A 44,108-nucleotide genomic window follows, 5' to 3' on the forward strand; every position below is an offset into this window, starting at 1 on the left:
ACGAGTATATTTTTCAACATAAATTCGGCGGAAACCAATGAAGAAATTCAGAATATCGCCCAGGAGGTATCCCCTATTCTTTCTGAATTCAAAAATGACGTTATCCTGAATAAGGAACTATTCGAGAGGATTCAAACGGTTTTTGAAAAAAGAGATTCATTTAATTTAAACCAGGAACAAAATACCCTCCTCGAAAAAAAATATAAAGCCTTTACCCGCAATGGTGCAAACCTTGCAGAAGACAAGCAGGCAGAGCTTAGGGAAATCGATAAAAAATTATCCCGGCTGAAATTGAAATTCGGTGAAAATGTTCTTGCGGAAACCAATCGCTATGAATTACTGGTAACAGATGAAAGCAGACTGGAAGGCTTACCAGAATCTTTTAAAGATGAAGCAAAATCTATAGCCAGATCTAAGGAAAAAGAAGGCTGGATCTTCACCCTGGAATATCCCAGCTACATTCCTTTTATGAAATATGCCAGGGACAGAGAACTCAGGAAGGAAATTTCTCTTGCTTTTGGCTCAAGAGGTTTTAACGGTGACGAATTAGATAACCGGCAAAATGTTCTGGAGATAGCGAATCTGAGATACCAGAGAGCAAAATTACTTGGATTTGAGTCTCATGCCCATTTTGTCCTGGAAGAAAGAATGGCAGAAACTCCTGAAAAGGTAGATTCATTTTTAAATGAAATGCTTGAAAAGGCAAGGCCAGCGGCAGAAAAAGAATTTAAAGAACTGGAAATTTTTGCTAAGGAACTGGAAGGTATAGATCAACTTCAAAAATGGGATTCTGCATATTATGGCGAAAAATTAAAACAAAAGTTATTTAATCTCGACGACGAAAAATTAAAACCATACTTTAAACTGGAAAATGTGGTCGATGGTGTTTTTACCGTTGCCCGCAAGCTATATGGTTTAAACTTTAAAGAGGTAGATCATATAGATAAATATCATCCCGATGTGAAGACCTTTCAGGTTACCAGCGAGACGGGAGATAATGTGGCTTTATTTTATGCCGATTTCCATCCCCGCCCCGGTAAACGTGATGGAGCCTGGATGACAATTTATAAGCAACAATATAGACAGGATGGAATAAACGAACGTCCTCATATATCTATAGTTTGTAACTTCACCAAACCTACCGAAAAAGAACCCTCCTTATTAACTTTCAATGAAGTTACAACCCTGTTCCACGAATTTGGACATGCATTGCATGGTATGCTGGCGAACACAACTTATCCAAGTTTATCTGGTGCAAATGTGTACTGGGACTTTGTTGAATTACCAAGTCAGGTTTTAGAAAACTGGTGTTACGAAAAAGAATCGCTGCAATTATTTGCCAGACATTATAAAACCGGTGAGGCGATACCGCAGGAATATATAGACAAAATAAAGGAATCTGCCAATTTTCTTGAGGGAATGGCGACCTTAAGACAATTGAGTTTTGGGATGCTTGATCTTAGCTGGCATGCAGGTGACCCAACCAATATTACCGATGTAAAGACTCATGAGACAAAGGCTTTTGAACCAACAAAACTTTTTCCCGATGTTGAGTCCAACTGTATGAGCACTGCCTTCTCTCATATTTTCCAGGGAGGATATTCTGCAGGCTATTATTCTTATAAATGGGCTGAAGTTCTGGACGCAGATACTTTCGAGTATTTTACCGAGCATGGGATCTTTAGTAAAGACATTGCAGATAAATTCAGAGAAAATATATTGTCTAAAGGAGGCACAGAACATCCTATGGAGTTATACAAAAGATTTCGAGGCAAGGAACCTCAGCCGGAGGCATTGCTGAGAAGAGCCGGTTTGATCTCAAAATAGTTGATATACTTAGGCTTATAGGGAAATCTTATCTTTTCTATAACTTTTGCTATATATTCTTTTGCTATTTTTGAGTAGAATCGTTGATATCCAGACAATGCCAGCCAACAACCTCGATCCCAATAAATGGGTCGACAGATATTCAGACTACCTCTTTAACTATACGATCGTTCGTGTTAACAATCGTGAGGTTGCCAACGATCTGATTTCAGAAACTTTCCTGGCAGCCCTTAAATCGGCTAAATATTTTAAAGGAGAGGCTAGTGAAAGAACCTGGCTTATTTCGATATTAAAAAGAAAGATCATTGATTACTATCGCAAAATCAATAGCCGGAAAGGCAGAGCGGAAGTTAAGATCAATTACTCTGATGATTATAATGAAGGAGAATGGTTAGAAGAACAGGTGGCAGACCAGTTTGATAAGACGGCAGAAGATGAAATGGAGAACCGCGAACTGGGTCTGGCGATATTAGATTGCCTGGACAGCATTAACGAAAAGCATGCTCAAATTTTCAAAAGAAAAACAATTGACGGGGTGGATACAGAAGCTATCTGTAATGAATTCAATATCACGCCGTCTAACCTTTGGGTCATTATACACAGGGCCAGAACAGCTTTAGCCGCCTGTCTGGAAAAAAATTGGTTTTAATTATGAGTGGAAAAATTAAGTTTTTTTTTATTGACTGTTCCTATGCGGCAGAATGCTGCAACAAATCTCAATATGAAGAAGCGAGTTTACTGGAGAAAGCTAAGCTAATGATGCATCTGGCGATCTGTAAAACCTGTAGAAAAATATCAGCCAAAAATTCAAAACTTACTCACCTGGTTAAGCAATCCAAAATCGAAATCTGCCCCGAAGAAAATAAGCAACAGTGGCGTGAGGAAATCAAAAAAGAATTTGCTGAAGATAGATCTCAAACATAAGAAATATCCCCAGGTACAGTATAGGAAGAGCTTCAACCCAGAATGAGGCAAAATACTTCCCCTGGTCTCTATCTGAATTCCAAAGTAATAAACCAGATATAATCAGCACCACAAAGAGTGCTGAAAATTCTACAGAGCTAAAGTTTTTCTGAAATAATTCCGAAGAAAAAATTAATAGTAAAAGAATACTTCCAAAAACCTTGGTTTGGGATACTCCTATTCGTTGCGGAATGGTGCCCAGGCTCTCATCGTCATAATTAAGATCTCTTATTTCAAAAGGAAGCGTTAGTACAATGACCAGAATTAACCGCTGAATGAAATCCACGATCAGATCTATACCTAAGAATTTCTCAACATTGATTAAGGGCAAAAAAACCGTGCTCCCGGCCCACACCAGGGCTATGATAAAAATTTTAATTCCGGGAAGGCTTCTCAGGTTTTTTTCCTGACCAAATACCGGCAATGAATATAATAAGGTAAATAATCCCAGAATTCCCGTAGCAATAATAACTTCTATTTTAAGTTTAAAGCAGAAATAAAGCATAGCAAAAAAACACAACATAGAGAAAATCTGGATTAGTCTCAGATTTTTGGCCAGGCTTAGGTGATGAAGTTTTGCAATACCGGCATATTTTACAAAATTGTAACCGGTAATGGAGGCAAAAAAGATGAAAAATATAAGGTCCAGATCAAAACTTAAATCATGTTCCAGAAAGGTGATCAAAGTGAAGGCAACTACCGCGAGGGAAACGTGGAGGCTGCTGTTTATATATAAATCTAAAGCATTTCTGAAATACTTCATCCCACGAAATTACATATAAAAATACAGAGAGAATTCAGGCAGAAAAATCTTAACAACTGTAGAGTCCTAAACCCTAAAAAATTAGATTGAATTTATGTATTTTCGCAACACGAAAAACACAACTATCTATTTTAATGAGAACAGATTCTTTCGCATTACGTCACATAGGTCCTAAAGCAGAAAATCTACAGGAAATGCTTGATACTATCGGTGTTGAGTCTATAGAGCAATTAATTTACGAGACCCTTCCCGATGATATTCGCCTGCAAAATCCTTTGAACCTCCCGGGAGCTATGAGCGAAAATCAATATGCTGAGCATATCAAAAAGCTTTCTGAAAAGAATAAAGTATATAAAACCTATATAGGTTTAGGATATCACCAGGCAATATTACCTGCGGTTATCCAAAGAAATATCCTGGAAAACCCGGGGTGGTATACTGCTTATACTCCTTACCAGGCAGAAATTGCCCAGGGAAGGCTGGAGGCTTTACTAAATTTTCAAACCATGGTTAGCGACCTCACAGGAATGGAGATCGCCAATGCATCTCTTCTGGATGAATCCACTGCCGCTGCAGAAGCTATGGCTTTGCTACATGCGGTAAGAGACCGAAAGCAGAAGAAAGATGACGTAAATAAGTTTTTTGTTTCTCAACAGGTTCTTCCTCAAACTATTTCTTTGATGGAAACCAGGGCTAAATTCCTTGGTATAGACCTCGTAGTAGGTGATCACCAGGAATTTAATTTTTCTGAAGATTATTTTGGTGTATTAGTTCAATATCCAGGGAAATTCGGGCAGGTTTTTGACTATGCTCAATTCGTTGAAAACTGTAAAAATGCTAATATAAAAACTGCCGTTGCCGCAGATATCCTTAGCCTGGTAAAATTGCAGGCACCTGGAGAATTAGGTGTGGATGTCGTAGTAGGTACCACCCAGCGCTTTGGTATCCCTCTAGGTTACGGAGGTCCGCACGCAGCATTTTTTGCCACTAAAGAAGATTATAAGCGTACCCTTCCAGGCAGGATAATTGGCCTTACCAAAGATCTTGATGGTAACAACGCGCTAAGAATGGCTCTGCAAACAAGAGAGCAACATATAAAAAGAGACAAGGCCACATCAAATATATGTACCGCACAGGTACTGCTGGCAGTGATGGCTGGAATGTATGCCGTCTATCATGGTCCCAAAGGACTGGAATATATAGCCAATACTGTTCATGCATCTGCAGTTACCCTTGAGGAGCAATTAGAAGCTTTAGGTTTTAAACAGCTTAATTCAGCTTACTTTGACACTCTTCATATCCAGGCAGACGCTGCGAAATTGAAAGAGATCGCCGAAAGAAATGAGATTAATTTCTTTTACCCTGATACAGAAAGTGCCTGTATCTCTATAAATGAAACTACTACCATTGATGATTTAAATGCCATCGTGGCTGTTTTTACTGAACTTGCAGGTAAAAATCAATCTGAGATCAAAACTCTTTCAGAAAGATCTGCTATACCAGAAGCTATTCAGAGAAAAACAGATTTCCTGACTCATGAAGTTTTCAATTTGTATCATTCAGAAACTGAGTTGATGCGATATATTAAAAAACTAGAGCGGAAGGATCTTTCTTTGAATCACTCCATGATTTCTTTAGGTTCTTGTACAATGAAGCTGAACGCTGCATCAGAAATGCTTCCCTTGAGTAATCCACAATGGGGAAATCTGCATCCGTTCGTTCCTGTAGATCAGGCAGAAGGATATCAAACAGTATTAAAAGAATTAGAGCATCAGCTAACCGAGATTACCGGATTTTCAGGAACTTCATTACAACCAAATTCAGGAGCGCAGGGAGAATATGCCGGGTTAATGGTGATTAGAGCTTATCACGAGGCAAATGGTGAAGGCCATAGGAATGTATGTCTCATTCCTTCTTCTGCCCACGGTACCAACCCTGCATCTGCAGTTATGGCCGGTATGAAAGTAGTGGTTACCAAAGCTTCTGAAAATGGAAACATCGATGTTGACGATCTAAGGGAGAAAGCATTAAAACACAAGGATAATCTTGCTGCTCTGATGGTAACTTATCCTTCGACCCATGGAGTATTTGAATCTGCTATTCGTGAGATCACAGATCTTATCCACGAAAACGGAGGCCAGGTATATATGGATGGCGCCAATATGAACGCACAGGTTGGTTTGACCAATCCCGGAAGAATTGGAGCTGACGTTTGTCACCTGAATTTACATAAGACTTTTGCAATCCCACATGGTGGAGGTGGTCCCGGAGTAGGTCCTATTTGTGTAGCAGAACAGCTTAAACCATTTTTACCGGGTAACCCGGTCATACCTACCGGTGGGGAAAATGCAATTGGAGCTATTTCTTCTGCTCCCTGGGGGTCTGCCCTTGTCTGTCTAATTTCTTACGGATATATAAAAATGCTGGGGACGGGTGGACTTCAAAAGTCTACAGAATATGCTATTTTAAACGCCAATTATATCAAAGAAAGATTAAAAGGTCATTATAAAACTCTTTATTCAGGAGAAAGAGGTCGCGCAGCCCATGAAATGATCATAGACTGCAGGCCCTTTAAAGAACAGGGCATTGAAGTTACCGATATTGCAAAAAGATTGATAGATTATGGTTTCCATGCACCTACAGTTTCTTTCCCGGTAGCCGGAACGATGATGATCGAACCTACAGAAAGTGAAAGTAAACCTGAGCTTGATCGTTTTTGTGATGCTTTGATCTCCATACGAGAGGAAATAGACGAGTGTACTCCAGATGAGCCAAATAATGTTCTTAAGAACGCTCCGCATACTATACATATGCTTACATCAGACGAATGGAAACTTCCTTATTCACGTGAAAAGGCAGCTTACCCATTAAGCCACTTGCATGACAATAAATTCTGGCCAAGTGTACGTAGAGTAGACGAAGCATACGGTGACAGAAACCTTATGTGTACCTGCCCTCCTACTGAAGAATATGCTGAAGTCTAAACAAAATAAAGGTTTAAGAATTAAAACCTGTCAGTTGGCAGGTTTTTTTTCGACCAAAAATCTATGAATTTTTATAGGTCATTAATTGTATTTATTTAAATTGTAACCTTTATTAATAAAAGCGCCAAATGAATTGTAAAATCACGGGAACGGGCAGTTATATTCCAAATGTTATTACCAAGAATGCTGACTTTGACCAACATGAGTTTTTTAATCTCGACGGTTCCAATTTTCCACATGATAACGAAACTACAATTCGAAAATTCAAAGCTATTACCGGGATTGAGGAAAGGCGGTATTTAGATGAAAATCTAAACACTTCAGATATCGCTGTGATTGCGAGTCAAAAAGCGATCGAAAGTTCAGGAATAGACCCGGAAACTTTAGATTATATTATAGTAGCACATAATTATGGAGACGTGAAATCTAACTCTATCCAGAGTGATACCGTGCCAAGTCTTGCTACCAGGGTAAAATCACATCTAAGAATCAAAAATCCTAAATGTGTAGGATATGATCTTCTTTTTGGATGTCCCGGATGGATCGAAGGTATGATCCAGGCCCAGGCATTTATTAAAGCGGGAATGGCTAAAAAATGTCTTGTAATTGGTGCAGAAGCTTTATCGAGGGTTGTGGACAAACATGACCGGGATTCCATGATCTTTTCAGACGGAGCCGGTGCTATTATTCTGGAAGCAAATGATGAGGAAACTGGGATCTTATCTTTTGAATCTGCAACCTATTCTTTCCAGGAATCTGAATATATCTACTTCGGAAAATCTAATCATAACAATGCTCCGGAAGAGGTAAAATATATCAAAATGCACGGCAGAAAGATCTATGAATTCGCCTTGATCAATGTGCCCAAAGCAATGAAAGAATGTCTTGAAAATAGCGGCAAATCTATTAAGGATCTAAAAAAGGTATTTATCCACCAGGCAAATGAAAAAATGGATCATGCTATAATTCAGCGTTTTTACAAGTTACATGGAATGACCCCGCCAGAAGATGTTATGCCAATGACCATTCATGAATTGGGTAACAGCAGCGTTGCCACCGTTCCTACTTTGTTCGATCTCGTTACCAGGGGGAAAATAAAAGGACAGAAACTGGAAAAAGGAGATGTAGTTATGTTCGCCAGTGTTGGTGCAGGTATGAATATAAATGCGATCACTTACCAGATCTAAACATGTACGAAAACAGCTTTCCTGAAAAACGCTATCAGAAAACCTTAGAATTTTTAAAAGATGTTGCTCCTCCACCGGCCAGAATTTTGGACCTGGGTGTGGAAAATCCATTTTCCAGGATCATGAAAGAGCATGGATATGAGGTGACCAATACTTCAGGTGAAGATCTGGATGAAGATTTTTCAGCGGTTAGAAATAAGTCCTATGACCTGGTAACAGCATTCGAAATATTTGAACATCTTCTTGCTCCCTATAATATCTTAAAAGAAATACAGGCAGACAAAATAGTCGCCAGCGTACCTTTAAAATTATGGTTCGCATCTGCCTACCGAAGCAAAACCGATAAATGGGACCGGCATTACCATGAATTTGAAGACTGGCAATTTGATTGGCTCTTTGAAAAAACCGGATGGGAAATTAAAAAATCCCTTAAATGGACGAACCCGGTCAATAAAATCGGGATCAGGCCTATTTTAAGGAAATTCACTCCTCGCTATTACGCAGTTTACGCCGAAAGGAAGTAGCTCTTTTTCGTTAAAATTTTATCTTAGCCTTTCACTGTTAACCTAGCCTGCATTGAAAATAGATATCGTCATTCCCGCCCACAATGAAGCTAAATTTATAGGCAAGACGCTTAACTCTCTGGTTAAACAAACTTTTCTGCCTAACCAAATTGTAGTAGTAGATGACAGTTCTACAGATAATACTGCAGAGGTTGTGAAGGAATTCACCAGGCAATATCCCTTTATTTCTCTGGTACAAAATAACTCTTCAAATGAACATGCACCAGGCAGCAAGGTAATCAACGCCTTTTATAAGGGATATTATGAACTCGAGCATGATTACGATATCATTTGTAAGTTTGATGCAGATCTTATTTTTCCTGAAAATTATCTGGAAAGAATATCATCACATTTTAGAGAGGACCCCAAGGCAGGTATGGTTGGAGGTTTTTGCAGTATTAAGAAGAACGACAAATGGGCTCCCGAAAACCTTACGGGAAAGGACCATATTAGGGGTGCGCTAAAAGCATACCGGAAACATTGTTTCATACAGATTGGAGAATTAAAACCGGCAATGGGTTGGGATACTGCAGATGAACTTCTGGCAAGATATCATGGATGGAAAGTCATTACTGATGAATCATTGCTTGTAAAGCACCTCAGACCCACAGGTATCAGCTATTTCGAACATTCCGGATATAAACAGGGGGAAGCTTTTTACAGGTTGAGATACGGTACGACCTTGAGTCTTATCGCTTCGGCGAAGCTGGCTTTCATGAAAATGAATCCATTCGCTTTTTTACACTACGTTTCGGGTTATTTCAGGGCAAAAAAGAAAAAACGACCTTTTCTTGTTTCTGAAGAAGAAGGCCGTTTCATAAGAAAATTACGCTGGGCGAATATTCGGAAGAAATTCGTTTAACTTTATTTTTCCAGCACGCTTTTTAAAGGTTTCCCGGTGGCAGCATTAGGAAAAGAGATCCCCAGCATCGCAGAGATAGTGGGTGCGATATCGGGAATTGTACTGTATTCGTAAGTACTTCCTTTTTTTATTCCTTTACCAAAGAAAATAAGCGGAACATGAGTATCATAAGAAAAGCCGCTTCCATGAGTTGTTCCGGTTTCAGGATATACAATAAATCCAGGTTCTGTTACATAAACTACATCACCACTGCGTTTCTGATTAAATCCATTTTCAATCAGGCTGGCTATACCTTCATTATAAGATCCGGTTTGTAACTGGTCCCTGGTAAAAGTTCTGGAAACATGGTCTTGCTGCAATAAAAAATGCGCAACTTTTGTTTGTAACTCTGAAGCATTTATATTCCTTCTTAAAATCTCATCATAATTGAAAAACACCTGGCCATTAGAAACATTGGCGATAAGGTCCCCTGCTTTGAACTCCCGCACAACTTGCTGATTTAGCCTGGTAATTAAGTCTGAATCACTGAAATACCCCGCCGGAATTTTTTTTGATTTTAAATATGACGGCACCTCAACAGCTCCATGATCTGCAGTTAGAAAGACAAGGTACTCTCCCTCTCCCACAGTCTGATCCAAATAGGTAAGGAAATCACCTATTGCCAAATCCAGTCTTAGATAGGTATCCTGAGCTTCTTTAGAATTTACTCCAAAATTATGCCCTACATAATCTGTACTTGAAAAACTAAGGGTAAGCACATCGGTTATATCATCCTTTCCCAAAGATTCTCCTTTAATAGCAGCTTTGGCAAATTCTGCCGTAAGATCATTACCAAAAGGAGTTGCTTTTATGAGTTCATATTGGCCGTTCTGGGGAGCCAGTTTTTTAAGGTCGTAAGGAAAGGATGCTGTCTCCATACCATTAAAACCACCTTCAAATTCATTTATATCATTCCCACTTTCAATATAGCCGTCGATATTCTTTAAAGGCGCCCAGGTTTTGAGGTAAGATTCTGCCTTTTCTGAAGCATTGAAATCCTGCACCCATTTTGGTAGTTCGTCGATGTAATAAGTACTGCTTATCCAGTTGGCTTCAGACCCGCCAACGAACCAATAGGCTGCATTGGCCGAATGACCGGCAGGTAAAATTGCCCCGCGATCCTTGAGAGCTATACCTATGGTCTTGCCTTTCATTTGTGTATGGAGCCTGTTCTCATCACCAAAGGTAGTAGACAACATCCTATTAGGGGACATTTCCCCGGCCCTGGTGCTGGTTCCTACAGACTTGAATGACTCATCACCTGTACAATACACAAATTTATCTTCAAACTTATTATACCAGCTGTTGCTTATGATCCCGTGATTTTCTGGAGTAGCGCCGGTAAAAACAGACGCATGCCCGGGACCGGTATATGTGGGAACATAGTTAAAATGATTGTTCTTGAAAACAAATCCGTTATTGACAAGTCTTTTGAAACCATTTTGCCCGTACTGACCCCAGAAACGGGTCAAATAATCATATCTCATTTGATCTACTACAATACCAACCACCAGTTTCGGCTTCTCATCAACAAGTTGAGCGCTGGCAGGCGTGAGCGTTAAAAGCAAAAAGAAAGCTAATATCAACCTTTTCATTAAATTCTATTTTTATTTATCCTCAAAAATACTAAACTTCAAACGCTAAAGTTTAATTAAGCCTTAAATACTTTAGAGCATAATTTTAGTATTTTAGCTTTTCAAAATTCAATTGATGACCTACCTGCACTCCATTGGGGAATATTTTTTAATGCTTAAGGGAGTTTTTGGACGAATGACTAAAGGTTCAGTTCTAAGAAATCTCATTTTAAAGGAAATTAATGAATTGATCATGGGATCCATGGGGATCGTCGCTTTTCTATCCTTTTTTATTGGAGCGGTAGTAGCCATTCAAACGGCATTAAACCTCAACAACCCTCTTATTCCTAAATCCCTGGTAGCTTATGCCGCCAGACAATCTGTGATCCTGGAATTTGCTCCTACTTTTATTTCGATTATCATGGCTGGAAAGGTTGGATCTTTTATCACTTCCAGTATCGGGTCTATGAGAGTAACAGAGCAGATCGACGCTTTGGAAGTAATGGGTATTAATTCAAAGAACTACCTCATCTTTCCCAAGATTATCGCCATGCTTACCTATCCTTTTGTAATTGCCATATCCATGTTTCTGGGAATAACCGGAGCTTTTTGTGCTGCGGTACTGGGTGGATTTGTAACCACAGATCAATTTATTACCGGATTGCAGGATGATTTCAATGGTTTTCACCTTACCTATGCTTTTATAAAGACTTTCTTATTCGCCTTTATCCTGGCAACAGTGCCGGCTTATCACGGTTATTATATGAAAGGTGGAGCACTGGAAGTAGGTGAGGCTTCCACTACCTCTTTTGTATGGACAAGTGTGGTTCTAATCGTAACTAACTATATAGTTACCCAACTTTTATTAAGCTAAGGGATGATACAGGTAAATAATCTATATAAATCGTTTGATGATCAGGAAGTCCTGAAAGGTATTAATTATACCTTCGAGCGTGGCAAGACAAATCTGATCATCGGTCAGTCAGGATCAGGAAAAAGTGTTTTTCTGAAATGTATGCTCGGTCTTTTCAAAGCTGATAAAGGTACTATTGAATATGATGGAAAACCTTACTCCAATCTTTCCGACGAAGAACAAAGGGAACTAAGAACCGAAATGGGAATGCTTTTCCAGGGAGGAGCTCTTTTTGATTCCATGACAGTTGAAGAAAACGTCATGTTTCCCCTAACGATGTTCACTAAACAAAGAAGAAAGGAAATGCTAACCAGGGTTCATGAAGTTCTGGAAAGAGTAAACCTCGAAGGAACAGGAAATAAAATGCCTTCAGAAATAAGCGGGGGAATGCAGAAGAGGGTAGCTATTGCCAGGGCTATAGTTAATAAGCCTAAATATCTTTTTTGTGATGAACCTAACTCCGGCCTCGATCCTCAAACGGCTACCGTGATAGATAATCTTATCCAGGAACTTACCCACGAAAATGATATTACCACGGTATTAATTACCCATGATATGAATTCTGTACTGGAAATAGGTGAACGTATCGCCTTTTTAAAAGAAGGAGTTCTGGCCTGGAAAGGCACAAAAGATGAGATCTTCCAGACTGAAGATAAGACGGTAACAGATTTTGTGTATTCCTCTAATCTCTTCCAGAAAGTTCGTATCGCCCAGCAAAAAGGGATTTAACTAACGCACGTTCTTGATAGACAAAGTATCAAGATTCAACCTGAGCTTTATCCATTGTTCGAATTTCTGTTGTTGAGCAGCTAACTCTGCTTTTCTTAATTTGGAATCCCAGGTAATGGTAAATGTTGGAATGGTATCCTGCTTTTGAAAATTGGTCGTTATCAGATTGGAATAGCCTATCTCTTCAATGTTTTCATAATTAATTTTCGCTTCCTTGCTCAGGTTTGCAAAGGAAAAATCGTCTCCCCTGTATTTAGAAAGTTCAGACTCTAAAAGCTCAATACGCTTATCTTTATCCTGAAGCACCTCCTGGTTTTTCACATACAGGTCTTCCAGAATTCCGCTTCTCAGTTCACTTGAAATCCTGCTTATATCCTGAGTTTGATCATTACCCTGGTGGATAATAAGACTAGCCTCCTTCAAGGCCTCTATCTCACCCAGTCGTTCCTGCCAGGTAGTAATGGTAGCTGCAGGTATGGTATTCCCAATCATATAAACATCTATGGTTCGTGATTTAAAATCACTTGTAGTTTTAAGCGTTTCTGCACCGGAATACTGAACTATATTTTCAATAAATTCTGTCGCCTTGCTCTGAAAAACCTGCTCCCGTAATAACTTTACAAATAAGATAACACTAGGTATCATCACAATGATGGCAACGGTGGATGCTATCTGGGCAATTTTTCGTCTTCTTTTGCTATTTGCATATTTTACCAGCGGAAATCCTAATAGTTTACAAACCACGAAAGTGGACAAGGCAATAAAGACAGCATTGATAGAAAATAGATAAAGCGCTCCAAGAGAAAATTCCCATTTTGCATTTGCCAGCCCGTATCCAACGGTACAAAGTGGCGGCATAAGTGCAGTAGCAATCGCAACCCCCAGGATCACACTGGCTATTGTACCTTTTTTAGTTTTGGCAACAATCAACGCCAGGCCACCAAAAATAGCGACCAAAACATCAAGTATGGTAGGATAGGTTCTGGCAACCAGCTCTGGAGTTTCATTTTTAACCGGGGAAATAAAGAAGTATACCGTTGCGGTAAGCACACTTAGTACTACCATAATACCAAGATTCACGAACGATCGTCTCAAGGTATCTACATCGTTAATAGCAATGGCCATCCCAATACCCACAATAGGACCCATTAAAGGGGAAATAAGCATGGCACCTATTACTACTGCCGTACTGCTTACATTAAGACCTATAGAAGCAACAAAAATAGAAAAGATCAGGATCCAGGCATTGTGCCCCTTGAAAGAGATATCCTTCTGTACTGCCTCTACTGTAGATTCCCTGTCTGTATCCTCACGAATATCCAGTAACCTGCTTAGAAAAGTTCTTGCCTTTTCTTTAATCTCTTTAGCGTCCTCCCTTAGGTTTTCTCCGCCTTGATTAGTTGAAACTGAACCTGAAGTATTATTTTCTGCCATATAACTATCCTAAATCGTCCCCATAATCTTTCATCACCTGTTCGCGTATTCGCTTTATTTCCTGCTCCTCAGATTTAGGGACTATCATCAAAACATTTTCGTCCTCCACGATGATATAATCTGAAAGATCCTTCAAAACTACTATCTTTTTATTTGAGGTAGAAATAATATTATTTTCTGAGTTTTCTGCTATCAACCTACCATTTACCACCGTATTTCCAATCTCATCCTGTGGCAATTCACTTTGCACAGAAGACCAGGTACCAAGATCACTCCAGTGATATTTAACCGGAATCACAAATACCGAATCAGATTTTTCCATGATTCCATAATCTATAGAAATATTGGCTGCCCGTGGATAGTTTTTCGCAAGAAACTCTTTCTCTTCTTCTGTATTCCAGTAAGAATTCCCATGCTCGAATAATCTATACATCTCTGGCAGGTATTTTTCAAATAATCGAATAATAAATTCTGCCCGCCAGATAAAAATACCGGCATTCCACACATAATTACCTGCCTTTAAAAACTCTTCAGCCTTTTTTAAATTTGGCTTCTCGGTAAACCGCTGCACTTTTTTTACTTCAGCTTCATCGTTTTTATCATATTTTATATAACCATAACCGGTATTAGGGGTTGTAGGTTCGATCCCTAAGGTTAACAAACGATCATTTTTTTCAGCACTATCCAGAGCGGTTTGAACCGATGCTAAAAAAGCTTCTTCCTCCTTAATCCAGTGATCACTTGGAGCAATAACGGTCAAGGCATCGGGATTTTTTTTATGGATCTTTAGAGCTCCCAGAAGTATACTTGGGGCCGTATTACGCATTTCAGGCTCCGGAACTATTTGCTCATCCTGAATATTAGGAACCTGATCTTTGATCATGTCCACATATTTTTCATTGGTTAGAATATAAATATTCTCTGCAGGTATGAGCCTTGCCAGTCTGTTGAAAGTGGTCTGGAAGAGAGTCTCTCCAACCCCAAGTATATCCAAAAATTGCTTGGGACTGGAAGCTTTACTGGAAGGCCAGAACCTTGATCCTACCCCACCGGCCATTATTATACCATAATAATTATCTCTTTTTGTACCTGTCATATTTTAAACCTTGATTAAATGTACTTCTGCATTTGGCTGAAAAAGATAAATTCTACCGGTATCCAACTCCAGGCATTCATACCTCTTGATCTTCCTGGGGCCTTTTTTAAAAGTTTTACCATTATGGATCTTAAATAAACTGCCAGATGGGATCTCAAACACATAACTTTTATCATTCTCCTCATCGAAGCTTTTTAAAGCTACAGATAACTTAGCATCTGTATCGCTGCTTGCTTTAGGATTCCTAAAATGATTTGCGATTACCGGAAGTAAGGAATTCGGAAAAATTTCGGGCCTGATAAAAGGCAACATTAATTTCCTGAAACAATGCTTCCATTCTGCACCATGTGGTTTTATAGTTCGGCCATATTTTTCAAAAGCAATGAGATGAGCGATCTCATGAACAGTAGTGATCAAAAACCTGTATTTATTCAAATTCGCATTGATGGTAATCTGTTGTGAGCCATCGGGCATCCGCCGGTAATCTCCATGCCTGGTAACCCTTTCGTTTACTATCTTGAGGTGAACGTCCTTTAATTTTATTAGCTCAGAGACAGGCTCTACCGCATTAACGGGTAAATATTTTTTCAGGATCTCCTGCATCTTCTATGGTGTACTATTGGACACCTGTAGTATTTTACCATTGTACAGTTTATGTCCGTTTAAGCTGAATTCAGCAATATATCCGGCCATTTGCCCGGCCGTAACGGGAGCTTCATAACCCGGAAAAGCTTCTTCCAGCATTTCAGTTTGTACTGCTCCAAGAGCCAGCGCATTAAATGAAGGCCCATTTTCTTTATATTCTTCGGCGAGCATTTCCGTTAAAGTAAGCAAAGCACCTTTACTACTGCTATACGCCGCCAGCCCAGGAAATTTCATGCTTCCCTGGATCCCACCCATACTGCTTATATTAACCACATGGGAATCATTATTTAAAAATGGCAGCAACTTTCTAATGATTTCAGCCACACCGAAAACATTAACTTTGTAAACTTCATGAAAGTCTTCCCAGCCGGTTTCGCTAAAAGGCTTGCTTAATAAAGTACCGGCATTATTTATAAGTATGTCTACCCGGGATCCCCAGTCATGCTGAATAAAACTCTCCGCTTTAAGCATAGAGTCCTCACTGGTAATATCGAAAGAAAATGCCCGAACATTTTCAAGATTCAATTCATTTACCGGTCTGTCATTCCTGGATAGGGCCAGAATGTTGTGCCCCATCTTAGCCAGGATTGAAACTAACTCATATCCAATCCCTCTGCTGGTACCGGTAATAACTATGTTTTTCATTATTCTGTCATTTTAATTTCCCTGTCTGTAGTCGAAGCCATTTTCTCTATTCCGGGAATCAGATTTTCTAACAGATTGGCCATATGAGAAACATCCATAAATTCTGCTTCATCATCTACGTGGTGATAGTAGGGATAGTTTGAAAAATCGAAAGTACAAATGGTTTGGGCCGGCACACCAAACTCCTGGTAAAATGGATAATTATCACTTCGTTTAAAAAGATTCATTTGCCCTGCCTGCGGAAGGAAACCAAGAACTTTCTGCCCGTCTGAATAATCATTGAATTTTTCAGCAAGATTTGAGTTTTTAAAACCAGTGATATAGGCCATATAACTTTTCGCCTTCATAGGCACACCAATCATTTCCAGGTTGATCATTGCATACAGATCTATATTCTCTTTCTTTAGCTCTTCTGCCATATGCTTAGATCCTTTCAATCCTTTTTCCTCTCCACTGAACAAAGCAAAAATAATACTGCGTTTGTTGCTCCCGCTTTCGGCTAAATGCTTTGCCAATTGAACCACACCCGTGGTGCCGGCGGCGTTATCATTGGCGCCATTAGCAATATCATCTCCATTCACTTTTTTACCATGCCCAATATGATCATAATGGGCTCCTATAATGATATATTCTTTTTTCAGTCTCTCATCGTTACCCTCCAGGACACCTACAATATTATAGGCATGTTTTTTACCAACCATAAAACTATCTCTGTAAGTTTTATAATAGGGCTTCAATCCAATTTCAAAAAATCTTTTTTCCAGGTAAACAGCTGCTTTTTCAATACCATTGGAGCCAGTCTCTCTTCCGGCAAGCTCATCAGACGACAGGTAGAAAAGGTCTTTCGTTACCTCAGCTTCAGAAACATTAATGGTTTTACTGGCAGGAGCCTGAGCATTTCCTATTTGAAAAATAAAAAGCATCAGGAGGATAGTCATATAACAGACAGGATTCAATTGTTTTCTCATATTGCTAAAGATAAAAAAATCCCGCGATTAAGCGGGATTTGAATTTTATTAGAAGCTTGAATTAAGCCAGCATTGTTACTGGATTTTCAAGGTAGGTCTTTAATGTTTTTAGGAACGCTGCTCCCGTTGCACCATCAACTGTACGGTGATCACATGCCAGGGTTAATTTCATAGTGTTTCCAACTATAATCTGACCATTCTTAACCACCGGTTTTTCAACAATAGTTCCTACTGAAAGAATTGCCGAGTTTGGCTGATTTATGATACTGGTAAATTCAACGATACCGAACATTCCTAAATTAGAAACAGTAAATGTACTGCCTTCCATTTCTGATGGCTGAATCTTTTTATTTCTGGCTTTCCCGGCAAGATCTTTCACATTACCGCCAATCTGCGTAAGCGACATTTGATCTGCATATTTAAGCACAGGCACTACCAGTCCTTCTTCAACCGCAACTGCAACTCCCATATGAATATGCTTGGCGATCTTAGTTGTGTCTCCTGTCCACTGACTATTCACCTGCGGATGTTTTCTCAATGCCATCGCAGAAGCTTTTATAACCATATCGTTAAAAGATACCTTAACATCTGGCATTTCATTAATATGCTCTCTGGAAGTCATCGCATTCTCCATATCAACCTCTATAGTCAGGTAGTAATGCGGCGCCGTGAATTTAGATTCCCCAAGTCGCTTGGCGATCACCTTACGCATTTGAGAATTTTTACGCTCCTCAAAACTTTCTTCTCCGGCAGGAGTATAAGGTTGTACTTCAGCAGTAGTTTTTTCAGCTGAATCTGATTTTGCCTCAGGTGCGGCTTTCTTCTCCGCTCCTTTAAAGTTCTCGATATCTTTCTTAATGATCCGGCCATTTTCTCCGGAACCATTTACATCTGAAAGATCGATCCCTTTATCCTCAGCCATTTTTTTAGCAAGTGGAGAAGCAAAAATTCTTTTACCATCCTTTGCAGAGCTATCTGAAGATGATGATTTCTCCTGCTCCTTTTTATCTTCAGATTCCTTAGAATCATCTTTTTGATCTTCTGAAGATTCAGTTTTTTTCGATTTTTTACCACCCCCAGCAGTATCAATCTTCGAAATATCTGTTCCCTCCGGACCAATTATAGCTAAAAGGCTGTCTACTTTCGCAGATTCCCCTTCCTGAATTCCAATTTTTAAAAGTGTTCCTTCGTAGAAAGACTCAAACTCCATTGTAGCCTTATCGGTTTCGATCTCAGCAAGAATATCTCCCTCCTCTACTTTGTCACCTTCCTGCTTAAGCCATGCGGCCACGGTTCCTTCTTCCATGGTATCACTCAAACGCGGCATTTTGACGATTTCTACTCCTTCCGGAACTTCCCCTGCTTCAGCACTACCATTATCTTCTTCAGAATCATCTTCTTCCTTTTCTTCCTTTTCTTTCTTTTCTTCTTTATCCCCAGAAGAATCACCATCTCCACCGCCATTAATAAGGTCTGAAATATCTTCACCTTCCTCACCAATGATAGCCAACAGCTCATCTACCGGCGCTCCGTCACCTTCTTCCACACCAATATGAAGCAAAGTTCCTTCGTAGAATGATTCGAATTCCATGGTAGCCTTATCAGTCTCGATCTCGGCCAGAATATCTCCTTCTTCTACTTTGTCTCCTACTTGTTTCAGCCACTTTGCAACGGTACCTTCTTCCATGGTATCGCTCAAACGTGGCATTTTGATAACTTCTGCCATAGTCTAATCTAATTTATGTGCTAGAAACGGATAATTCTCCTGTTCGTAAACAACGTCGTACATTACATTCTTGTCTGGAAAATCAGATTCATCCGCAAATTTTTCACATTCAGAAACTTTGTCCTTCACTCGCTGGTCGATTTCTTTAATCTCTTTTTCTGAAGCGTATTTTTTCTCTTTGATTATATCGCGAACCTTGGTGATTGGATCCAGCTTTTGATATTCTGCAACCTCGTCCTTGGTACGGTACTTTTGAGCATCACTCATAGAGTGTCCTCTGTAACGGTAAGTTTTTAACTCCAGGAAGGTAGGACCATCTCCTTTTCTCGCACGGGTGATTGCCTCATCCAATGCTTCAGCTACTTTTACAGGATCCATGGCATCCACCGGGCCACATGGCATTTCATAACCATTACCCAGCTTCCAAATCTCTGTATCTTTAGAAGTACGTGCTACAGAAGTTCCCATAGCATATCCATTATTTTCTACACAAAAAACAACCGGAAGATTCCAGTTTACGGCCATATTCAGAGTTTCATGAAGCGAACCCTGTCTAACTGCACCATCGCCCATAAAGGTTAAGGTTACATTATCTCTTTTGTGGTATTTATCTGCGAAAGCCAGTCCTGCACCCAGCGGAATCTGCCCGCCTACGATACCATGACCTCCATAAAATCTTTGCTCTTTTGCAAAAATATGCATGGAACCACCAAGTCCCATAGAGGTACCGGTCTTTTTACCATAAAGCTCGGCCATTACCCGTTTAGGATCCACTCCCATCCCGATAGGCTGAACGTGGTTTCGGTAAGCAGTGATCATACGATCTTTTTCAAGATCCATTGCATGCAATGCTCCGGCTAAAATAGCTTCCTGCCCGTTATATAAATGTAAAAATCCTCTAACTTTCTGCTGAATATAAACCTGCGCAAGCTTATCCTCAAATTTGCGCCAGAACAACATATCCTCGTACCACTTTAAGTAGGTGGCTTTTGTAATTTTCTTCATCTAAAATTTATATTTAAAGGCCGGACAGATTGATTTTGCCAAGCGGATAACAAAAATACTATTTTCAGGAAGAATCGAAAACAGTTTTACCGCAAAAAATAACGAAAACCTTATAGGCAATTACTATCAAAAACCAAAGGCAACAGATCCCTGACAGATTCTGCTTTCATCACCTTCCCCGTTTCACCCATAAAATATAGCTCAATAGGCTCTTCCTGCTTAACTTCGTATTCTACCAGTGCCTGTCTGCACGCTCCGCAAGGAGGAACCGGGGAATCTACTTTTTGCCGCATAGATTTCGCTGAAATTGCTATTTTCAGGATTTTTGAATGGGGGAACTTAGCGCCGGCATAATAAACCGCCGTTCTTTCAGCACAAAGGCCCGAGGGGTAGGAGGCATTTTCCTGATTACTTCCAACAACAACCTTATCATTTTCCAGGTGTATGGCAGCTCCTACTTTAAAATTGGAGTAAGGGGCATAAGCTTCATCCCTTACTTCTATTGCCTTTTGCATCAAAACCTGAATCTCTTCAGGCATTTCGTCAAGAGATTCATAAACTTCCAGTGAGGAAGTAATTGTAAGTGATTTCATAAAAAATAATTGGGCAGACAAGTTAATGGAAACCGGTATGGTTTCCATTTAATATTTGAATGTTTTAAGATTTTGAATTTTAGTTGCTGAAGCTATCGCCAAAATTAAAGCTTAAACCAAATCTTAATGTGCCTTCTAATGGACTTGGAACAGATGAGGTAGAAAATAAATAGGAAGCATCTATAATTACAGATTCGTAAGCAAAACCAGCTCCTAAAGAGAAGAATCTACGAAATCCTTTTTCCTCACTTTCGTTGAAATAACCCGCCCTTAAAGCAAATTTTTCCTGGTACCAGTATTCAGCACCTATGGCAAGAGTAAGTTCCTTTAACTCTTCTGAAAAACCATCTGGAGCATCACCAAAAGACTTAAAGATTCCCTCTATAGATCCAATCTCGTTATATTCGTCATCGTCCTCACCATCAATATCACCGTCATCATCGAAATCCTGAGGAGTAGGAACCAGTAACTTATTAAATTCCACATAAGTTCCCAAACGGTTGTCTGCATCGAAAATAAAATCGAAACCTGCACCGAGTTTCAGGTTGGTAGGAATAAAATTTTCCTGTCCCGCATCATCATATTTCATTTTAGGACCAATATTGGCGATATTTGCACCTAACCTCCATCTGGCATCAAAATTACTAAAAGTCAATTGCTCTCCTTCGTAAAAAGCAGCTACATCCACACCAAAAGTAGAAGCAGCACCAAGATCTTCAGTATCCTGCAATCCAAGGTCAGATCTCAGGTACCTACCTGCAACAGCCATGGAAAAAGTTTCACTTAATTTAAGGGCATAGGAAATATCAAAAGTAAGTTCATTAGGATTCACTAAAAGTGGAATCTCCTCAAAACTACCCCTGGTCTCTATAGACCCCAGACTAAAATATCTCAAGCTGGCCGCTGCGGCACTACGATCATTGATTTTATGGAAATAGTTCAAACTTCCCAGGAAGATATCATTTACAATTTCACTAAGATAAGGAGTATAGGTAACGGCAATACCATTTTCCCTGGTGGCAAAGGCATATTTGGCTGGATTCCATTGTTGTGAAAAAACATCTGGAGAAGTAGCCACGCCCTGGTCACCCATTCCCGCTGCCCTTGCATCTGCAGCTACTAATAAAAAGGGAACTGCTGTAGTAATTACCCTATCCCTGTCGTTTTGAGCAAACATTGAAAAATCGGCAAATAATATTACCGCAATCAAAAAGAATGTAATTTTCTTCATTATAGTAGTTAATGATAAACAAATATATAGTAATATTCCTGTTAAGAAAGAACACTCAGCTGAAAAAGCCTTCCTAACCTTTAAAATCCAATAATTTAATGAGTCTGAAAACTTTGGGGATTAATGAATATAACTCAATTAAATTGATTTTATTGCAAGCGGCAGGCAAGAGGCTTCTAAAATCGGCAAAAAACCTAATTGCATACAATTTTTGGAGACCGTTTACGTTAGTAGAAGTCTGGTAATTTTTTCAACCCTAAAACACTAGGTTTAAACCAAATATAAAACAATCATAGGTTATAGCATATCAGAGAGTTATACGATTTTACGGACTTTCATAATAAATAAAATAATCTTGTACATTTATCGTTAATTAGTATATTGCAGAGCCTAAATTTCTATCATAAAGAAGGAAATAATATGAAATTGAATGTAGCTTTAAAAGGCGTTATTGCTGTAATTTGCGGCCTTAGCTTACTTAGTTGTAACAAATCCAATAATTACAAAAACACCTCCCGTGCCACCGGCTGGGATATAAACTCAGACGAAGGTGGTTTTCAGTACAATACCAATTATAAAGAACAGGAAGCAGCTCCCGGTTTAGTTTTCGTTGAAGGCGGAACTTATACCATGGGACGTGTTCAGGATGACCCGATGCATGACTGGAATAACACTCCAACACAGCAGCACGTGCAATCCTTTTATATGGATGAGACCGAGGTTACCAACAAGATGTATCTCGAATATCTGGACTGGCTGAAAAGAGTTTTCCCTCCTAGTGAAGAAAATTATAAGAATATATATAATGGTGCTCTTCCAGATACACTGGTTTGGAGAAACAGGTTAGGTTATAATGAGACCATGGTAACTAACTACCTGCGTCACCCTGCCTACGCTGAATATCCCGTAGTGGGAGTTAGCTGGATCCAGGCTGTAGAATTCAGCAAATGGAGAACAGACAGGGTTAATGAATATCGACTGGAGGAAGAAGGTTTCACTAAAGAAGGTGCTCGCTATACAGATGTAAATGCATCATCTACTTTTAACACAGACACCTATATTAACACTCCCAGCAAAGCTTATGGCGGAAATACCGATGTTAGTCAGGGTGGTGACAAAGCTCAGGACAGGTTATCTGAAACCAATGACGCTGGTGAACCAATTAGAAAAGTATTTCCCGGAAGAGAAAGCGGACTTATCTATCCAGAATACAGATTACCAACGGAAGCCGAGTGGGAATATGCTGCTTTAGGCCTGGTTGGAATAAGAAATTACAACATCTATCGCGGTAGAAAAAAATATCCATGGGATGGACAGTATACCAGAAATGGAGATGTTAAGAAGATGGGTGATCAACTTGCCAATTTTAAGCAGGGAGATGGAGATTACGGTGGAATTGCCGGATGGAGTGATGATGGAGCAGATATAACTGCTGAAGTAAAATCTTATGAACCAAATGATTTTGGGTTATATGATATGGCCGGAAACGTTTCTGAATGGGTAGCAGATGTTTACCGACCAATCGTTGACGATGAATTTAATGACTTCAATTATTACCGAGGTAACGTTTATACAAAACACGCCATCAATGAGGATGGATCTGTAAAAGTTGTGGGAACAGATGATGTGGTGTATGATACCTTAAGTAATGGTAAACTCGTCGCCAGGAACCTACCGGGTGAAATCGCCCAGGTGCCGGTTACTGCAGATGACACTTACATGAGAACAAATTTTACCGAAAGTGACCAGAGAGATTTCCGTGATGGAGATAAAAGTTCAAGTAGGTATTATCAACCATTCCAGGAAGTAGATGAAGATCCTTCTAAAAGAATGTACAACTCCCCGACTTATGATAACTTCACTTTCGCAGACAGCACTTCTGAAGGTGGAATTACCGAAAGAGGTTACGACAAGGAAAAAAGAACTTCTCTTATATCTGATGAAGTAAGAGTTTATAAAGGCGGAAGCTGGAGAGACAGAGCTTACTGGCTGGATCCTGCCCAACGTCGTTACTTCCCTCAGGACATGGCTACAGACTATATTGGTTTCAGAAATGCTATGTCCAGAGTAGGTTCCAAATCACTTAATAAAAATAAGACTGCGCGCAACAATTAACGAACGCAACCTAAATAATACTTAAAGCCCTAACTTGTTTAGGGCTTTTTTTATAGATTTATTTTATGAATACAGCCAGACTACACCAACGCTTTTTACTCTGTACCGGTGCAGATACAGATACCAGAAAGATCAGAAAAAACAGCATGTTCTTTGCTTTGCAGGGAGGCAATTTTAATGGCAATGAATTTGCTGAAGAGGCCTTAATAAAAGGAGCCCGCTACGTTGTTGTTGACGATAAGAGGTTCGTGAAAAATAAAGAAGAATTTATCCTGGTTAAAAATGTTCTGGAGACCCTGCAGAAGCTCGCAATTTTCCATAGAAATTATTTAGGCATACCCATTCTTGCCATCACCGGCAGCAATGGCAAAACCACCACAAAAGAGCTCGTGAATGCGGTTCTTTCCAGAAAATATAAAACCATAGCCACCACCGGAAATCTAAATAACCACATAGGAGTTCCCCTTACCCTGCTTTCAATGGACGATCAAACAGAATTTGGAATTGTCGAAATGGGAGCTAACCATCAACTGGAAATTGAATTTCTATGCACCATCGCCAACCCTGATTACGGTTATATTACAAACTTTGGAAAAGCACACCTGGAAGGATTTGGTGGCGTTGAAGGAGTTATTAAAGGAAAGTCTGAGTTATATAAATTTTTACAGGAAAAGCACAAACTTATTTTCCTAAACCTGGATGACGAAATCCAGCGCAAACACGAAGGATACAATCACACTTTCAGCTTTGGAACGACCAAGGCTGCAGATGTGAAACTTGAATACCAGCCTGGCCTGCCCTTTGCCCAGTTAAATTTCAACAATACCGTATTTAAAAGCAAACTAACCGGAAGCTATAATGCGACCAATATGGCAGCAGCCCTGTGTATTGGTCTATATTTCAAAGTTGAATTTTCTGAGATCCAAAAGGCGATAGAAAATTATACTCCAGAAAATAACAGGTCACAGATCATTCAAACCGGGACCAATACGATCATCATGGATGCTTATAATGCCAATCCCACAAGTATGCATGCCGCTCTGGAGAATTTCAAGAGTTTAAAAACAGACAAACAAAAGATCGCCATCCTCGGTGATATGTTTGAATTGGGCAGTGCTGCGGCAACAGAACACCAGGTGATCGCAAATTATGTAAAGAACAGTGATTTTTCAGAATCCTATCTCGTAGGTACAAATTTTAAAAATACAGATTCTAACGGGAACCTGATCTTCCGGTTCAGAGATACAGATCATTTGATAGAACATTTAAAAGGCAGCAATTTTCAAAACTGTTATTTCCTTATTAAAGGATCCAGAGGCATGGCCCTGGAAAAAGCTCTCGAGAGCATACAAAAAAACGATTTATAGTTATTCCAAAACAAAAGCCGGCAAAGAAATTTACCGGCTTTTATTCTGTGAAGTGTACTGGATTCGAACCAGTGACCCCTACCCTGTCAAGGTAATGCTCTGAACCAACTGAGCTAACACTCCATTATGATCGGGTAAATATATTAAAAGTCTTTTCAACAGAATTGAAATTAAATAAAAAAAGAGGCCAATGAAAGCCTCCCTTTTTATTTAAGCGATTTTCTAATTTTCTTTAATTACTAATGCTGATTTAGTTTCTCCACTCACGCTGATTATTATGGAATAGGTTCCTGCCGGTAAGATTTCCGCATTTATGCTTACGATCTCATCGCCTTCTATCTCAAATTCCACCCCTGTAAGCGAGGGTGACATGGTATGAAGGTTTACTTCCACGCTATTCAGATCTATAGCCTTGGAAAATCCAATCCTTATTTTATCAGTAAACGGATTCGGGTATACTGTAGCCACAAGGTTCTTTTTGAACTTTAAAGAGGTTGGCTCACTTGCACTATCCAAAACCTCAACATCTACATTAGCAGTAGAAGAATTGCCAGATAAATCTGAAACGGTAAATTCAACAGTATAGGTCCCAGGGAAACTGAAGCTGGATTGATCTATCGCAAAATCGAGTCCTGTACAATTATCTGATGAACCATTATCAAGGCTAAGAGGATCTAACTCTACTGTAGCCGCCCCGTTAAGATCCAGGGTTATTGATCTTACAGCATTTACATCTGGAGCAATTTCATCTTTGACGGTTACAAAAGCTGCAGCTTCACCTGTATTTCCAGATAAATCTGTGACGGATAACTGCACTTCCTTATTCTCACCCAGGTCCTCACAATCAAATTGGGAATCGCTTAATTCAAATACAAGATTTTTCTGTTCTGTCACTGCATCATAAGATCCATTATCGATGTCTGAGGGAGTAATTTCAACCATACCATTCCTGTCCAGGAATACCGTGAGGTTTCTTGTTACAACCACGGGCGCCTGACAATCTCCGGTGGCTGTATACTCAGTAGCAGCATCTTTGGACCATCCCGTCGGAATACTAGTCGCATCATCCACCCCAATACAGTTGAGAAGGTTTCCTGCTGCGTTCATATTGCTTAACTCTGCATTATTTCCATTTCGAAGATCAAGGCTCTCCAATTGGTTATTGCTTACATCCAGGGATGTGATAACTCCAAATTCACTGAAATTGAGAGACTGGAAATGATTACCCGAAATATCCAGGCTTTGCAGGTTCGTTAGGTCGGCAAAATTGAGCGTAGAAAGGTTATTATTTGCGGCATTAAGACTAGTCATGATCTTTCCGTTACTAATAAATAACTCGCTTAATCCATTTCCTGAAATATCCAAGCTAACCAGGTCAGTATTTTCCTGAAGGTTGATCTCCGCCAGGGCATTATTGCTTATATCGAGTTCGATAAGATTCACGAAAGCCTCGATTCCCTTAGCATCTGTGATATTACTTCCGACCACATTGAGGATGGTTACAGCTTCCGCCTCAGATAAAAGGATATTCCCGGTAATTTCATCCCCTCCATTTGTATCGTAGCCTGAATCTATAAGGGCCTGCTCAAAGGCAGGATCTGGAATGATCACTACCTCTTCAGCCTGTTTACAGTTGATGCTTACCTGGACACCAAGATCCAGCTCCCAGTTTTCATATGGCATTGTAGCGTCTGTAGGATCGTCTACCGAAATACAGGTAAGCAAATTTCCTGACGCCCTAAGCGTGCCAAGTGCGGCATTATTTCCATTCCGCAGGTCCAGTTCCTCCATTGCGTTATTCATTACCTCTAAACGGGTAAGCTGCGTATTTCCGGTAAGATTCAGCTTTTTGACCGCATTATTACTGAGGAACAGGTTCTGAAGCGAAAGGTTATTATTCCCATTAAAATTGCCCAGGTCATTGTCATTAAGCGACAGCCATTCGAGATTTGGATAGGGTGCACCGTTGAAATTGCTTAAGCCTGTTCCCGAAAGGTTTAAAAATTTCAACGTAGAATTCCCATTTACTCCAGTCAACAGGATCATGTTTGTATTGTACTGCGCATCGATCCGCTCGATTGACGAAAGGCTGGTAATATCTAGTTGAGGAATAAAATTATGCTGGGCACTCACTCTCTTTAGTGCAGTATTTGCTGAAAGATCAAGGCTTGTAAGCTGGTTATTTTGAATAAATAGATTCCAAAGATTAGGATTCCCTGAAAGATCAATCGAGCTAATTCCTGTATAATGTACAAATAGCTCTTCCAGGGCAGGATTGCCTGAAACATCGATTTCTGAGGTGATCGGGTTACGCATAATTCCGAATCTTTTCAAATTGGAAAGCATAGACACATCCACACCAGAAAGCTGATTGTCATTTAAAAATAGTTCTTCAAGACTGGTGTTATTTGAAAGGTCTACCTCACTTAATTCTCCGAAAGCAGCCACCAGGGAAACCAGGTTCACAAAGGCTTCAATCCCTGTAAGCTCGGCAATCTTACCGGAAACATTTATTATCTCCGGATTAGCAAATATAGATGGGTCAAATTTTGGATTATTCAGGTTCAATTCCGTGACAGCTTCAGCATCGCTTTTCAGCAACCAGGTATTAGTCACACCGTCACTGTCGATTCCCAGATCAATAAGAGACTGCTCAAAATTAAGGTCAGGAATATTTACATATTCAGGCTTGGTTACACAATCGCTTGAATATATTGCTAATGGATCTTTAATCCAATCACTCGGAACATTATTGACTATACTATTATCAACCTGAATGCAGGAAAGACCAGGATTACCAGTTGCCCAAAAGGCATATGCAGACCAATTGGGACCCTCAAAATTATCATTATTCCCGTTGGCCATATTAAGACTTGAAAGATCGTTATCTGCACAGTGCAACCATTTAATTAAGGGATTACCAGATATATTAATCTCAGTAAGGTTATTATTTATGACCGCCAGTTCCTCCAGTAATGGATTATTGGAAACATCTATATTGTTGATTTCATTATTGCCTAGATGAAGAAACCTTAGGTCAGAACAATTAGAAATATTGATAGCTGTTAATCTATTGTCATTAACATATAGATTAGTGATCTTAGTATTATTAGAAAGATCAAGGCTCGAAAGGTTATTATCAGATAAATTCAATCCAAGAACATTTACAAATGCCTCTATCCCTGTAATATCTTCGATTTTTCCTTCCACATTAATTAATTGTGTATTTCCAGTGCCATATGAAGCGAATTTCGGATTCTGAAAATCCAAATAATAATCTACAGCTTCTGCATCACTTCTCAATATAGAAGTATTCACCACGTCATCACTATCAATACCTAAATCTATTAGCGCCTGTTCAAAATTCGCATCGGGGATATAAATAAAGTCCCCGCAATCCTCGCTGAAAGATTTTCCGGAATCGATCATAGCCTGCGAGATTTCAGCATCTCCATTGATACAGGTAAGCTTTGGTGTATTATCTACCCAGAATTCATTGAGATTGGAATTGTTCCCATTTCTAAGATCAACATGTTCAAGATTTGGATTATTAGCCAAATACAATCGAGTCATAGGATTGTTAGAGAGGTCCAGGGTTTTGATGGACGTATCGTAGATACCCAACCCATACATTGCTGTATTTTTACTGAAATCCACATGAGTAAGGTTCGGGTTTTCGGCAAGCCAGATTTGTGCGATTACGGTATTTTGTGAAACATCAATGGTTGTAAGATTGTTACCTTCAATTGTAAGAGCCCATAATTTGGAATTCTGAGTTACATCTATGTCGGTTAGCTGGTTATAACCTAAAGCCAGATTAACCAGTTCAGTATTCTTAATTACATCAATTTGTTGAAGCTGGTTCATTTCTAGCCACAACACCTTAAGTTTTACGTTTTTAGAAACATCTATAGATGTGATTTGATTATTTATCAACTCCAGTCTTTCCAATAAAATATTGTTTGAGACATCTATACTGGATAGAGCGTTGTCCCAGGCAGACAATCTTGTAATATTTTTAAAAGCTTCAATCCCTGTTAGATCCTGAATCTTTCCCTCCACATTCACAATATTACTATTGGCGTATCTTTGATCAGAAGCAAATTTCGGATTAGTCAAATTCAGTTCCGTCACACTTTCGGCATCGCTTCTTAAAATTTTTTGATTAATTATTCCATCACTATCAATTTCAAGATCAATAAGCGCTTGTTCAAAATTAGTATCCGGAATAAAAACAGCGTCTTTGATCATGGTGTAAGTCCAGAAAAGACCTGGATTTGATTCAATCGAAACAATCATCCGGTCACCATTATCAGAAAAAAAAACATGATAAGTGATTGAATCCGGAGCATCATTCGGATCTTCCAATTCCCTTCCATTCACAACTTTCGCGAGTCCTAAAAATGAACCTTTCCCGTTTAAGGTTATAGTCCCATTGATTTGATCATAAGTATAAGTAGCTGGATTTGTTCCATCATGAGGAGCTACCGGAACACCACATACCTGGGTTTCAACACCCTGGAAAGGTTCCAGTATAGTTTCTTCACTCTGAACATTTCTAAAGGAACCATCTTCCCTAAACTCGTAAACATCATCCAAATAACAACGTCTATCGTCTATATCGGTTCCATTGGCATTGAATGTCCAGTATTGTCCGGAGCCAGGCGCCGGACCAACCTTTAATGAACCTGTTTCTGGTGCAATTATCCACTTTCCTGCGACAGAAGTAGAACAATCCTCGCTAAAAGTTTTATCATTCCACCTGGTCATAGCTTCAGAAACGACAGCATCAGAATTTATACATCCCAGAGAAGGTGTATTATTCGCTTCAAAATAGGTAACATTACTATTATTTCCATTCTTCAGCGTAACATACTCCAAAGGTGTGCTTGAAAGACCGTATCCAATTAGATTTGTATTCGCATCAAGATCTAAATGTGTAATAGGATTTCCATTACACCAGAAAACTTTCAGTTCGAAATTATTAGAAACATCTATTTCTCTAATATTATTCAATCCAAACCCTAAAGTTCTAAGGGACGAATTATTACTCACGTCTAATTGAGTTAATTGATTCCTACCACATTCCAATACTGTTAGAGCTGAATTATTGGTTAGATTCAACTCCTGAATTTGATTGTCTTCAATATATAAAATTGAAAGGGAGGGATTATTCCTAATGTCCAATTCGGTTAATAGGTTCTCTGTACTATGTAACTCAATCAATTGGGTATTATTGAAAAGCTTTAATTCCTGAATTTCATTTTTCCTACAATCCAAAACCATAAGGGATGTAAAAGCTTCAATGCCCGTCAGATTTTCAATTTTTGCATCAACACTGGGCAGATTTGGATTATTTAAAGGGTCAGAAATATTTAATTCAGTTACCGCTTCAGCATCGCTTCTTAAAATTTTTTGATTAATTACTCCATCACTATCAATATCAAGATCAATAAGCGCCTGTTCGAAATTGGCATCTGGAATTTGAACAAAATCCCCACAATCGGTACTAAATGTTTTTCCAGAGGCTATCATGGCCTGGGAAATATTTTCGTCGGCATTAATACAAGTGAGATTAGGTGTATTATTCAGCAATAAAAAAGTGATAGCAGAATTATTTCCATTCCTTAAGTCCAGGTGGGCTAATGAGCTATTGTTTTGAAGAACCAATGCAAACAATGCCGGATTATTACTTAAGTCTATTGACCTTAAAGGTGAATACTCTATCCAGACCTGCAGTAAATTTGGATTATTGCTAAAATCGACTGTATTTAAGCTGGTATTTCTTGCCCATAACTTTTCCAGTTCAGGATATTTGCTTAAGTCCAGTTGGGCAATTGAAAGATCATCTATATTGAGGTTTTTCAATTTTAAATTATTACTAAGATCTAGAGAAGTAATATTAGTCTTCCCACAATAAAGGGTTTCAAGTAACGATAAGTTTTGTGTATCGATGCTTGAAACAGGATTACCTAAAAATTGTAGATCTCTTAGCAAAGAATTTTGGGAAAGATCTAACTGGGTAATATTGTTATAATTAATGTTTAAAAACTCAAGATTTGTATTATTACTTAAGTTAATTTGCGTCAATGGATTTTTATTTAAACGAAGATATCGCAACCCTGGGTTCTGACTTAGATCTAGTTGAGTCAAATTATTATTAGAGGCATATAAGAGGTTCAGATCATTTAAACTATGTAAGTCCAGTTCTTCAAGATTGTTCGAATCAACCAGCAATTCCTTGAGATTTACGAAAGCTTCAATTCCCGTAAGATCAGTGATACTTGAATTTACATTAGTAATCATCATATTTCCTCCCCCATTAGGAAAATTAACCGGCAAACGAAGGTTAAGGTTGGTAACACTTTCGGCATCACTCAATAATAACAAAGAATTAAGTGTAGCATCAGAATCGATTCCAAGGTCTATAAGGGCCTGTTCGAAGTTTGGGTCTGGGATATTAACATATTCTGGTTTTGTAACACAATCGCTGGAATAAACTGTGGCATAATCCTTTACCCAGTCTGAAGGTATTGCTCCCATCATTTCTGGATCCACCTGTATGCAGCTTAAACCCTGATTCCCCTGAACCACCAGGGAATAATTGTTCCAATCTGGAGGAGTAAAATTCAGATTATTACCGTTTGCAATATTCAAATTTATAAGTTGATTATTACTAGCATACAAAAATTTGAGTTTGGAGTTAAAGGAAACATCCAGACTACTTAGATTATTATCATCTATAACCAATTCAGTAAGCTCTGTATTATTGCCAAGGTCTATGTTACCAATATTGCTACCCCATAAGATAAGTGATGCCAGATCGGGGGATCCAGATAAATCAATTGTGTTAATTTGGTTTCCTCCGGCATGTAATATTACCAGTTCAGGATGATTCCCTAAATTTAATTCAATCAACCGGTTATTATTTACATGTATTTCTTTCAGGAACAAATTATCTGTTACATAAAGCTGTGTTAGACTATTATTATTTAAAGATAAATGAACCAGAAGGGGATTATTTGATACATCTATCCCAGTCAATTCATTATTATAGGCATACAAAAATTTCAGATTTGCAAAAGCCTCTATCCCGGTTAGACTTGTTATCCCCAAACCTGAAACATCTAAAGTTTCTATAAGTTCCACATCACTAACTGACACAGAATTATTAAGAGTTTGGTCACTATCAATTCCTAGATCAATGAGCGCTTGTTCAAAATTAGAATCCGGAATACTTACAGTTTCAGAACTGGATTGAGAATTAATTTGAAATGAAACAATAAAAAGCAGTGCGAGAAAGAATATTCTCCTGGAAAAGGGGGGAGTAATCATGATATAATATTGGTTAGTTTATATTAAGCCTTATTAGCTAAGCCGGCTAAAGAACCAGGACTATAGGGAGCCCGTTCCATTAAAATAGATTTTGGGAGAAAGTTGCTTTCGTCTAATGCCTGATATACATGCTCAGATGTTGGACAAAATTAACGCTAATAAAACTATAAGATTCAGCAACTTACTACAATACCCCTTTATAGGTATTTCTTTTTAACCAACAGTAATCCAGCTATTTAAAATTCGTGGATCTAATTAAGAGTCAGAATTTATATACTAATCAAACCTTCAGCGAGGCAAATCGAGACTAGTTGTGTAGAGTTTTTACAGTCAGTTTTTCGCAGGATGTTCTTTTTATGCGTTTTAACGGTATGAGGTGAAATATTTAATTTAGAGCTTATTTCATCTGCGCTGTTCCCTAAAGCAAGTTCCTTTATAATTTCCAGTTCACGTTCACTTAATATTTCCTGAAGACTTCTTTTTCTGCTCAGTTTATTCCGGTTGAAAGTTCCTGTGGAAGAATCTATGTTATAATAAGATTTTCCGCCTTCGATATTAATAAAGGAAATATCCTGAGAGGAACCGGATGCCAGATGGCTTATATCTGAATGAATACTAAACACATGTACGAATCTTCCCTGCTCATTTATGGATAAACAGGTTGCCTGGTGCAGCATAAGACGCTCCTTACCCCTGTAATCCCTGGACCTGTATGTATATACAAGCTTATAATCCAGCATTTCTGATGGATTTAAATGATTAAGATAAAACTCTGAAATTACTTTTTCCTTTAAATGAATCTTTTCTATTTCCTCCGGAAGAGCCAGGGAAAGAAGCAACTCCAGATCTACCTCTTCTGGATCTTTTCCGGTAAAAGCTGTAACCGAATCAGAAACCATTTCGAGAGCGAGTGTATGAAAATTGGCGACATAATAAAACGATTTACCGGGAGCCATAAGAGAGGCCATTTTCCTGAAATGTTTAGGAACATTATACTTTTCTGAACTTTGAATTTTTGAAGAATATTGATTTTTCCAGTAATTGGTGATCTTATAATGCTTATCACTCATCGTAAACTCGATTTTTTGGCAAACAGATTACAATATACTGAAAATTACACTCAGCGATAAATACCTATTCATCAATTTGTTAATCAGGAAAAAACAATGATTTTGTAATAATAAAAAATTTATATTACTGAAAATTTGCTGTTTCCAGAACACAAGTGATTCGGTTCACCCCGATTTAATCGCGAAAATTCACTTAGCCTTAACAGAAAGATACCAACTTTATAATTTATTGAATAAGGTGAATGTGTATAACCAGAAAAGATGAAATAAATGCTGGAAATAAAAAAGGCCTCCGTTACTGGAAGCCTTTTTCACTCTGTGGGCGCGAAGGGATTCGAACCCCTGACCCCTTGGGTGTAAACCAAGTGCTCTGAACCAACTGAGCTACGCGCCCTTGCTTAAATGCGGATGCAAATATATTAAAATTCTATAATTACAGGCAGAAAAAAAACGAATTTAAAATTAATTTCACCGCTATAAAAAAAGGCTTCCAAAACTGGAAGCCTTTCTGTTACTGTGGGCGCGAAGGGATTCGAACCCCTGACCCCTTGGGTGTAAACCAAGTGCTCTGAACCAACTGAGCTACGCGCCCTTGCCTGAATGCGGATGCAAATATAGACTACAATTTCAATTACACAAAAGAATTTAAGCGAAAAATAAAATTATTTTTCACTCAAAAATATGGTCCTGAACCAAGAAGCTCAGGACCAGTTTTTTATTGATTACTCTTCACCAGTTCAGGTACGGTTCTGTAAATATAATCACCGTGTTTTCCAGTGAATATTTTTCCCATTTCCATCATAAACTCTTCTCTTTCCTTCTCGTCTGCCCAGTTAGTTTCGACCAGTTCCTGTTCTTCATCGAAAAATGCCTCAATATCGGCAAGCTTGTCGAAAATAAAGACCTCGGCCATCTCCCTGCTGTTAGAACCCCAAAGATGCCTGTGAGTATAGTACCCTTTTAAGTTCTTGGACTTTTTAGTAATTTTTTCGTGGTACTCCCTGAAGTTCTCTGGAGAGCCTTTTCCATCCATGGCCAGGTCGCTGGTGCGAACATAAATAACCCGCGGGGTACTACCGGTATTTTTTGCCGGGGGAATCGCAAAATTCATGGATTGATAAATTTCATCTTTATGCTGCGGACTGTAATAGCTGCTTTGCTTGTCAAAAAATTCCTTTCTTTTAGCCTCGTCTGGCCAGCTTTCCTCAATAAGTTCCTGGTTTCTTTCATTCGCTTTTTCAATATCGGCCCATGTTCGATAAACATTCACCAATACAACCTCTGAATTATCTGGTGTGAAATAATGGGTGTAAACACCAGAATTTAGAATCAGGTCATTTTTACTGGTCACTTTATTGAAATATTCCTTTTCCGTATCCAACCAGTCTGAAAAGTCGATATCTGGATCGTCGCTCCAGTGGGTTGTTGTCATGGTAATATATACCGGCTGGTAATCCTGGCTTTGTGCTTCTGCATTCGCCTCCTGGCTCGATACTGAAGCGCTAAGGCTTAGCATAATAAGGCAAACTAATAATCTTGCAATTGTTCTCATTTTAGTTGATTTTTTTAATGAATAAATTACACAGCTAAAAAGTCAACTTACAATGTAGGGATGGGGGTATAACAAAAGGAAGTTATAATGTAAACAGGGGGACTGAATATATAAACTACTGAAACAGAGTTCCTATAAAGATAGGCAATTTTTTATTTCGGCACTATAATACGTTAAAGTACTTCTGCAACGGTAAAATTACTGCCTCCCACAAAAATGAGATCTTGCGCGGTCGCATTTTCCAAAGCCTTCTTATAGGCTAACTCGACCGAAGGAAAGACATTTCCTTTAAGTCCAAATTTTCCAGCCGACTCCTGTAAAGCATAGGCGTCCAAACCTCTGGGAACATCAGGTTTTGCAAAATAGAAGGTTGCCTGTTTTGGAAACAATGGCAGAACCCCGGCAAGGTCCTTATCATTCACCACACCTAAAATTATATGAAGATGTTCAAAGCTTTCCCTATTTAACTGCTCAAGGACAATTTTCAAACCCTCGGTATTATGAGCGGTATCGCATATAACCTTTGGATTTTCTTTAAGGATTTCCCAACGCCCCCGCAAACCTGTATTCTGGATTACATTATTTAAACCCTTTCTTATATGCTCTTCAGAAAAATTCCAACCATCCTTTTTTAGGATCATTAAGGAGGACAGTACGGTATTTAAATTTTTCCTTTGATATATACCTTTCAAATCGGAATCGAAAAAAGGGAAAGAATTGTCTTCGGCAAATTCGATTTCAGCAATACTGGCTTCTGCCTTTTCTTTAAATACAGCTGAAGTTTCAGGATGTTTTTCACCAATCACTACAGGTACATTCTTTTTAATAATTCCTGCTTTTTCGGTAGCTATTGAGGCGAGATCATTTCCAAGAAAGCTGGTATGGTCCAGGCCTATATTAGTAATCACGGAAAGTTCCGGGATAATGATATTGGTAGAATCAAGTCGACCACCCATCCCGGTTTCGATGATCGCAATATCAACCTTTTGTTTAGCGAAATAGTCAAAGGCCATCCCTACGGTCATTTCGAAGAAACTTAGTTTATTAGCTTTGAGAAAAGCTTTATTTCTGCTAATAAATGAAATCACTTCTTCCTCCGGAATCACCTCACCATTGATCCTGATCCGCTCCCGGAAATCTTTTAAATGAGGTGAAGTATACAGTCCCGTTTTGTAGCCTGCTGCCTGAAAAACAGAAGCCAGCATATGACAAACAGATCCCTTCCCATTAGTACCGGCAACATGCACACTTCGGAATTTTCTTTCAGGATGATCTAAATGTTCAACCAGTTTTAGAGTATTGGTCAGGTCTTTCTTGAAGGCCTGCTTTCCTATTCTCTGGAACATCGGCAACTGCTGAAACATCCAGTGAAGCGTTTCTTTATAGGATTCCAACTACTCGGTAAGTTTAAAATCGTACACAATGGTTCCTACCTGCGTTGAAGGTGCATTAGGATCACTATTAAACCTGGTTGCAAGAGCTGCCCTTTTGGCTGGTTCGGTAAGACAGGAAACGCTATTGGTAGTTCCTTTCATTCCCGGTTGAGCACTTATAACCCTTCCAGATTGATCTACAACAATTTTCACCACTACAATTCCTGATTCGTTACAATCCTGCACGAACTTTTCTTTATTCAAAGCTTTTCTTCCACCTAACCTGTAATTACCATCTCCATCCAATCCTGCTCCCTGACCGTAATAAGAACTTGCTTTAGGATCACCATCAGGGCTACCTTTATCGCCGGCTACATTATCATTACCGTCTCCACCGTTACTCTGTCCCGACCTCTCAGGACCATTAAGGATACTGCTTAATGCATCATTGGTGGATTTGTCTGGCTTAGGATCTGGTTTTTTTACCGGCTTCGGCTCCACTTTTGGCTCCGGTTGTTTGGTTTCTACAGGTACCGGTTCTTTTTTCTTTTTCTTAATTACCGGAGCATCTTCCACGTCCTGGGTAACGACCTCTTTTTCAATAACAGGTTCCGCTTTTACCGGCTGAGCTGCGGCCTTCTTAGGAGCAGATTTTACCGGCTCTTTAGGTTGCTCATTTCCCATACCCACTTCAGAAGTTCCAAAATTTATGGCAATACCACTTTCCGGTGGAGGGTCCAGGTAGGTTAAGCCAAAAAATATCAACAATAGAATAAGGATCACATGTAATACTACAGTGATGGTAAAAGACTTCCTCTCATGTTCGGTTTCCAGTAACGACATCTATTCGGGTTTTACCGCCAATACGATCTTATAACTATTTCGATTTGCGATATCCATCACATTAACGGCCTTTTCTATAGGCACTCCTTCTTCCACCCTTAAAATAATGGTAGGATCTTCTTCCCCGGCCATCCGGGTTTTCAGTGTAGATTCAAGAGCACTGCTGCTTATCCTCTCACTATTAATATACGTCTGCAGATCTTTGGTTATACTAACCGAAAGGGTTTGCTTACTGGTTGTTTTACCTTTAGCTTTTGGAAGGATAAGATCCAGGGCTTCAGGAGTGATCACCGGTGAGGTTAGCATAAAAAAGATGAGCAGAAGAAAAACAACATCTGTCATCGAGCTCATGCTAAACTCAGGGCTAATTTTATTTCTTCCTCTTAAATTCATATTAAGCAGGTTCGTTTAGCAGATCCAGAAAATCTACCGCCGTAGCTTCCATCTGATGTACCACTTTATCGGTTTTCACTACTAAATGGTTATACCCAATATAAGCGATAATACCTACGATAAGACCCGCAACTGTCGTGGTCATAGCAGTATAAATACCTTCAGCAAGTGCGCCCATTTGAGCCTGCCCGCTACTGGTAGCCAATTCATGAAAAGCCAGTACCATTCCTATTACCGTTCCCAGAAATCCAATCATGGGAGCAGCACCTGCTACGGTAGCCAGGATACTTACATTTTTTTCAAGTTTATAGATTTCCAGTCTTCCGGCATTTTCGATGGCGGTATTAATATCTTCTAAAGGACTGCCAATCCTGGAAATACCTTTTTCGGTAAGTCGGGCCACCGGTGAATCACTCTGGGCACATCGCACTTTGGCCGATTCTATATTCCCGTTAAGAACACTGTCCTTGATCATCAACATAAAATTCTTATCGATCTTCCCTGCTGCCTTGATTGCAAACAATCTTTCAAAATAGATATAAACTGCGGCGAAAAGGAGAATGAAGAGAATGATAATAATTATCTGGCCGCCAAGACCCCCACTAAACATTAAATCGAATAATGAGAGGGTCTTTTCTTCTACGATCGGCTCTGCTGCCTGGGCAGCTTCAGCCGCCTCGTCCTGCTGAAAAAAGTTAAGCATATGTATAATTGGGTTTTTAAATGTAACGTGCTTTAATGATATTAATTGTAAACCAAATTTAATTAATCAGCAGTATCGTTTTACCTGAAGCGGTAAAATGTTTACACAAACTTTTAAACAAGCTGTTTAAGAGCTACTTCGAAGGCTGTTTTGCTAATATTGGTTTTGCTGCTATTATTATCAAAAGTATTTTGAATAGCATTTTTAATGGTCATGGATGTGTCATTAAAAATAGCCTCATCGGTCATTTGAACCCTTCTTTCCATGAAATAAGCAAATACGCGGGCCATGCCACAATTTGAAATAAAATCAGGAATCAGGCTTACCCGCTCATCGGTATATTCCATAATTGGTCCAAAGAAAATCTCTTTATCTGCAAAAGGAACATTAGCACCGCAAGAGATCACTTCCAGTTTTCTATCGATAAGGTTGGTAATCTGGTCCTTGGAGATCAATCTTGATGCCGCACATGGCGCAAAGATCTCAGCGTCCAGTTTCCAGACTTTTTCATTGATCTCTTCAAAAGGGATAACATCTTTATGTCTTAAAGCATTTCCGTCTTTATCCAGGAACATCTGTTGAATTTCTTCAAATGTAAATCCATCTTCATTAATAAGCCCTCCTGCGCGGTCGATGATCCCAACGATCTTAGCTCCCATTTGAGAAAGGTAGTATGCAGCAGCAGAACCAACATTACCAAATCCCTGAACAATGGCTCTTTTGCCTTTAATATCTCCACCATAAATGGAATAATAATGGTGTACGGCTTCAGCAACTCCGTAACCGGTGATCATATCTGCAACTGTGTATTTACGGCTTACATCTGGTGAAAAATTGGTGTTCTCCAGAACTTTGATCACTCCCTGTCTCAACTGACCGATTCTATTAATTTTATCTGCCTCTGTAGGATGAAAATGACCATTGAACACCCCTTCCTGTGGATGCCAGACTCCGCAATTTTCGGTTATTGGAATTACTTCGTGGATCTCATCAACATTTAGATCGCCTCCAGTCCCGTAGTAACTTTTTAATAGCGGTGAAACTGCTTTATACCAACGTTCCAAAACTCCTTTTTTGCGAGGATCTGCAGGGTCAAAATTTATTCCAGATTTAGCCCCACCAATAGCAGGTCCTGAAACGGTGAATTTCACTTCCATGGTTTTAGCCAGGGAAAGCACTTCATTCTGGTCTAATCCTACCCTCATCCTGGTACCACCACCGGCCGCACCACCCCTTAGGGAATTGATCACCGTCCATCCTTCTGCCTCGGTCTCAGAGTCTTTCCAGTTAAAAACGATTTCAGGTTCTTTATTTTCGTATTTATTAAGTAATTCTTTCATTTTTGGAATAATTTGAGGCAAATATAAAAAACTAAGCAGCCTTCATTCTTAATTTGACAAAATTTTCAGGGTTCATATACCCGTCCCGACGAATGGTCTATTTTGGCCCCGGTGACCGAACTTAAAACGTTAACTTCTCCCCTCAATTTTAATACTCCCAGCAAGGCAAAGATCAATGCTTCTTTAAAATCTATTAATTCAACATCGGGTACTATAATATTGCACCCAGATAAGGATCTGAATCTTTCCATGAGGAAAAGGTTTTTCACTCCTCCCCCGGTTACAAGCACATCTGCTTCCTGATTTTCATGGGTAGTTCTATCCAGTTGGATGGCGACATGTTCAGCATATGTTCTAAGAAGATCAGGGATGCTAAGATCGGTGTCTTCCAGTATGGGAATAATATGAGAATTCACCCATTCTATCCCTAAAGATTTAGGAGGTTCCTTTTTATAAAATTTCAGTGCGTTTAAACGGGACAGAAGTTTTTCATTCAATAAGCCAGACCTGGCCATTTCACCATCCTGGTCATATTCCTTGCCGGTTTTCTGCATAAAATAGTTGAAAACCGTATTGACAGGACAAATATCATAGGCGATTCTTTGACTATCCTTTTCCATGGAGATATTGGCAAAACCACCAAGATTGATACAGTAGCGGTAGGCATTAAAAAGTAGTCTGTCTCCTATAGGGACTAATGGAGCTCCCTGACCGCCTAGTTCAACATCCTGAACCCTGAAATCACAAACCACCGGTATTTCCAGAAACTCTGCCAGCACCGGCAGGTTGCCGATCTGATAGGTGACTCCTTGTTTAGGCCTGTGTTTTACCGTATGCCCATGGCTGCATACCGCCTCCAGTAAATGCAGGTCATACTTATCTATAAAATCTTTGATCACACTGGCCAGGAAAGTAGTGTAATCAACATCCAGTTGGTTTAGATCTGCCGCCTCCAGATTTATAGCATGGCTAAGTTTCTGGCGCCATTCTTCAGGATAGGGCACGGTTTCAGCATAAATTATTTTATAGCTAAAATGTTGCTCAGTTTCAATTTCGGTATAAACGAGGTCTATTCCATCCAGAGAAGTTCCCGACATGACCCCTAAGACCCTGTACCCGGTTTTTTTCATATTCGTAAAAATACTTAATATCAATTGAAAAATAGGTATCAAAAAGCTATCTTTGCGCTCCAAAAATCAGTTTTTTATAAAATTTTTTCATATGGATTTTAAGTTGACCGAAGAACATATAATGATACGTGATGCCGCTCGTGATTTTGCTAAAACAGAATTATTACCGGGGGTGATCGAAAGAGATGAGAAACAGGAATTCCCTAAGGAACTCATCAAAAAAATGGGAGACCTTGGCTTTCTTGGAATGATGACCTCTCCGGAATACGGTGGTGGTGGAATGGATACCATTTCATACATCCTGGTTATGGAAGAGCTTTCCAAAATTGATGCCTCGGCTTCAGTAATGGTATCTGTGAACAATTCTTTGGTATGCTGGGGACTTGACACTTTCGGAACAGAGGAACAAAAGAAAAAATACCTTTCAAAATTAACCACCGGCGAAAAACTGGGAGCTTTCTGTCTTTCTGAACCTGAAGCAGGAAGTGATGCCACTTCTCAAAGAACCACGGCTATAGATAAGGGAGATCATTATATACTTAATGGTACTAAAAACTGGATCACAAACGGTAGTTCTGCAGATTATTACCTGGTGATCGCACAAACAGATAAAGAGAAGAAGCATAAAGGTATCAATGCCTTTATCGTGGAAAAAGAGTGGGACGGTTTTGAAATAGGTCCTAAAGAACAAAAATTGGGAATCAGAGGAAGTGACACGCATTCATTGAATTTCAATGACGTAAAAGTTCCTAAAGAGAACAGAATTGGTGAGGACGGATTTGGATTTAAATTCGCCATGAAAACCCTTTCCGGTGGAAGGATCGGTATTGCTGCCCAGGCTTTAGGTATAGCTTCGGGAGCTTATGAACTTGCCCTGGATTATTCCAAGCAAAGAAAAGCATTTGGCACAGAGATCTGCAACCACCAGGCGATTGCCTTTAAACTTGCAGATATGCATACCCAGATTGAAGCTGCACGCCATATGGTGATGAAAGCTGCCTGGGATAAAGACCAGGGACTTAATTATGATTTATCTGGTGCCATGGCTAAACTACACGCTTCTCAAACAGCGATGGACGTTACGGTTGAAGCGGTTCAGGTTCACGGAGGAAATGGTTATGTAAAAGAATATCACGTGGAAAGATTAATGCGTGATGCTAAGATCACCCAGATCTACGAGGGAACTTCAGAGATCCAGAAGATCGTTATTTCCAGAAGCATACTTAAGGATTAATTTTTTTGAAATTTATATAAAGCAAAAGAGCAGCCAATGGCTGCTCTTTCTTTTTAAGTTAAACATTTACTTATTTTCTCGATGAGGATATAACGCTTTTCGTTAACACTTCACGATCTGTCACCATTCTGATGAGGTAAACCTGATTTGCTTTTAGAGCAAAATCAATTTCCAGTTCTTTAGTGTCACCTCCGGTAACTTTCTTATCACTATAAGTTCTAAGTAATCTACCGCTAAGATCATACACCTGAATATCCACTTTTTTCGAAGTATATTCGAAATCATATTGGATCGTTAACCTCTCATTGAATGGAACCGGAGAAGCTTTGAAGTTTCCAGCTTCGGCAACTTTGTTATTTTTGCCATTACCATTTCCATTAGAAGCCGTTTCACTTTCATCACTTTCATCACATTCAGCTTGAGCTCCATCAAATGATGACTGGATTTCTCCATTAACATCTGGAGTACACTGACAAATAATTTCACAGGCCACTCCATGAACTATCACATACACTTCATCCAGATCTGACACATCTACGGGTCCTACCTGATAAGCCTGAACGTTCTCGCTAAATCTTGGATTAAAGTTATATTGACCTGGTGCCACAGTTGGACTACCATTTTTAAGTGGATATGGAGTACAGCCAATGTAAACATGTGCTTCACTCAAAGTATAACCATCCATCTGGTAAGTTACCGTAACTTCACCTCCAGAGTAATCTATGGTCGCAGTTCCTGCAACAGCACCTTTTGTACGGTCACATTGTCCAGCTCCGGCATACAGGGTTAGGTCATAGCTACCTTCGGCAGTTAACTCATTAGTCCAACCCCATCTGTTGAAGTCATCTTCAAGGAAGCATCGACTAATATCCTCACTAGCATATCCGAAGATAGTTTCACATTCTCCAACCAAATCGATCTCGCGAACGATAAAGATCTCTTCAGAAGCAGGATTTCCACAATCGTCTGCTTTCTCAAAATAATATCTGTAGGTCATTGAACATTCATCCTCACCTACCAGTTCTGCGAAAGCAGTGATTTCTTCATCATCTGCACAATTATCTGTCCAGGTTGCGGTTAAGCTTGCTGGAACTTCATCCTCACAAACTGTATCCTCATACTCTGGTAATTGAATTTCTGGATCTGTGGTATCCTTTACATTATATGTATATGTATATGTATCGGTGGTTTCTCCATCACATGCAGTATATGTCCAGGTATAAATAACTGTACCATTACATACTATATCATCTGGATTTCCTTCCCTGCCACTAAAGAATGGCTCAACAGTCCTACCACAAGCATCAGTAATATTTTCTGGGGCATTTGGCATTACTGCATCTTCCGGACACTGAACGTCCATTTCATCATCATCAGGTGCTGTTATACCCTGGGTATAATCGATGGTCACCGTATGAACATAATCCACACTGTTGTCAGCACAATCAGTATAGGTCCAGGTGTAGGTCACATCGCCCTCACAATCTGGAACTGTCCCTTCCACTGGATCAGATGGTGTGATCGATTCACCACAACTATCTAACACCGTTGGTGGGGTTGGCAATACGATATCATCGTAACAGGCTACATCGGCAAAGGTCGCGGTCGGAGTTTCCAACTCATCGTAGTCGATGGTCACCGTATGAACATAATCCACACTGTTGTCAGCACAATCAGTATAGGTCCAGGTGTAGGTCACATCGCCCTCACAATCTGGAACTGTCCCTTCCACTGGATCAGATGGTGTGATCGATTCACCACAACTATCTAACACCGTTGGTGGGGTTGGCAATACGATATCATCGTAACAGGCTACATCGGCAAAGGTCGCGGTCGGAGTTTCCAACTCATCGTAGTCGATGGTCACCGTATGAACATAATCCACACTGTTGTCAGCACAATCAGT

Annotated in this window: 33 protein-coding genes and 3 tRNA genes (1 of these 36 only partly in view); 12 read left to right on the plus strand and 24 right to left on the minus strand. The window is 39.4% G+C overall.

Features of this window, described 5'->3' with window-relative positions:
* From FGM01_RS10005 to FGM01_RS10015, 3 genes are all read left to right on the plus strand, one after another.
* A protein-coding gene (locus FGM01_RS10005) for a M3 family metallopeptidase (RefSeq protein ID WP_143411020.1) crosses the window boundary here: on the plus strand, positions 1–1,827 show its 3' portion. It extends 204 nt beyond the left edge of the window; the window shows 1,827 of its 2,031 coding nt (coding positions 205–2,031); its start codon lies off the left edge, out of view; its stop codon occupies positions 1,825–1,827.
* A gap of 97 nt (positions 1,828–1,924) precedes the next feature.
* Positions 1,925–2,476, plus strand: coding sequence for a sigma-70 family RNA polymerase sigma factor (locus FGM01_RS10010; RefSeq protein WP_143411065.1), 552 nt, complete (start codon positions 1,925–1,927; stop codon positions 2,474–2,476).
* 2 nt (positions 2,477–2,478) lie between these two features.
* Positions 2,479–2,751, plus strand: coding sequence for a hypothetical protein (locus FGM01_RS10015; RefSeq protein WP_143411021.1), 273 nt, complete (start codon positions 2,479–2,481; stop codon positions 2,749–2,751).
* On the opposite strand, the gene FGM01_RS10020 is transcribed toward FGM01_RS10015, so the two are convergent.
* Positions 2,714–3,553: a UbiA prenyltransferase family protein gene (locus FGM01_RS10020; protein ID WP_143411022.1), complete on the minus strand. Its 840-nt coding sequence runs from the start codon at positions 3,551–3,553 to the stop codon at positions 2,714–2,716. The two genes, FGM01_RS10015 and FGM01_RS10020, sit on opposite strands and share 38 nt — an antisense overlap.
* A 134-nt stretch (positions 3,554–3,687) precedes the next feature.
* Between FGM01_RS10020 and gcvP the strand changes: the two genes are divergently transcribed.
* The 4 genes from gcvP (at position 3,688) to FGM01_RS10040 (ending at position 9,149) form a co-directional block, all read left to right on the plus strand.
* Positions 3,688–6,537, plus strand: a complete 2,850-nt coding sequence (gene gcvP, locus FGM01_RS10025; protein WP_143411023.1) for an aminomethyl-transferring glycine dehydrogenase — start codon at positions 3,688–3,690, stop codon at positions 6,535–6,537.
* A gap of 128 nt (positions 6,538–6,665) precedes the next feature.
* Positions 6,666–7,724, plus strand: a complete 1,059-nt coding sequence (locus FGM01_RS10030) for a 3-oxoacyl-ACP synthase III family protein (protein WP_143411024.1) — start codon at positions 6,666–6,668, stop codon at positions 7,722–7,724.
* A 2-nt stretch (positions 7,725–7,726) separates the two neighbouring features.
* Entirely contained in the window at positions 7,727–8,248 is a 522-nt protein-coding gene (locus FGM01_RS10035; RefSeq protein ID WP_143411025.1) for a class I SAM-dependent methyltransferase, read from the plus strand.
* Positions 8,249–8,300: 52 nt separating this feature from the next.
* Positions 8,301–9,149: a glycosyltransferase family 2 protein gene (locus FGM01_RS10040; protein ID WP_143411026.1), complete on the plus strand. Its 849-nt coding sequence runs from the start codon at positions 8,301–8,303 to the stop codon at positions 9,147–9,149.
* 2 nt (positions 9,150–9,151) lie between these two features.
* On the opposite strand, the gene pafA is transcribed toward FGM01_RS10040, so the two are convergent.
* A complete protein-coding gene (pafA, locus tag FGM01_RS10045) occupies positions 9,152–10,783 on the minus strand; it encodes an alkaline phosphatase PafA (RefSeq protein ID WP_143411027.1) in 1,632 nt (543 codons plus the stop codon).
* A 115-nt stretch (positions 10,784–10,898) separates the two neighbouring features.
* Here pafA and FGM01_RS10050 point away from each other — a divergent pair, with 115 nt between their 5' ends.
* Both FGM01_RS10050 and FGM01_RS10055 read left to right on the plus strand, forming a co-directional pair.
* Positions 10,899–11,636: an MlaE family ABC transporter permease gene (locus FGM01_RS10050; protein WP_143411028.1), complete on the plus strand. Its 738-nt coding sequence runs from the start codon at positions 10,899–10,901 to the stop codon at positions 11,634–11,636.
* Between the two features lie 3 nt (positions 11,637–11,639).
* Positions 11,640–12,404, plus strand: a complete 765-nt coding sequence (locus FGM01_RS10055) for an ABC transporter ATP-binding protein (protein ID WP_143411029.1) — start codon at positions 11,640–11,642, stop codon at positions 12,402–12,404.
* Here the strand turns inward: FGM01_RS10055 and FGM01_RS10060 are convergent, their stop codons facing one another.
* From FGM01_RS10060 to porV, 9 genes are all read right to left on the minus strand, one after another.
* Positions 12,405–13,838, minus strand: a complete 1,434-nt coding sequence (locus FGM01_RS10060) for a DUF389 domain-containing protein (RefSeq protein ID WP_143411030.1) — start codon at positions 13,836–13,838, stop codon at positions 12,405–12,407.
* Positions 13,839–13,842: 4 nt separating this feature from the next.
* Complete coding sequence (locus FGM01_RS10065) at positions 13,843–14,934, minus strand: mannose-1-phosphate guanylyltransferase (RefSeq protein ID WP_143411031.1); 1,092 nt, start codon at positions 14,932–14,934, stop codon at positions 13,843–13,845.
* A gap of 3 nt (positions 14,935–14,937) precedes the next feature.
* A complete protein-coding gene (locus FGM01_RS10070) occupies positions 14,938–15,537 on the minus strand; it encodes a SprT-like domain-containing protein (RefSeq protein ID WP_143411032.1) in 600 nt (199 codons plus the stop codon).
* A gap of 3 nt (positions 15,538–15,540) precedes the next feature.
* Positions 15,541–16,224, minus strand: coding sequence for an SDR family NAD(P)-dependent oxidoreductase (locus tag FGM01_RS10075; protein WP_143411033.1), 684 nt, complete (start codon positions 16,222–16,224; stop codon positions 15,541–15,543).
* Positions 16,224–17,192: a M20/M25/M40 family metallo-hydrolase gene (locus FGM01_RS10080; protein ID WP_243735785.1), complete on the minus strand. Its 969-nt coding sequence runs from the start codon at positions 17,190–17,192 to the stop codon at positions 16,224–16,226. Before FGM01_RS10080 ends, FGM01_RS10075 begins: the two co-directional genes overlap by 1 nt.
* 61 nt (positions 17,193–17,253) lie before the next feature.
* Positions 17,254–18,918: a pyruvate dehydrogenase complex dihydrolipoamide acetyltransferase gene (locus FGM01_RS10085; protein WP_143411034.1), complete on the minus strand. Its 1,665-nt coding sequence runs from the start codon at positions 18,916–18,918 to the stop codon at positions 17,254–17,256.
* 3 nt (positions 18,919–18,921) lie between these two features.
* Positions 18,922–19,923 (minus strand): pyruvate dehydrogenase (acetyl-transferring) E1 component subunit alpha, encoded by a 1,002-nt coding sequence (gene pdhA / locus FGM01_RS10090; protein WP_143411035.1) that lies wholly within the window; start codon positions 19,921–19,923, stop codon positions 18,922–18,924.
* A 110-nt stretch (positions 19,924–20,033) separates the two neighbouring features.
* Positions 20,034–20,516, minus strand: a complete 483-nt coding sequence (gene cdd / locus FGM01_RS10095) for a cytidine deaminase (protein ID WP_143411036.1) — start codon at positions 20,514–20,516, stop codon at positions 20,034–20,036.
* 79 nt (positions 20,517–20,595) lie between these two features.
* A complete protein-coding gene (porV, locus tag FGM01_RS10100; RefSeq protein WP_143411037.1) occupies positions 20,596–21,747 on the minus strand; it encodes a type IX secretion system outer membrane channel protein PorV in 1,152 nt (383 codons plus the stop codon).
* Positions 21,748–22,167: 420 nt separating this feature from the next.
* Between porV and gldJ the strand changes: the two genes are divergently transcribed.
* Both gldJ and FGM01_RS10110 read left to right on the plus strand, forming a co-directional pair.
* Positions 22,168–23,862 carry a gliding motility lipoprotein GldJ gene (gldJ, locus tag FGM01_RS10105; RefSeq protein WP_143411038.1) on the plus strand — a complete coding sequence of 565 codons (1,695 nt, stop codon included), beginning with the start codon at positions 22,168–22,170 and terminating at the stop codon, positions 23,860–23,862.
* Positions 23,863–23,927: 65 nt separating this feature from the next.
* A complete protein-coding gene (locus FGM01_RS10110) occupies positions 23,928–25,229 on the plus strand; it encodes a UDP-N-acetylmuramoyl-tripeptide--D-alanyl-D-alanine ligase (RefSeq protein ID WP_143411039.1) in 1,302 nt (433 codons plus the stop codon).
* Between the two features lie 48 nt (positions 25,230–25,277).
* On the opposite strand, the gene FGM01_RS10115 is transcribed toward FGM01_RS10110, so the two are convergent.
* From FGM01_RS10115 to FGM01_RS10170, 12 genes are all read right to left on the minus strand, one after another.
* Positions 25,278–25,352 (minus strand) — tRNA-Val (locus FGM01_RS10115).
* 99 nt (positions 25,353–25,451) lie between these two features.
* Positions 25,452–32,564, minus strand: coding sequence for a hypothetical protein (locus FGM01_RS10120; RefSeq protein WP_143411040.1), 7,113 nt, complete (start codon positions 32,562–32,564; stop codon positions 25,452–25,454).
* Positions 32,565–32,833: 269 nt separating this feature from the next.
* Positions 32,834–33,634, minus strand: a complete 801-nt coding sequence (locus FGM01_RS10125; RefSeq protein ID WP_143411041.1) for a response regulator transcription factor — start codon at positions 33,632–33,634, stop codon at positions 32,834–32,836.
* A 319-nt stretch (positions 33,635–33,953) separates the two neighbouring features.
* Positions 33,954–34,028 (minus strand) — tRNA-Val (locus FGM01_RS10130).
* A 123-nt stretch (positions 34,029–34,151) separates the two neighbouring features.
* Positions 34,152–34,226, minus strand: a tRNA-Val gene (locus FGM01_RS10135).
* Between the two features lie 123 nt (positions 34,227–34,349).
* The gene (locus tag FGM01_RS10140) at positions 34,350–35,186 is read right to left on the minus strand and encodes a hypothetical protein (protein WP_143411042.1); all 837 of its coding nucleotides are present in this window, start codon (positions 35,184–35,186) and stop codon (positions 34,350–34,352) included.
* A gap of 173 nt (positions 35,187–35,359) precedes the next feature.
* Positions 35,360–36,550, minus strand: a complete 1,191-nt coding sequence (locus FGM01_RS10145) for a bifunctional folylpolyglutamate synthase/dihydrofolate synthase (protein WP_143411067.1) — start codon at positions 36,548–36,550, stop codon at positions 35,360–35,362.
* Between the two features lie 30 nt (positions 36,551–36,580).
* Positions 36,581–37,402 (minus strand): energy transducer TonB, encoded by an 822-nt coding sequence (locus FGM01_RS10150; protein WP_143411043.1) that lies wholly within the window; start codon positions 37,400–37,402, stop codon positions 36,581–36,583.
* Positions 37,403–37,795, minus strand: coding sequence for an ExbD/TolR family protein (locus FGM01_RS10155; protein WP_143411044.1), 393 nt, complete (start codon positions 37,793–37,795; stop codon positions 37,403–37,405).
* A gap of 1 nt (position 37,796) precedes the next feature.
* Entirely contained in the window at positions 37,797–38,498 is a 702-nt protein-coding gene (locus FGM01_RS10160; protein ID WP_143411045.1) for a MotA/TolQ/ExbB proton channel family protein, read from the minus strand.
* 113 nt (positions 38,499–38,611) lie between these two features.
* Positions 38,612–39,838, minus strand: coding sequence for a Glu/Leu/Phe/Val dehydrogenase dimerization domain-containing protein (locus tag FGM01_RS10165; RefSeq protein WP_143411046.1), 1,227 nt, complete (start codon positions 39,836–39,838; stop codon positions 38,612–38,614).
* 65 nt (positions 39,839–39,903) lie between these two features.
* A complete protein-coding gene (locus FGM01_RS10170) occupies positions 39,904–40,968 on the minus strand; it encodes an anhydro-N-acetylmuramic acid kinase (protein WP_143411047.1) in 1,065 nt (354 codons plus the stop codon).
* Between the two features lie 91 nt (positions 40,969–41,059).
* On the opposite strand from FGM01_RS10170, the gene FGM01_RS10175 reads away from it, so the two are divergent.
* Positions 41,060–42,202 (plus strand): acyl-CoA dehydrogenase, encoded by a 1,143-nt coding sequence (locus FGM01_RS10175; RefSeq protein ID WP_143411048.1) that lies wholly within the window; start codon positions 41,060–41,062, stop codon positions 42,200–42,202.
* 70 nt (positions 42,203–42,272) lie between these two features.
* Here FGM01_RS10175 and FGM01_RS14545 read toward each other — a convergent pair.
* A partial coding sequence (locus tag FGM01_RS14545; protein ID WP_166435211.1) for an HYR-like domain-containing protein occupies positions 42,273–44,108 on the minus strand: 1,836 nt, incomplete at its 5' end.

This window comes from Christiangramia sabulilitoris (assembly GCF_007050985.1).
Lineage (GTDB): Bacteria > Bacteroidota > Bacteroidia > Flavobacteriales > Flavobacteriaceae > Christiangramia > Christiangramia sabulilitoris.

Coding starts and splice junctions, on each gene's coding strand:
- FGM01_RS10010 (WP_143411065.1), top strand. CDS start 1,925: ATGCCAGCCAACAACCTCGATCCCAATAAATGGGTCGACAGATATTCA.
- FGM01_RS10015 (WP_143411021.1), top strand. CDS start 2,479: ATGAGTGGAAAAATTAAGTTTTTTTTTATTGACTGTTCCTATGCGGCA.
- FGM01_RS10020 (WP_143411022.1), bottom strand. CDS start 3,553: ATGAAGTATTTCAGAAATGCTTTAGATTTATATATAAACAGCAGCCTC.
- gcvP (WP_143411023.1), top strand. CDS start 3,688: ATGAGAACAGATTCTTTCGCATTACGTCACATAGGTCCTAAAGCAGAA.
- FGM01_RS10030 (WP_143411024.1), top strand. CDS start 6,666: ATGAATTGTAAAATCACGGGAACGGGCAGTTATATTCCAAATGTTATT.
- FGM01_RS10035 (WP_143411025.1), top strand. CDS start 7,727: ATGTACGAAAACAGCTTTCCTGAAAAACGCTATCAGAAAACCTTAGAA.
- pafA (WP_143411027.1), bottom strand. CDS start 10,783: ATGAAAAGGTTGATATTAGCTTTCTTTTTGCTTTTAACGCTCACGCCT.
- FGM01_RS10050 (WP_143411028.1), top strand. CDS start 10,899: ATGACCTACCTGCACTCCATTGGGGAATATTTTTTAATGCTTAAGGGA.
- FGM01_RS10055 (WP_143411029.1), top strand. CDS start 11,640: ATGATACAGGTAAATAATCTATATAAATCGTTTGATGATCAGGAAGTC.
- FGM01_RS10060 (WP_143411030.1), bottom strand. CDS start 13,838: ATGGCAGAAAATAATACTTCAGGTTCAGTTTCAACTAATCAAGGCGGA.
- FGM01_RS10065 (WP_143411031.1), bottom strand. CDS start 14,934: ATGACAGGTACAAAAAGAGATAATTATTATGGTATAATAATGGCCGGT.
- FGM01_RS10070 (WP_143411032.1), bottom strand. CDS start 15,537: ATGCAGGAGATCCTGAAAAAATATTTACCCGTTAATGCGGTAGAGCCT.
- FGM01_RS10075 (WP_143411033.1), bottom strand. CDS start 16,224: ATGAAAAACATAGTTATTACCGGTACCAGCAGAGGGATTGGATATGAG.
- FGM01_RS10080 (WP_243735785.1), bottom strand. CDS start 17,192: ATGAGAAAACAATTGAATCCTGTCTGTTATATGACTATCCTCCTGATG.
- FGM01_RS10085 (WP_143411034.1), bottom strand. CDS start 18,918: ATGGCAGAAGTTATCAAAATGCCACGTTTGAGCGATACCATGGAAGAA.
- pdhA (WP_143411035.1), bottom strand. CDS start 19,923: ATGAAGAAAATTACAAAAGCCACCTACTTAAAGTGGTACGAGGATATG.
- cdd (WP_143411036.1), bottom strand. CDS start 20,516: ATGAAATCACTTACAATTACTTCCTCACTGGAAGTTTATGAATCTCTT.
- porV (WP_143411037.1), bottom strand. CDS start 21,747: ATGAAGAAAATTACATTCTTTTTGATTGCGGTAATATTATTTGCCGAT.
- gldJ (WP_143411038.1), top strand. CDS start 22,168: ATGAAATTGAATGTAGCTTTAAAAGGCGTTATTGCTGTAATTTGCGGC.
- FGM01_RS10110 (WP_143411039.1), top strand. CDS start 23,928: ATGAATACAGCCAGACTACACCAACGCTTTTTACTCTGTACCGGTGCA.
- FGM01_RS10120 (WP_143411040.1), bottom strand. CDS start 32,564: ATGATTACTCCCCCCTTTTCCAGGAGAATATTCTTTCTCGCACTGCTT.
- FGM01_RS10125 (WP_143411041.1), bottom strand. CDS start 33,634: ATGAGTGATAAGCATTATAAGATCACCAATTACTGGAAAAATCAATAT.
- FGM01_RS10140 (WP_143411042.1), bottom strand. CDS start 35,186: ATGAGAACAATTGCAAGATTATTAGTTTGCCTTATTATGCTAAGCCTT.
- FGM01_RS10145 (WP_143411067.1), bottom strand. CDS start 36,550: ATGTTTCAGCAGTTGCCGATGTTCCAGAGAATAGGAAAGCAGGCCTTC.
- FGM01_RS10150 (WP_143411043.1), bottom strand. CDS start 37,402: ATGTCGTTACTGGAAACCGAACATGAGAGGAAGTCTTTTACCATCACT.
- FGM01_RS10155 (WP_143411044.1), bottom strand. CDS start 37,795: ATGAATTTAAGAGGAAGAAATAAAATTAGCCCTGAGTTTAGCATGAGC.
- FGM01_RS10160 (WP_143411045.1), bottom strand. CDS start 38,498: ATGCTTAACTTTTTTCAGCAGGACGAGGCGGCTGAAGCTGCCCAGGCA.
- FGM01_RS10165 (WP_143411046.1), bottom strand. CDS start 39,838: ATGAAAGAATTACTTAATAAATACGAAAATAAAGAACCTGAAATCGTT.
- FGM01_RS10170 (WP_143411047.1), bottom strand. CDS start 40,968: ATGAAAAAAACCGGGTACAGGGTCTTAGGGGTCATGTCGGGAACTTCT.
- FGM01_RS10175 (WP_143411048.1), top strand. CDS start 41,060: ATGGATTTTAAGTTGACCGAAGAACATATAATGATACGTGATGCCGCT.